Raw genomic sequence first — 56,768 nt, forward strand, 5'->3', positions numbered from 1 at the left:
AGGCCGAGGCCGCTGACGAGGATGGAGGTCAGCATCGCCGGGCTCAGTTGGTCACCGCGACGATCTCACCGTCCTTGAAGCGGGTGAACACGTAGTCGTTCGGCCCGAGCGCGTCGTGCTGGCCGGGCGTGAAGGGCGTGGCGTAGGTTTTGATCAGGCCCGGATAGGTGCCGATCTTGTAGAAGCCGTCGCGGACCTTCGGGCCCTCGGTGGAGCCGGCGGCCTGGATGGCGAGGGCCAGCAGGTGCGTCGCGTCGTAGGCGTTGGCGATGCCGACGGCGGGGGTGACATCGGCCATCGACTTGATCGCCGGGTACTTGGCCTTGAGCGCGTCGAGCACCGCGCTCGCCTTCGGCGACGCGTTGCCCGCGAAGGTGAAGGTCTGGATGAAATGGACCTTGCCGGCGCTCGGGCCGGCGAGCTCGTCGAAGCGGCCGCCCGCCGGGCCCCAGTGCGAGACGACCGGCACCGACCAGCCCATCCGGTCCAGCGACTTCACCACCTGGGCCGAGGGCCCGACATTGCCGACGAGGAACAGCGCGTCGGCCCCGGCCTCCTTCAGCCGGGACAGCTGGGGCACCATGTCGACGTCGTTGGCCTCGTACTTCTCGATGCCCGCCGCCGGGAGGTTGGCCGCCTGCAGGGCGTCCTTGAGGCCCTTCTGGTTCGACTCGCCCCAGGCGTTGTTGACGAGGATCATGCCGGGCTTCTTCGCCCCGTAGGTCTTCACCGCGTAGGCGACCAGCGCCTCGTCGACGAGGGCGTCGACCGCGGAGACCCGGAAGGCGTAGTTGTCGGCGGCGCCGTTGCGGGTGATGCCGGTGCCGGCCGCCCAGGGGCCGATGAACGGCACCTTCATCTGGTTGGCGATCGGCACGATCGCCATCGAGACCGGCGTGTCGAGGCCGCCGACCACCGCGACGACGCCGACCCGCTGGATCAACTCGCGGGTCGCCAGCACGCCCTTGGACGGGTTGGCCTCGTCGTCGCGGGCCACGAGCTCGAGGGGGCGTCCGAGGACGCCGCCCCTGGCGTTGATCTCGTCGATGGCGAGCCCGATCCCGCGGGAGATCGCCTCGCCGGATTTCGCGGACTGGCCGCTCAGGGCGGTCACGAGGCCGATCTTGACGGTGTCGGCCGCCTGCGCGGTCGAGACGGCGAGGCCGAGCAGCGCGCTCGTCGTCACCGCGAAGCGGCGCAGGGTCGGGGGCAGGAAGGAGGCCATGGCATGTCTCCGAGGGCGGGGCGCAGCCTGCTTTGCGCAACCTCCATGCCACCAGGAATTGGCCGCTTCGGCCGCTGCACAGACCGGTGCCTGTATCCTCGGAGGCAATCTGTGCTCAATCTGGCGTCAAAGTGCATACACTTCCTGCATGCACGGGCCGGCCTTTTGCGGCACGTTGGGCCGACAGGAGGCCTGCATGACCGACATGACCCACGATGCGGCGACCGCCCGCGATGCCGCCAACGTCACCGCCTATCTCGAGGCCTCGATGGTGCCCGATCCCGAGACGGCCGCACGCTACATGGCCCCGGGCACCCGGATCGTGTTCACCGGCGCCCGGGTGTTCAACCATCCGTCCGAGGTCACGGCCTTCAATGCCGGCCGCTACGCCTGGGTAAAGAAGCGGATGGAGCGGCTGGACGTGGTGCCGGGCGACGGCGTCACCACGGTCTACAGCCTCGGGACCCTGTACGGCGCGTGGCCGGACGGCACGCCCTTCGAGGGCAACCGCTACGTCGACCGCTTCACCGTGCGCGACGGGCTGATCGTCGGCATGGAGGTCTGGAACGACAGCGCCGAGCGCCTGCTGACCAAGCACGGCCTCACGGCCTGACGCGGCGGGCTCAGGCCCCGCCGCCCGCGACGTAGGGCGCCAGCAGGCGTGCCAGATCGCGCTCGCGCGGGGCCGGGGGCACGATCCGCGCCCGGTCGGCGACCGCGTCGAGGTGGTGGTCCATGAGCGCGGCGGCGCGCTCGGCATCGCCCGAGACCAGGGCGGCGACGATGTCCCGGTGCTCGCTCACGGCGCAGTCCGAGGAATGCGGGCGGCTGTAGAGGGACAGAATCAGGGCGCAGCGATAGCCGAGTTCCGCGACGTACCGGATCAGCACGGCGCTGCCGGTCATCTCGGCGAGCATCAGGTGGAACTCCGTGGCGAGCCGGATCGACAGCGCCTCGGGGCCGCCCCGTGCGGCCTCCTCGCGCGCGATCTGGTCCAGCAGGACCTGACGCTGCTCCGCGCTGAGCCGCCCGGCGAGGCGGCGGACCACGAGCCGCTCCAGGCCGAGGCGCACGTCGAAGGTGTCGCGCGCCTCCTCCCAGCTCGGCGTCGCCACGACGGCGATGCGGTTGCGGCGCAGATCGACCAAGCCTTCCCCGGCCAGCCGCAGCAGGGCCTGCCGGGCGATGGTGCGGCTCACCCCGAACCGCTCGCCGAGGGCGTCCTCCGGCAGCCGGTCGCCGGGGGCGAGCGCCCGTTCCACGATGGCCCGCCTCATGGCCTGGCAGATCGCCCCGACGCGATCGCCCTCGTCTCCCGCCTTCATGGACGGCGTCCGGACTCTGTCGCCCGTGTCCGTGCGGATTGATCCGTCATGATCCTCTCTCGACGCGATCCGGCGCCCCGCATCCGGTCCCGTGCCGGCTGGGCTCTTCGCAGACCTGGGACCCGAGGTGCAACGGTCGCGCCAGCGTCGTCGGCGACCGTCCGCCGTGCGCGAACTCCGCCGATCGCGCTTCCATCCGCGTCCGTGGGCGTCCCGTGCGGGACCGGCGCGATCGCTTCCGACAAAGTCGCCGCCACGGACGTCTCGCAGATCCAGTCCAGCAACCTGTTCGGTACCCAGATCAGCGGGGAGGATGGAGCCACTTTCTGGTTGAGAAATTTTGTAGCCACTGTTTCTATAAGTAGAATAGTGGTCACGATGTTCTTTTTTGAAGCTCAATCAAGATGAAGGATTGACATGCGAAAATTGATATACAACTCTCGTGAGGTGCGTTTAGAGGGAGAATGGCAGGTATGCTACCTGAGGTTGGTGCCGGTGCGGGAGAATTTTCTGACTCGTCCTTGAGAAATTCAATCAAGATCGTCTGCGCCTACGTGATCCGGAATCCGGTATCCCCTGTCCAACTCTGTGAGATTTTAGCCAGTACGTACGAAATGCTTAGCCAGATCAGCGCGGGACCGGCGCGCGCGGTCGCGACGCCCGAGGCCGCCACCGCGCGGGAGATCCGCGCGTCCATCCAGGCCGAGGGCCTGATCAGCTTCATCGACGGCAGGTCCTACAAGACGCTCAAGCGTCACCTGACGGCTTACGGGCTGACACCGGAAGAGTATCGCGCCAAGTACGGGCTGCCGCGCGACTATCCGATGGTGGCTCCGGGTTACGCCGCCAAGCGCTCGGAGATCGCGCGATCGCTGCAGCTGCGACACAGGGCGGGATAGGCCCTCTCAATCGCGTCCGGAGCGGTTCGCCACGATACACGCGGTCAGGCGGGGATCGGGCGACCCGGATCGATCACGGAGTCCGGCCAGGGATTCTGCCCGTCGCTCAGCCAGCGCAGCGTGTCGGCCCAGAATCCGCCGCTCCTGCGCGCGTGGAACAGGCCGAAATGGCCGGGCGCCTCCGCGCCGATCGCGGACGGGGTCAGCTGTACCTGGATGCGCGGGCTCGACACGTAGTAGCCGAGGGCCCGGCGGATCGCCGCCGGCGTGCCGAACGGGTCGTCCGGCGTACCGACCGCCAGGATCGGGGCGCGGACGGCGGCGAAGCGGGCGAGGAGGGCGGGGCGCTCGGCGGCCGGGTAGCTCGCCTCCATGCGCCGCCCGCGGAATGCCCACTCGTAGGCCACGCCGGCCGGCAGATCCTCGAGCCATCCGAGCCGACGGCCGGGAAAGTAGCCGACGACGGCGGTGACGCACGGCATCAGCAGGTGCCACTTCGCGATCATGCTGAGCCTCTCGCGGGCGCGATAATCGCGGCGATAGGCGAATTGCGCGCCGACGGTGAGGATGCGGTCCACCGCGCCCGCGGCCTCGGCGAAGCCGGGGAGGAAGCCGCCGATGCTGTGGCCGACGACCGTGAGCGGCCCCGCCTCGCGCTGCCGAATCCATCGGACGGCGGCGTCGAAGTCGAGCTCGCCCCAGTCCCGCCAGCGGATGCCGGATCCCCTCAGGCGCGCGGGCCGCGATTCGCCGATGCCGCGGTAATCGTAGGTGAGCACGACGAAGCCCCGCTCGGCCAGGAACCGCGCGTAGGCGTAGTAGTAGCGCGCGCGGACGCCGGTCGCCGGGTTGACGACGATCGTGCCCCGGCCCGGCGACCCGCTCGCGCCCGGGCGCCAGAGGTGACCGCGGAGCCGGTAGCCGTCGCGGCAGGCGATCGCCACGGGTCGCGCGTCGACACCGGCGGTCGCGGCGGGCGCGTGGCGGACGGGCGTCATCGGACCCCCTCGGCGGTGGCCGCCGGGACCGGACGATCGTCGATCGGGAGGTGGAGGAGCGCGGCGATCAGGCCCGCGAGGGCCGTGGCGAGCCAGACCCCATCGTAGGATCCGGAGACCTCCAGAACCACGCCCCCCAGCCACGCCCCGAGGAACGAGCCGATCTGGTGGCTGAGGAAGACGATCCCGAACAGCGTCCCGAGGTGACGGATCCCGAAGACCCGCGCCACCAGGCCGCTCGTCAGCGGGACCGTGCCCAGCCAGGTCAGGCCCATCACGGCCGCGAACGCGAGGACGACAGCCTCGGATTTCGGCGCGACGAGGAAGGTGCCGATCGCGGCGGCGCGGATGAGGTAGAGCCAGACCAGGACGTGCTGCGGCCGGTACCGGCCGCCGAGCCAGCCGCACCCCCAGCTCCCGGCCATGTTGAAAAGGCCGATCAGCGCCAGCGCGGTCGCGCCCAGGCCCGCCGGCATGTGGCAGAGGGCGAGGTACCCCGGAAGGTGGGTCGCGATGAAGGCGAGCTGGAAGCCGCAGGTGAAGAAGCCGAGCGTCAGCAGCCGGTAGCCCGGGTGCCGCCACGCCCGCAGGAGCGCCTCGGACAGGCTGCCGGCCGCCGAAGAGCCGTCCGGCACGCCGGCGCGGGGCGCGCGGTCGAGCGCGACACCGAGCGGCGCGAGCGCGACGATGATCGCCGCGAGCGCGAGGAGCCCCGCGCTCACGCCCGCGACCGCGGTCACGGACTGCGCGAACGGGACGAGCAGCACCTGGCCGAGCGAGCCGCCGGCGCTCGCGAGGCCCAGAGCCGCGCTGCGACGCTCCGGTGCGGAGGCGCGACCGACCGCGGTCAGGACGACGCCGAAGCTGGTACAGCTGATCCCGATCCCGACCAGCAGCCCCAGGCCGAGCAGCAGCGTCGGCGCCGCCGGCGCGAGCGCCGTCAGGACGAGGCCGCCCGCGTAGACCAGTGCGCCGAGGGCGACGACCGGCGCGGCCCCGTAGCGGTCCGCCGCCGCGCCCGCGAAGGGCTGCGCGAAGCCCCAGACGAGGTTGTGCAGGGCGATGGCGAGGGCGGTCGTCGCCACCGGGATGCCGGTCTCGAGGGAGAAGGGCCCGAGGAACAGCCCGAAGGTCTGCCGGATGCCCATCGCGCCGCTCAGAACCAGGCCGGCCGCGACCGCCACCGGCACCACCGGCAACCCGCCCCGTCGCCCTGCGCGCGCGCGCCCGATCGTTGCCATCGCGGCCTCCGTTGGCTGTCGCCTTCGGAGACGGTCGCAGCCGGTGGCCGGCGCGACAAACGAGAAGATTTCCACGGGCAGTGAACGCCGCTCACGGGCGGGGCGCGCCGTCCCGGTCCCGTCGGGCCCTCAGGCGGCGCCGGTCGGGAAGCGCCGCTTCTGCTCGGCCGCGAACCGGCGCGCCTCTGCCAGCAGCCAGGTCCGGAACAGGTCGGGCTCCGGCCGGTCGTCGTCGCCCTCGGCGCTCACGAGCCAGTGGGAGGTCGCCGCCGGGACGGCGGGGCCGACCCCGACGAGCGTACCCTCGCGCAGCTCCCGGTCCATGAGCGCCCCCCGGCCGAGGGCGATGCCGAGGCCCGCGGCCGCGGCCTGGAGCGCCATCGCGAACGTGTCGACGTGCAGGGTGTCGGCCGAGGCCAGCTCCACCGCCCCCGACGCGTCGCTCCAGGCCTGCCAGTCCTCGGTCGCGGAGGTGACGTGGATCGTCGTCGCGCGCCGGAGGTCGAGGGCGCCGTCCGGACCGGTGACGGCCCCGCGCTGGGCCGGGCTGCAGACGGGGAGCAGCCAATCCTCGAACAGGCGGACGCTGCGGTGGCGCGGAGTCGGAACCCGGCCGAGACGGAGGGCGAAGTCGAAGCCGTCGATCGGGAAGCCGACCTGCCGGTGGGAGGTGTCGATCCGGATCGCGATCTGCGGGTGGCGGCTGCGAAAGGCCGGGAGCCGGGGCAGCAGCCACCGCGTCGCCAGGGTCGGTGCGCAGCTGATGGCCAGGGTCCTGCCGGACCGCGGCGTGGGCAGGCGGCGCGTGCCGATCAGGATGAGGGACAGCGCCTCGGACACGTAGGTCAGGTACTCGGCCCCCTCGCGCGTCAGCGCCAGCCGGCCCGGCTCCCGGACGAACAGCTTGACGCCCAGCGCCTTCTCGAGGCCGACGATCCCGTGGCTCACGGCGCTCGGCGTCAGGTTCAGTTCGGACGCCGCGCGGGCGAAGCTGAGATGGCGGCCGGCCGCTTCGAAGAGCCTGAGCGTGGAGAGGGGAGGCGTGCGGGGCCGCATGGGATCGTCGGGGTGAGCCTGCCGGTCGCCGGGGCAGCGACGTCGTCGTCCGACGGGGAAGCTAGCCCGGATGGTGTCGCGTGCCCAAGGCGGTGCGTGCGCCCGGCCGGTCAGATCAGGCGCAGGATCACCTGTCCGGTGACGGTCTCGAACACGATCAGGCGACCCCGCCCGTCGAAGACGGCCGCGGCGTCGCCCTCGGGAGCGAAGCGCGCGCGCAGGCTCCCGCTGCCCTGCCACAGGACGGCCGGTCCGCGGATCCGGTTCGCGCCGGGCACGCTGGCCCAGAGCGTCCCCTCCTCGGTGGCGGTCGCGGCCCAGAGGCGGCCGTTCTCCGCCGCGACTAGGCGCGGCGGGTCCGCGGGCTCCGCGCGCGCGGCGGCCTCGATCAACGCGCGCTCCTGCTCCCGGGAGGCCGTCGTGAAAGCGTGGGGATGCGCCCGCAGGTGCGGATGCGCGCCGGTCCCCTCGAGGGACCAAGCGACGGCCTCGGTCAGGCCGAGCACGCCGACGCCGCGATCGGGCGGCGTCCAGAACCGGCACGTCACCGCAAGGGTGCGGGAGGACAGGCTCCACCACTCGATCAGGCCGTCGTGCCGGGCGTAGATCAGGGCGCTCGCGTCCGCGAAGGCGGCGAGCAGCAGCGGCCGGCCCGGTTCGGTCATGGGCAGGCGCCAATGGTGCGCCAGGGCGCCGTCGGAGCCGGGCGCGCCGCCCGCGCGACCGAGGAGCGAGGCGGTGTCCAGCCGGACGAGCGCCTCCCCGTCGAAGACGAGCCAGCCGGTCTCGTCCGCCTGACCATGCCAGTGCGTGATCGGCAGCGGACCGAGCGGCAGGAGCCGTCCGGTGCCGGCGTCGAAGAGCTGGACGTCGGGGCCGTCGAGCGTCTCGCGCAGAACGAGGGCCCGGTCGCCCGCGCCGAGACGCGCGAAGCCCGTCAGGCCATCCACCTGTCCCCGCCAGCGCTCGCGGCCGGCGCGGCCGAGGAGGCGCACGAGCCCGGAGCGGTAGCCCAGGAGCAGCCGCCCGCCCGACAGGAGCGCGGCATCGGCGATCTCGGAGAGCGCCGGGCCGTCAGGGACGACGAGCGGGCCCGCCAGGCGGGAGGCGGACGGTGCGGTGCGCGTCCTGAGCTGCCGGAGATGCTGGCGCAGGGCGACCTGTCCACCGGCTTCCGCGAAGCGCCCGGCGAGCCGGGCGCGCTCCGCATCGTGGCCGAGGATGCCGTCATCCGCGGCGAGGCGGCGCGCGAGGCCGCGGCAGAGGAGCGCGAAGGCGGGCGTCGGCGGCCGCTCCGGACCGCCCTCGAACTGCGCGTCGAGCAGGAGCGCGGCCACCGCGCTCCGGCGCGCCGCCGCCTCGGCCCCGGTCGCGCTCACCAGGTCCGCGAAGGCGGCGTGCAGCCGGTCGCCGTCCCGTCCCTCCCAGGGCAGGGCGCGCAGGGCCCGGGCGAGCGGCGCGGCCGGCACCGGCGTCTCGGCGTCGAGGGCTTGCCGGATCCAGTCCAGTCGCCGCTCGGCCAGAGCCGGCAGGCCGAAGGTGACCGCGGCGGCGCGATCCAGGGCGCCGATCCCGACGAGGCGCGCGGCCCAGGCCTCGGCCAGGACCGGTCGGAACGGATCGTCGGCCCCGAGTTCCTTCCAGAGCTCCGCGTGGGCCTCGTGGCGGGCGGCGAGTGCCAGGGCCCGCTCGGTCTGTCCCGCCCGGAACCAGAGCGGGACGGTCGTCGCGGGCGGGAGGCGGCGCGCCTCGGCCAGACGGGCGGCGGTCTCCAGGCGCCCGGATTCCGCGAGGAGGCGCACCGCCTTGTGCGGGTTCCCGACCAGGCTGTCGAGCACGAAGGCCGCGCGATCCGTGTCGCCGCGTCCGGCCATCGCCACGGCCTGCGCGCGGTAGAGCGCCGCGAGCCGGATCTCGTCCGCGGGCGCGAGGCTCAGTCCGCTCGCCCGCTGCGGCCCGAGATCGAGGTCGAGGCTCCTGCGCAGCCCGGGCCCGGTCAGGGGCAGGTCGGCGAAGGCGCTCCCGCGCCGCGCCGCGCCGCCGAGACCGATCGCCCGGTACAGGGCCTCGTCGACGCGCCCCGCCGCGAACAGCCGCTCGACCTCGGTGAGCCGCCGGGCATAGAGGCGGCGAAGATGGGCCGCGTAGGGCGAGCGCCACGCGAGCCACGCCGCCGCCCGGCGCCAGATGGGCGTGCGCCCGCTGCCGGTTCCGGCGGGCGGGCTGGCCGAGGGCGCGGCGCCCTCACGCGCGGCCCGCGCTCCGCGGCGCCGGAACGCGAACCACGCGAGGACGAGAAGGACCAGCACCGGCAGCGCGAGGCTGCCCCAGTGGGCCGCGGCGGCCCCTTGCTCCGCCGTCGTCCGGACGTTCTCGGCGAAGCCGAGCACCATGGCGCCGACCATGATGGAGGCCAGCAGGACGACGTAGGCGGTCCAGAGGAGCCCCAACGCGCCGCCGATCAGGCGCCGGCCGCGGGTGACGAGATCGCCGAGGACGTGCTTCGTCCGACGCCGCGGCCGCCGGGTCGCGGCGTCGCGGACCGGCGCGAGGGGGTCCGCGTCGGCGACGAGGGCGGGGGCGCTGACGAGGCGGCGTGCCGGCGGCGCCGGTCGCAGGACCGGCAGGCGTTCGGCCGGATGCACCGCGATCGCGTCGAGATCCCACCAACCGGCGATGTCGAGACTGGCGAAGGCCGCCAGCGGCTCGGCGGCGAGGCGTCCCCCCGTCATGTGGACGACATGGTCCCGCAGGGCCGCGGCGACGGGCGGCTCCGGCTCGGCGAGGGGTACGGCGGTCAGGATCCCGGCACTGCGCACGACCGGCAGGACCGGTCCGAGGGCCGCGCAGTCCCGCGTGACGGGCGCGGCGAACAGCACGAGCACGCGATCGCCGCGTGATCGCACCTCCGCGGCGTGCTCGAGCCAGGGAAGGAGCCGGGCGCGCCAGTCCGGCCCCGCGGAGCCGCGCGCCATCAGGATCCCGTCGAGGGGGGGCGTGCCGGCATGCATCCAGCCGCGCGGGCGCAGGGCCGCGAGCGGCTCCCGGGCATCGGGGACCGGCGGCGGCCTCAGGCGCCCAGGCACGGGACGGTTTCCGCGAACGCGCCGAGATCTCTCAGGTGGGACCATCCGCGGTCGAGCTGGCCGAAGGCGAGAGCGTCGACGAAGCCCGCGGCGTCGCACCGCGCGGCCGCGATGCACGGGACGGCATCGGCATCGACGGCGACGCGCACCGCCTCGAGGGTCGCGTCCGGAAGCGTCAGGGGATCGCACGCCGCCGCGCCGTCCGGGGTCCGGAACGTCAGGCGCGCCGATCCCGCCTCGTCGCGGTCGAGATGGAGGGCGAGGGGTCCCTCGACGGCCTGGGCGCGCACGCCGTCGTACGGGGGCACGATGCCGATGATCCGGCCCTGCGGCCCGAGGTGCGCGACCGCTCCGTCCGCGGCGTTCACCACGTGCCAGTACCCGCCCGCCTGCTCGATCCCCAGGGTGGGCTGCCCGCGCACCGCGCAGAGGGCGAGGCCGCCGCCCGGCCGCAGCGATCCGGCCCGGCCGGGGAACCGCGCCACGACCTTCCCGTCGGACGGCCGCCGCGCGATCACCCCGTCCGCGCGATCGCGCATCAGCAGACCGGCGGGCGTGACCGCGAGGGGAAGCTCGCCCGCGAGCGGCGCGTAGTCGATCAGCCGCGTCTCAGAGACTAGGAAGGCCGTGCCGTCGGCCGCCAGGAGCCAGGACCGGTTGCGGCGTTTCAGCATCCCGAGGGGCGGCAGAACCGCCTTCGGCAGGCGCCGGCACACCAGGGGATGGTCCCGCGGGATCCGCCGGTCGAGCGTCGCAGCGGCGCCCGAGCGGTCGAAGGTCCAGCTGCGGAGCGTCAGGCGCGCGTCGTCGGCGTAGATGTTGAGGCACGCGGCCCGGATCCGCGACCGGCCGACGGCGAGCCCCACGAGGCGCTCGTGGGGTGCGACCGGCAGGCGCAGCGCGCCGGAGGTGCCGGTGACGGGGACGATGAGGATGCCGTCGGGCCGCGCCACCAGGAGGTGCTCGCCGCAGGGCGCGAAGGCCAGCCCGCGGGGCGCCCAGTCCGGAGGCGCCGCGCTCCGGTCGGGCGCGGACCGCCGGGGCGGCGGGCGTCCGGGAGCCGGACGGGGCCGGAACGGGTCGCGCAACAGCGCCACCGCCTCGCGCTCCGGCGGGAGGTCGAGGCGCGCGGCGGCGACAGGGCCGGTGGCGTCCAGCACGGTGACGTCGGCGGCCACGGCGAGGCCGTCCGGCCCGAGACGCGGCCGCTCCTCGATGGTGATCCGCCGGCACGGTCGCGCCGCTTCGGGCAGGTCGGACCCGCCGATGAGCCAGAGGCTGGCGCCGGGCCGCCCGGCCGCGCGGGTCGCGACCGGCTCGGCCAGGACCCGTTCGAGTTCGACCGCGTCGAGGGATGTGGCGGCACTCTCGCGGAGAAGGATCGCGGCGTCGGACCGCTTCAACGCGCTGAGCCAGCGCCGCTCCGGCGTGGCGGTCGAGGCCCAGAGCAGGCGCGCGCCGCGCCGCCGGGCGAGGCCGGCCAGGCAGAGCAGCGCCGCGAAGGCCACGAGGCGGGGGGCGCCGAGGAGTTCCGGCCCGGCATCGACCACGACCAGCACGGCGCCCGCGTCCGCCGCCTGACGGTAGACCGGCTCCAGGGTCAGCAGGTCGCGCTCGGCCGCGCGCTGCAGGAAGGCGTCCGGATCGAGGTCGCGCCAGAGCCACTCCGAGGCGACGAGGCGCTCGATCCCGCCGCGGGTTCCGAGGCCCCCCAGCCCGTCGATCTCGCCCTGCGGTTGCCCGCCCGCGCCGTCGGCCCGCTCGACGAGGGGCCGCAGCGCCTCGACCAGCGCCGCGAGGATCCGCAGATCCGGTTCCGCCATGTCGGAGAAGAGCGCCGTCCACGGTGCGAGCGCCGGCGGAAGGGTCGTCCGCGGACCGGTCGACGCGGCGCTCACGCCGTCTCCCCCAGGCGGCCGGTATCGATATCCGGCACGGCGCGCGAACCGGCGAGGTCGAGCAGGCGCAGGGTTTCGCCCTCGGGGACGAGCAGGGCCGGACCGCCCAGACCGTGCCGGTCGAGCAGGCGGCGCGCGACCTCGGCGCGCCAGGGCGCCGGCACGGCGAGGCGGCACCCGAAGGGCAGGAGCAGCGGCCCGTCGGCCGCCAGCCACCCGAGCGGCGTCGCGCACCAGGGCAGCGCCGGCCGGCCCGAGCCCGTGTCGGGGGCGAACAGGACGGCCTCGCCGCCCGCCAGCGCCAAGCGCAGGGTGGCGTAGCGGCCGATCCGCGGGGCGATCCGCGCCAAGAGACCGGCCGCGTCGCTGCGGGTGAGGCGCAGACCCACCGGCGAGCCGCCGTCCGCCGGCATCAATCGCAGGGGAAGACGCGCCGGATCCTGGATCACGCCGGAGTCACGCCCGCGACCGGTGCCCGGCAGCGCGTCAGCAGCGCGTCCCGCGCCGCGGCGAGGGCCGGCGGGCGCTCCTCCGCCCCGAAGGCGGCGTCGATCTGCACGAGGAAGGATTCGGCGCGGACCAGCCAGGCCTCGAAGGCGGGGGCGGTGCGGTCGTCCGGGGCGGAGGCGGCCAGAGCCTCCCCCTCCTTGGCGAGGTCCGCGGCCCGTGCGGCCGGACCGTAGCCCGCCGCCTTGGCGGCGGCGGGCAGGACGGGGCTCGCCGCGGCGCCGAGCTCGACGCGCAGCAGGTCGCGGGCCTCGTCCTGCGCGATCCGGTCCTGGACGAGGTGGATCATTGGCCACAAGTCGGCCTCCTCCGCAGCCGTCCGGCCCGCGATGAGCGCCGCCGCCGCGACGAGCGACTGGCCCCGCACTACGCGCCGGTCGCTCAGCCGCACGCCGCGGGCGCGCAGCTTGCGCACCACCTGCGCGTAGGCGGGCCGGACCGGCGAGAGGTCGATCCGCGCGGCGGCCTCGGCGAGGGCGTCGATCTCCGCGAGCGTCAGCGGCGCCTCCCCGTCGCCGGGTTCGACGGACGCGACCGGATCGCCGGCGAGCAGGGCCTCCAGGTCGGTGTCGGCCAGGGGATCGACGAAGGCCGTGACGAGGAAGCGGTCGGCGAAGGCCGCGAGACCGGGATCCTCCGGCAGGGCGTTGCTGGCGCCGACGCAGCAGCGCAGCGGGACGGCGGTGTCGAAATGCCCCCGGCGGTAGCGGCGCTCGTTCAGCACGCCGAGAAGCGCGTTCAGGATCGCGGTCGAGCCGAGGAAGACCTCATCGAGGAAGGCGAACTCGGCCTCCGGCAGCATGCCGGAGATGTCCGGCCGCAGCTTGCCCGCGCGCAGGGCTTCGAGGTCCAGCGGGCCGAACAGTTCGGCCGGTTCCGTGAAGCGCCCGATCAGGTACTCGAAGCAGCGCGCCCCGGTCCCGGCGGCGCAGGCCCGCACCGCGGCCGACTTGCCGGTGCCGGGCGGTCCGATCAGAAGGAGATGCTCGCGCGCCACCAGCGCGAGGTGCACCAGCTCCACCACGTGGCGACGCCCGACGAGGCCGCGGGCCGCGCGGCTGATGGCGCGCTCCAGGCGTGCGATCGCGGTATCGATACCCCCCTCCCGTCAGGTTCGGCCCGCTCGCCGCGACAGGGCGATCGGTCGCGGTGCCGTCCCGCGCTGCGCCGTCGAGCCGGCGGCGGGCGCCTCACGGAGCCCGTCCCGTGACGTGAGGCGCGGCCGGACCGAAGACTTTCCTGTGCGGCCGCGCGTCCCGATCACCGGCATCTGCCGAGATGCCAAATCTGCCCGTGTACGCGTCCCACTATCGTCGCGCAGCCCCGGCGCCGGGACGATCAGGCGAAACATTCTGACCACGAGACATCCCGGAATACTCTGATTCCGCGAGGCTAGCCCGGCGGTCGACTTCCGGTCAACGTGCCGCGACCGCCGCCTGACCATCGCGGCGGCGCGCACGCACCGGCGACGCGGTCAGTCCCGCGACGTCGGACCGGAGACCGGCGCCTTCGGGACCGCGAGGCGTCCCTCCTCGGCCTTGTTGATGTACTGGCTGGCGATGAAGAGCCCCTTCAGCGGCCGGATGATCGGCACGCAGGCCAGGAGGAGCAGCGGCAGCGTCACCACGGCGTGGACCCAGAGCGGCGGATCGTAGGTGAGTTCCAGCCAGATCCCGAAAGCGGTGACGGGGAACGCCATCGTCATCATGATGAAGAAGGCGGGCCCGTCCGCCGGATCGGCGAAGCCGTAGTCCAGCCCGCACGCCTCGCAGCGCGGCCGCAGGGTGATGAAGCCGTCGAACAGGCGTCCTGTCCCGCAGCGCGGGCAGCGGCAGCGCAGGCCGACGGACATGAGCGATTGGTCGGTGGTCCTCTGCATCATCGACGGTCCTGAGCAACAGGCCGGCGCCGATCCCTGATCGACCGGCCTTGCGCCTGCCGATTGTATGGCATATCAAGCCATACAATCGCGGTTGAGACTGAGCCATCCGACAGGTTTCTGGCGGATCGCGGCCGGTTTGGAACACTGAGCGCTCTGGCCGCACGCTCAATGTATGCATACAGTGGTGGGATTACAGGGGTCAATGATGGAATCCTGGAGCCCGACAATCGCCGGCGACACGGGGCCCAAGTACCTCGCCATCGTCCGGGCGTTGGCCGAGGACATCCGGGCCGGCCGGCTCTCGCCGGGAGCGCGCCTTCCGCCGCAGCGCGCCCTGGCGAAGCACCTCAACGTCGATCTCACGACGGTCACGCGCGCCTTCAACGAGGCGCGCCGAACGGGCCTGATCGACGCGACCGCGGGCCGGGGCAGCTTCGTCCGGGCGTCCCGTTCGCCGGCCGCGGAGATGCGCAGGCCCGATCCGTCCGGCAGCGTCGATTTCAGCATGAACATGCCGCCCCAGCCGGAGGCGGCGCGGCTGGCGGAGCGCCTGGAGGCGGGTCTGTCGCGGTTGGCCGGTTCGTCGACCTTCCTGGCCCGGATGCAGTACCAGGACAGTGCCGGGAACCTCGCCGACCGGGCGGCGGCGGCCCACTGGCTCGGTCAACGGCTCGGGGCGCTCCCGATGCAGCGCGTCCTCGTGGCCGGTGGTGCCCAGGTCGTGCTCGCCGCCGTGCTCGCTGCCGTCCTGAAGCCGGGCGACGCCCTCTGCGTCCCGGCGCTCACCTATCCCGGGCTGCGCATGGCCGCGGAGCGCCGCGGCGTCCGCCTCCTGCCTGTGGTCGGCGACGCGGAGGGGCTCGACCCGGACGCCCTGCTCGAGCGGTGCCGATCCGATCGGCCGCGGGCCCTGTACCTCGTGCCGACCCTCGACAACCCGACCACCGCGACCCTGCCGGCAATCCGGCGTCGGCGGATCGCCGAGATCGCCCGCACGCACGGCGTCGCCATCATCGAGGACGACGCGTACGGCGCCTTGCCCCACGACGCGCCGGCTCCCATCGCGTCTCAGGCGAGCGACATCACGTGGCACATCGCGACGCTGTCCAAATGCGCGAGTCCCGGCCTGCGCATCGCCTACGTCGCGGTCCCGGGAACGAACGAGGCGGTGCGGCTGGCGGCCGAGCTGCGCGCGATCAACATGATGGCCTCGCCCCTCACGGCCGCGCTCGCCTCGCACTGGATCGCCGAGGGCGAACTCGACGGCATCGTCGCGGCGATCCGGCAGGAGAACGAGCTCAGGCAGGCGGTCGCGCGCGAGACGCTCCGGGACCTAGACGTCTGGGCGCATCCGTGCGGGCACCATCTGTGGCTCCGGCTGCCCGATCCCTGGCGTCGCGGCGAGTTCGGCGCCCACGCGCGCCAGCTCGGCGTGTCGGTCGTCCCGAGCGACGCCTTCGCGGTCGGGGCCGCCCCGGAAGCGATCCGCGTCTCCCTGGGCGCGGCGCCGGACGCCGAGACGCTCCGGTACGGCCTCAGCCTGCTCGCGACGCTGCTGGCGCACCCGCCCGGCGCGATCTCCACCGTTGTCTGAGCCGGCAGAGGCGGCGCGTGCCGGTCCGACCCCTCTGACCGCGAAGGGAACGCGATGCTCCGGTGTCTCAGGCGGACGCGCCCGCGCATCCCGCGTCGTCCCTCGCGCGTCTCGGCACTGGCGCTGGCACTGCTCGCGTCAGCCTGCTCGGACGACGGACGGGAGCGCCGCCGCGCCCTGGGCGAGACCCCGACGTTCGACGACGTCATGCGGGTGGCCGACGCGGAGCGCGGCGGGCGGCTGTTCGGTCAGTGCGCCGCCTGCCACACGATCAGCCCGGGGGCGGGCGATCGGAACGGACCCGAACTCTACGGCGTGCTCGGCAAGCCGGTCGCCAGCAACAGCCGGCGCTACGGCTATACCGGGGCGCTCCGGGCGCTGGGCGGCGTCTGGACACCGGAGCGGATGGACCTCTGGCTCGCCGCCCCGGCGAAGCTGGCGCCCGGCACGCGCATGACCTTCCGCGGCCTTCCCGATCCCCTCGATCGGGGGGATCTCATCGCCTATCTCCGGACCCGGTCACCGGGGGACGGTGACGCAGAGGCGCACCCGTCGCGGCCTTGAGCGGCTCCCCGGCGGCATCGCGCGTCCTTCGCGACGCGATCGGAGTCGGGATCGTCCTGCCGGTCCGACGAAGCGCGTGGGCAGGGCGACGCCGTGCGCGTACTGGATCAGAGTTGGTGCGAGACCCGCGATCATCGACCAAGCGACGAGCCGGTCGGATCCGGACGCGGTTTCGTCATCCTGCGCGTCGCCATCGGCCGTCCCCTCGCGGTCGCGGCCGGTGATCGGCCGCCTCGGAGCGGCGTTGTGGTCAAGCTCCTCTGCCGCCGGATTGCGCGACGTCTCGCGTGGCGGCACGGACTGACCCGGCGATCCCTCAGATCAGCCCGACGGATTCTTCCGGGAAGCGGATCGCGAAGACCGCCCCCAGCCCGGGACCGGCGCTCTCCGCCGTGGCGCGGCCGCCGTGAAGCTCGGCGATCCGACGGACGATCGAGAGCCCGAGACCGGTCGAATTCTCGCCGCCGGTGGGCTTGGCCGACAGGCGCTGGAACCGCCCGAACACGCGGGCCGAATCCTCCGGCGAGAGGCCGGGCCCGTGGTCGGCGACGGCGCAGATCAGTTCCGCGCCGCGCGGGCCCGGCTCGCGGCTGACCCGGACCGTGATCGCCCCGCCCGTCGGGCTGTACTTGATGGCGTTCGAGACGAGGTTGTCGAGGGCCTCGCGCAGGCGCTCGGCGTCGCCGCAGAGGAACAGCTCGTCCGGGCCTTCGCAGACCAGGGTCTGGTCCTTCGCGTCGGCGAGCGGCCGGTCGGCCTCGCAGACCTCCCGGGCGAGGCCCGCGAGGTCGACCGGTTCCCGGCGCAGGCTGATGTCGAGGGCGTCGTTCATCGCGTCGGCCATGAGGCTGTCGATCATGGTCGTCAGCCCCTTGGCGCTGGTGCGCACGTGCTGCACCTGCGCCCGCATCTGCTCCCGGTCGCCCTGCATGTCGATCAGGTCGGACAGCATCTCGGCGCGGCCGAGGATGACCGCCAGCGGGTTCTTCAGATCGTGCGCGATCGTGCCGAGGATCTCGGTCTTCAGGCTGTTGGCGCGCCGCAGGTCCGAGCGCTGCAGGTCCAGCCGGCGATTCGCCCGGATCAGCTCGGCGGTCCGCTCGACGACCCGCCGCTCGAGGTCGGCGTTGGTCAGCTGTAGCCGCTCGTAGAGGATGACGTTGTCGAAGGCGATCGACAGCCGGCTCGTGAACAGGGCGATGAGCGACCGGTCGGTCTCGGACAACTGGCGGTCGGCCTCGATCAGCGCGACGATCTCGCTGCCGCTCGCCGTGTGCAGATACAGGGTCGACCAGTGCTCGCCGAAGCTGTGCCGGCGCTCGGCAAAGGCGCGTTCGACGAGGGGTTGCACCCGCTCCTCCAGCGGCCAGCACGGCTCGCGGCCGGCGTAGTGGCCGTAACAGCCGGAGCCGGCCAGAACGCAGAAGCGCTCCTGCGGGGCGGCGGTCTCGCGCAGGACCAAGATGCCGGCGCAGGCGACGTTCAGGAGCGAGGCGACCTGGGTGAGGACACCCTCCGCCAAGCGCTGCATCGACTTGTGATCGAGGAGCATCGGCGCGGCGTCGATGATGATCTCGAGCCCGCGCCGGGTCTCGTCGAGGCGCTTGAGCTGCTGATGGGCGCGCAGGGCCGCGGTGAGGCTGGTGAACAGCTTGTCGGCGGTCAGCTCGGTCTTCGCCTTGTAGTCGTTGATGTCGTAGTCGACGATGATCCGCCGCTCCGGCGCCTGCCCGGGCTGGCCGGTCCTCAGGATGATGCGCACGGTCTCCTGCCGGAGCTCGCGCCGGATGTAGTCCACCAGCTCCAGCCCGGCATTGTCGGTCTCCATCACCACGTCGAGCAGCACCACCGCCACGTCGCGGCGCTCGGCGAGCAGCACCCGCGCCTCCGCGGCCGAACGGGCGGTGAGAATCTCCAGGCCGCGCCCGTCGAGGGTGTAGCTCGCCAGCGCGTAGCGCGTGCCGTCATGCACGGCCGGATCGTCGTCGATCACGGCGATCACCCAGGCTCCCGCGGTCGGCTGCGCCTCGTCGAGGTCGTCAGGGATCAGCGTGAGGGTGTCATCGTCCATGGCTATGACCTGAAATGCTGCTCGCAATCGGACGACTACGCTAGAAATCGTGTTGAAAACTTGTCACGCTACCGTGAGCCGATACGATTCCTGCATTCGTTCAAGAGCGAACCCGGAAAGTGCGCACCGCTGCGATGACCATACCAGACAGCCCCGCCCCCGGCGCCGCCCGCGGCGGTGCGGCGATCCCGTCGATCGCCGTGGTGGACGACGAGGCGGCGACCCGTGAGATGGTCGGGGATTACCTGAAGCTCCACGGGTTCTCGGTGGTCCTGTGCGACGGCGGGCGCTCCTTGCGGGAGCACCTCGCCGGCCACAGCCCGGACCTGATCGTGCTCGACCTGAACATGCCCGAGGAGGACGGGCTCTCCATCGTGCGCGACCTCAAGGCCCGGACCGCGATCCCGATCATCATGCTCACCGCCACGGCGAGCGCGATCGACCGCGTGGTCGGGCTGGAGCTCGGGGCCGACGATTACTTGCCCAAGCCCTGCGAGTTGCGCGAGCTGGTCGCCCGCGTGCGCTCGGTCCTGCGCCGCGTGCAGACGCCGACCGCCGCCGCGCCGGCCCCGGTTCCCGTGAGCGGGCGCCGCATCCGGTTCGGCACGAAATGGCTGGAGCTCGACGCCCTGCGCCTCAGCGACGATGCCGGTCTGGAGCAGGCGCTCACCCGCTCGGAATTCGACCTGCTGAAGGCGTTCGCCGACAATCCGCGGCGGGCGCTCTCGCGCGAGCGCCTGCTCGACCTCGCGGACGCCCGCGACCCGGACGCGTTCGACCGCGCCATCGACGTACGGATCAACCGCATCCGCAAGAAGGTCGAGCCGGACCCCGGCAATCCGCGCTACATCCGCACCGTGCGGGGCCTCGGATACATATTCCGCCCCGAGGGAGACTGATGCGACCCGGATCAATGTTGCGTCGTGATGGGGTGACGCAACAATTCACGCTCCAGATCGGGCTGAAAGCAATATCCGCGGTACGGAGCGTCCCTATCAGCGTGGCAGGACCGAGGGCCGCAAGTGCCCGGAGGACGGGCCATGCGACACGTGATCGGTACCTCGTCGGCCGCGGCTTTCGGCACGCTCTGCGTCCTGGCGCTCGTCGGCTGGACCCAAGCGGCCAGCACGGTGCCGATGCAGGCCAGCGGGGGCGCAAAAGCCTCCGCGGCGGCCCGTGACGGCGCCGCCTGTGGCGGGGCGGCCTGGCCGTACCCGCCCGGCGCCTGCGCGGGTGCCGGCCCGGTCGGCGACCCGGCGGGCCGTCGCGTCCGGCTCATCGCGGTCGACGCCGCGCCCGGCCGTCGATGAGGGGCGCGAACCGCCATGCCGCACTTCAGCGACGACCCCGGTGCCGACGAAGATCCCGACCTGCTCGGCGCGCTGCGCCGCATGCTGCACGGCGGAGAACGCGCTCCGCGGCGCCTGCCGACCTGCGCCGAGCGGTTCGGCGTGCCGGCGCCGCGCGATCGCGCGCGTGACGCGCAGGATGCCGTGCTGGCCGGCCCGGACCCGCGGCCGCCCCGATCCCGACATCGCTGAGACCACCCGTGGCGGATGGCTTCGACGCCGTCTCTGCGCGCGCAGCGAAGCGATCCGGCGGCGCCGTATCGGCCGGACGCGCGCAGCCCTGGGTCGCTTCGCTGCGCGCGCGATGACGGAGCGGGCGGCAGCGACCGAAGACTGCGCGCGGACACCGGGTGATCCGGTCGCCGGAACGCCGCCCGATTGCACCGCTCTCCGGCACGGCCTTAAGTTGCTGCCGGACCCCTATGTCGGGACGCGGATGCGGGTTGGACCCAAGATCGCCCTGGTCGGTGGCGTGCCGATCCTCGCCGCCGGCGCGATCGCCATGGCCGGCTGGCTCCTCCTGGCGCAGGAGGAGCGCGCCCGGCGCGGCGCGGTCCTGGCCGCCGACGTGTACCACGACATCGCCACCGCCCGCCTGGTCCGCGACCAGTACGCCGCCGCGGACGCGCAGGACCGGCCCGCCTACGCCGAGCGCTTCGCCAGCCTGACGGCACGGGCCGAGGCCGGCCTCGGCCGGCTCGCCGGCTTCGCCCGCATCGACGAGCAGCGCGCGCGGACCGCCTCGGTAGAGCGGGCGCTGGCCGGCTACCGGGGCGAGATGGACGCCTTCGTCCGCCGGACCCGGGAGAATGACGGCCTGATCCGCGAGATGACGCAGCGGGCCGACACCCTGATCGACCTCACCGACCGGGCGCGCCTGCGGCAGCAGGCCTCGAACGCCGACCTCGCGCGCTCGACGGCCGAGAAGGTCGAGGCGCTGCGGGTCGCCCGGGGCCTCGTCGCCCGCCTCAACGCCCTGCGAGCCCGGAGCGCGGAGAGCGCCGTGCTCGCCGCCCAGGCCGCGGCCCGGAGCGATGCGCCCGCGGCCGGCCCCGCCGGAGCGGCGGTCTCGGAGGGCGACGGCCCGCGCGCGCAGGGCCTCTTCCGCGCCGCCAGCCGCGACCTCGCGGCGGCGCTGCGGGCCGACGGCCGGGACGCCGACGCGGAGGCCCTCGACGCGCTCACCGCCGAGACGGCGGGGTCGAAGCCGGACCTCCGCGCGAGGCTCGACGCCTGGATCGAGCGCACCTTGAAGATCGAGACGTCCGGCCAGGAGAGCCTGCACGACGAGGTGGCGCAGCTGCTGGCCTATTCCGTGGAGGCCAACGAGATCGAGCGCGCCACCCAGAACGTCGCGATCAGCACCCTCAAGCTGGGGCCGCGCACCGCGGGCGCCCTCCTGCACCGGGACGCGGCCCTCGCCGAGCGGATGCGCGACGAGGGCGAGCGCCTCGCCCGGAGCGCCGCCTCGCTGCCGATCTCGCCGCTGATCCAGGCCGAGATGGTCCAGGCCCTCGACGGGTGGCGCGGGCGCCTCACCACCACCATCGGGGGCCTGCGGCAGCAGAACGCCATGATCGTCGCGATGGACGGGCTCGCCGCGACGATGATCGACAGCGCCAAGGCGCTCAACGACGCCTTCGTGGAGGACGCCGACCGGTCCGGCATCGTCATCCAGCGGATCCTGCTCGCCGGCGCGGCCGGGCTCCTGCTGTTCGGCGCGCTGGTCGTGATCCTCGTCGCCCGCTCGATCCTGGTGCCGTTGCGCGCCCTCCAGGGCGACATGGTCATGCTGACCGGTAACCCGGCGGGGGCGGCCGTGCGGGGCACGGCGCGCCGGGACGAGCTCGGCGACATCGCCCGCGCCACCGCGGTGTTCGTCTCCGAGATCACCCGCCGGGAAGGCGCGCTGCGCCGGGCCAAGGATCAGGCGGACGTCGCCCTGGTCGAGCTGCGCCGGACCCAGGACAACCTCGTCCGGGCCGAGAAGCTCGCCTCCCTCGGGCAGCTCGTGGCCGGGGTCGCCCACGAGATCAACACGCCGCTGGGCATCGCGCTCACCACCGGGACGCTCATGAGCGACGAGGCGCGGGCCTTCCGCACCGGCCTGTCTGCCGGCACGCTGTCGCGGTCCCGGCTGAACCACTTCGTCGACCGGGTCGAGGAGGGCGCCACCCTGCTCTGCACGAATCTCACCCGGGCCGCCGACCTCGTCCAGGGCTTCAAGCAGGTCGCGGTGGACCGCGTCAGCGACGAGAGCCGCAGCGTCGTGCTGGCGACCTGGCTCGACGACCTGCTGGCGAGCCTCAGGCCGATGCTGCGCAAGGGCGGCCATACGGTGGAGCGCGCCTGCCCCGCGGACCTCGTCATCGACACCAATCCCGGCGTGCTCGCGCAGATCGTGACCAACCTCATCGCGAACGCGGTCGTGCACGGGTTCCGGGCGGGCGAGCCGGGCCGGATCACCGTGGATGTGTCGGAGCGGGAGGGCGGCCTCGTGCGGATGGAGGTCCGCGACACCGGTCAGGGCATCCCGCCGGAGCACCTCGACCGGATCTTCGACCCGTTCTTCACGACGGCCCGCAGCGCCGGCAGCACGGGGCTCGGCATGCACATCGTCCACAATCTCGTGACCGCCAAGCTCGGCGGCCGCATCGCGGTCAGCAGCGAGCCCGGCCAGGGGACCGTCGTGCAGGTCGACTTTCCCGCCCAGGGTGCTGGAGCGGCCGCCCGGCCGCGGACCGGCGCGATCCGGACGCCGTGAGGCCGGCCGCGGCATACCGCGCCGGCCAGCGCGCCCTGGCGGCCGGCTTCATCTCGGCGGTGCTCCTGGGGCACGGCCCGGCATCGGCGCGCACCTTCGTGTTCTGCTCGGAAGGCAGCCCGGAAACCTTCGATCCCGCCCGCGCCACGACCACCACCACGATGAACGCCGCGTGGCAGGTCTACAATACGCTCGTGGAGTTCGTGCCCGGCACCACGACGATCCGCCCGGCCCTCGCCGAATCCTGGACGGTCTCGGAAGACGGCCGGACCTACGTCTTCGCTCTGCGGGACGGCGTCCGCTTCCACGCCAACGCGCGCTTCACCCCCACGCGCGCCCTGAACGCCGACGACGTGGTGTTCTCGTTCACCCGGCAGCGGCGCTCCGGGCCCGACGGCGCCGCGCAGGGCTTCACCTACTTCCACGATCTCGGCCTCGCCGACCTGATCGAGACCGTCGACGCCCCGGATCCGCGCCACGTCCGCTTCCGGTTGCGCGAGGCCGACACCACCTTCCTCGCCAACATCGCGCAGGCCTTCGGCGCCATCCTGTCCCTCGAGTACGCGGCCGCCCTCGCGGCCGGCAACGCGTCGGACGACCTCGCCCGGGCGCCCATCGGGACGGGCCCGTTCGTCTTCGAGGGGTACCGGCCGGATCAGGTCCTCCGCTACCGCGCCTTCCCGGATTACTGGCGCCGCGCCGCGGACGGGAACGAGCCGGGCGAGCGCCCCGACGGTCTTGTCTTCGCGATCACGCCGAACGCGGCGGTCCGGCTGAACAAGCTGCGGGCCGGCGAGTGCCACGCCATGGCGTTCCCGGCGACCGGCGACCTCGACGCGATCCGGGCGGAGCCGGGCCTGACGCTGCTCGCGCTGGCCGAGCTGAACGTCGCCTATCTCGCCCTCAACACGACCCGCGCGCCCTTCGGCGACGTCCGGGTGCGGCGCGCGGTCAACCTCGCCATCGACCGGCGGGCGATCGTGGCGGGCGTCTACGGCGACGCCGGGATCCTGGCGCAGGGGCCGCTGCCGCCCGGGATCTGGGCCCACGACGCGGACCTGCCGGACACCCCCTTCGATCGCGGCGAGGCGCTGCGCCTGCTGGCCGAGGCCGGGCTCGCCGACGGCTTCGACGTGGATCTGTGGTATCCGCCAGTCAGCCGACCCTACAACCCGAATGGCCGGCGCGTCGCCGACATGATCCAGGCCGACCTCGCGCAGGTGGGCATCCGCGCGCGCCCGGTCACGCGTCCCTGGAACGCGTACCGCGCCGCCCTGTACGGCGGAGAGCCCACGCTGATGCTCTACGGCTGGACGAGCGACAACGGCGACCCGGACAACTTCCTGAACGTCCTGCTCGGCTGCAAGGCCGCCCAGACCGGCGGCGCCAACCTCGCCCGCTGGTGCGACCCGGCCTACGACCGGCTGGTCGAGGCCGCCCGCCGAACCGGCGACCGGGAAGCGCGCCAGGCTCTGTACCGGCAGGCTCAGGCCATCGCCCGGCGCGCGATGCCCTGGGTGCCCCTGGCCCACACCAAGGTGCATCTGGCGCTCCGCGACGACGTGCTCGGCCTGACGATGGATCCCCTCGGCCGCCACCTGTTCGAGACGGTACGGTTCCGCGACCCGCGCTGACGGCAACGACAGCACCGTCCTCGCGAGCGGAGCGAAGCAATCCAGCAGCGCCACGTTCACTCACGGCGCGCATCCCTGGGTCGCTTCGCGGCGCTCGCGATGACGGTGTGGGCCGACCGCCCGCCACGCTCACTTCTTGGTCCGCTGCTGGAAGACCCGCAGCACCTGATTGCCCCGCGCCACGGCGTCGTCGAGGGCCCGCTGCGGCGCCTTCGCGCCGTCGAGCGCCGCCTCCAGTTCCTCGGCCCAGATGTCCCGGATCTGCAGCATGTTGCCCAGACGCAGACCGGCGGTGTTGCGTGTCGGCGGCCGCCGGGTGAGTTCCTGCACGGCGACGTGGAGCTGCGGGTGCCGCTCGAAGAAGCCCTCCGCCACCGCGTCGTCGTAGGCGGCGCGCGTGGTGGGGATGTAGCCAGTGTTCCGGTACATCGCGGCCTGCTGCCGCCCGTCCATCAGGAAGGCCAGGAACCGGGCGACGCCGCGGTACTCGTCCGCTGTCTTGCCCTGCATCACGTAGAGCGAGCCGCCGCCCAGGATCGCGTTCTGCGGCTCCGGCACGACGTCGGGATAGAAGGGCATGGGCACGACCGTCCAGTCGAACCGGGCGGCGGTGGCGACCTTGCCGTACAGGCTGGACGAGGTGAGGAAGATCGCGCAGTCGCCCGAGACGAACCGGCTCTCGCCGCGATTGACGCGGTCGTTGTACTCGAACACGCCCGCGCGCTTCAGGTCGACGAGGTTCTGCAGGTGGCGGACCTGGAGCGGGCCGTTGAAGACGAGTTCGGCATCGTAGCCGTCCAGGCCGTTGGAACGGGTCGCGAGCGGCCGGTCGTGCCAGACGGACAGCTGCTCGAGATGCACCCAGGTCGGCCAGGCGGAGGACAGGGCGCACCGCTTGCCGTCCGCCGCCTTGAGCCGCCGCGCGGCCTCGAAGACCTCGGGCCAAGTCGCCGGGGGCTGCTTGGCGTCGAGTCCCGCCAGACGGAACCGGTCGCGGTTGATCCACATCACCGTCGAGGAGACGTTGAAGGGGAGCGACAGCATCCCGCCCTCGGCATCCCGATAGTTGGTGGCGACGACCGGCAGGAAGTCCTCGGGCGTCACCGAGAGCCCGGCCTCCCGCATCACGGTGGCGACGGATCTGACGGCGCCGACGGCGGCCGCCATGGTGCCGTTGCCGACCTCGAAGACCTGCAGCAGGTGCGGCGCCGCGCCGGTGCGGTAGGCCGTGATGCCGCTGCTGATCGTCTCGGCGTAGGAGCCCTTGTAGACCGGCACGACCCGGTAGTCCGGCTGGGAGGCGTTGAAGGTGTCGGCGAGGCGGGTCACCAGCTCGCCGTTCGGCCCGTCCAGGGCGTGCCAGAACTGGATCTCGGTGAGGGCCGCGGCGGGCAGCGGGCGCAGCGCGGCGGGCAGCCCGACGAATAGCCCGACGAGCAGCGTCATGAGCAGGCCGGCGCTCGGCAGCCTCGAGCGGCCGACGCCGCGCCGGATGGGTTGCGTCGCGCCGCTCATGCCAGCCGCTCCGGTAGCCACAGCCGCAGCACCGTGCCGGCACCCGCGCTGCTCTGCAGTTCGACCCGCCCCTGGAGGCGGTTCACCACGAGGTTGTGGACGATGTGCAGGCCCAGGCCCGTGCCGCCGCGGGCGCGGGCCGTCGTGAAGAACGGGTCGAACACGCGGCCGAGGTCGGCCCCGTCGATGCCGCGCCCGTCATCGGCGATGGAGAGGCCGATGCCGTCCCCGGACCGGATCCCCGTGATGGTGATGCGGCCGCCCTCCCGATCCTGGAAGCCGTGCTCGATCGCGTTCTTGACGGCGTTCGAGACGACCTGCGCCAGGATCCCCGGCAGGGTGTCGACGACGAGATCGGGCGGGCAGTCGACCTCGAAGACGTGGCGGCCCGGCCGCGCCAGGGCGCGCAGGCTCTTCAGGAGCTCGTCGATCCAGTCCGCGAGGTTCAGCGGGCGGCGGTCCTCGATGGCCTGATCGGCCGCCACCTGCTTGAAGCTGTAGAGGAGATCGGCCGCGCGCATCAGGTTGCTGGTCAGGAGCTGCGCGCCCTCCCGCATCCGCCCGGCATACTGGGTCAGCCGCGACCGGGAGAGCTGGTTGTCCCCGACCATGCGCGCGAACGCCGCCGAGTCGGACTGGACCTGCGTCGCCGTGGTCAGGGCGATGCCGAGCGGGGTGCTGATCTCGTGCGAGACGCCCGCCACGAGCTGCCCGAGCGAGGCGAGCCGTTCGGCGCGGATCAGGTCCTCCTGGGCCTGCCGCAGGGTCGTGAGCGCGTCGTCGGCGCGCTGGGAGGCGTTGCGCCGGTCCGCTTCGCGGCGGCGGATCTGCTCCAGGAACGCGTTGGTCGCCCTGGCGATGTCGCCGAGTTCGTCGCGTCGGGTGAGCAGGTGACTGTCGCGGCCGATATCCTCGGGGGCGGGCGCGGCGGCGGCGGTGACGATGCTGTGCTGGAGCGCGTGCAGCGGCCGGGTGATCGAGCGCGCCACCGCGGCGGCGGCGCCGATCCCCAGGCACAGGGCGCCGACCGCCCCCACGACCAGCAACTGCCGGATCACGCTGCCGAACTGGTCGGCATCGTCGATGAAGGCCCGGCTCAAGGTCTGCGCGTTGGCGCTCATCGTGGCGGCGCGGCTGTCCATGTCGGCGATGGTCTCGTTCTGCTCGCCGATCTTCCCGATCGTCGCGGCGAGCTGCGTGCGCCACCCGTCGATCGCCTCCGCCATCTCGTCCCGGATGCTCACCGGGATGAGCAGCGTCCGAGACGTGCCCGACAGCTCCGCGCCCGCCTCCAGCACCCGCGACGCTTCCGCAGTATCCCGGCGCGCCAGGGCCGCATCCGTCCGCCGGGCCAGGCGCAGGGCCGTGAGGGCGATGTCCTGGGCGGAGAGCTCGGCCTCGTTCGAGAGGACCGAGTGACGGATCAGGAGCGCGACCTCCTCGTACAGCCGGTTCTGCCGGGTGACGTTCACTTGGACGAGCTGGTCGCACCACTCGACCAGGACGCGGCCGGCCTGGGTCGCGCGGGTCAGCTCGAAGCCCTCGGAGAGCACCCTGTTGAGGCCGTCCTCGGTCCGGCTCCGGTCGCGGTACGCCTTCAGGAGCTTTGTCGCCCGGTCCGCCGCCCCCGCCTCGCCGTCGACCCGCAGGACGCGGCGTAGCCGGTCGCCCACCGCATCGAGCTGCCGAAGGTCGGCGGCGAGCTCATCGAACTCGATCGGGAAGACCGGGCGACCGATGCGCGCCCGGTTCAGCTCCGCGGTGCTGATCGCCTCCCGGAGCTCCCGGAGAGCCGTGACGACGCCCTGGTTCCGCTCCAGCTCGGCATCCTTGACGGCCAGGACGGCGATCAGCTGAGCGTTGTCCTGCTGCTGGCGCCGGCGCGCAACGTCGGTCAGGGCCACCAGGGCGTCCGCCCGCCGGGCCATATCGGCGATCGTCGCGTTCGCGGTCCGCTCGGAGAGCAGGAGCGAGCGCATGCGCGTCACCTGCGAGTTCAGATCGCCCGTGACGGTCGCCACGAGAGCCGACTGGCCGCGCGTGCGCGCGAGACCCTCCAGGCGTTCGAGCTGCCCGGCCGCCGTGGCGGCCCGCTCGTCGAAGCGACGCTCGGCCTCGTCCCGCCGCGCGGTGCCGCCGCTGACGGCATCCGCCCGCGCCCGGTTCATCGACGTCAGCGTCTGTGCGGTCTCCGTCGCCACCACGGCGCCGGTCCGGGCCCGCTCGGCCTCGTAGAGCAGGATCCAGGCGCCCAGCGCGATGGCGGCCGCGACGAGAATCGGGATCGCGCCGACCACGAGGACGCGGCGCGCGATCCCGGACCTCCCCAACCCGCGGATCATCGCGCCGCGCACCGTGTCCCGCGCCCCGTCACCCGTCCCGCTCCCCGATCCATCGCTGATTCCGCGACGACACAGTCCGTTATTGTGCCATCGGCGCGATGACTTCCCGAGAGCGCTGAAGCAACACGGGACGCAATATTCCCGCAGCACCGCTTGCGTAGATACCGCCCCGCACAACGGTCCTCGAAGGCCGAATGAGGGGAAACACCATGCTCGACGTCATCGCCCGCCTCCTGCTCTCGGCCGGCATCATGGTCGGCACGACCTACCTGCCGGCGCTCTCGCAGGCCGTCACCGGGCAGCCGGCCGGCACCCGGAGCTACGCCGCGGACGCGCCCGCCTGCCCGGTCAAGCCCGCGATGGCCGGGATCCGCGCCCGGTCCTGCCTGGGCTGACCGGTATGGAGACGCTTCCTCTGATCCTGCTCGTCGGCGGGAATGTCCTGCTCGCGATCGTGATCCCGCTCCTCGTCTGAGCGCGCCGCGATCATGCTCCGCGAGGCCGCCGGAAGGCCGGTCGACCAGGGCCCGCCGCGAACCGCCGCCGCGGTCGGCAGTTGCCCGCCGGTGAGGCCTCGATTAGCCGGTCGATGCGGCCGGCTCGGGCCGCGCCCCGTGTCACGATGCGCCGCCGCCCATGCCCGCGTCTCCAAGCCTCGCCCGGGACCGATCCCGCATCGCGGCCCTCGCTCTGGCGACGCTGATCGGCGTCGGCGATCCCCGCCCGGGCTGGTCCCTCGACATGCCGGACAGCCCGCGTCCCGCCCGGCCGTCCCGGCCGGTGCCGCCGGAGCTGGCCGCGGCCCTCGCGGCCTACAGGACCTACGTCGTGGCCCAGGCCGACGCCTTCGTGCGCGAGACCGCGCGCTTCGTCGCGGCGATCCAGGCCGGGCAGCTCGCGGAGGCGCGCCGGCTCTACGCCCCGGCGCGCGCGCCCTACGAGCGTATCGAGCCGGTGGCGGCCCTGTTTCCCGAGCTGATCAAGCGTCTCGACGTGCGCAGCGACGAGTTCGAGCTGCGCGAGCGCGATCCCGCCTTCGTCGGCTTCCATCGGCTGGAGATGGCGCTGTTCACCCTCGGCACCACGGAGGGGCTCGGCGAGGTCGCGGAGCGGCTCACCGCCGAGACCGTGACCCTGCGCGACCGACTCGCGGCGCTCGCCATCCCGCCCGCCCGGGCGGTCGGGGCGGCCTCGGCCCTGATCGAGGGGATCGCCGCCACCAAGATCAGCGGCGAGGAGGAGCGCTACAGCCGCACCGACCTGTGGGACTTCCAGGCCAATATCGAGGGCTCGAAGGTGGTGTTCACGCTCCTGCGGCCGCTGCTGACGGACCGGGACTTCGTGGCCCGGGTCGAGCGCAGCTACAAGCGGGTCGAGGACCTGCTCGCGCGCTACCGCAGTCCGGACGGCGGCTTCCAGAGCTACGACAACCTTACCGCCCGGGACCGCAACGCCCTGAAGGGGCCCATCACCCTTCTGGCTGAAGATCTGTCGACGCTGCGTGGCCGGCTCGGTCTAGACTGATATCATTGCCGAGGTGCCGCGCTGTGGCCTCTCTTCGTGGCTAAAGGCGGCAGCGCGACCAGATTTTGCCGAGCGACGATGCGCTTCCTTTCACCGGTTCCCACCCGCCGCCGGTTTCTCGGCGGCCTCGGCGCCGCCGCGCTCCTCGGGCCCGCCCGGGCCGAGGACGCGACGCCGACCATCGCCACGGAAGGGACGCTCGTCGCCCAGCCCTTCTACGGCCCCCACCAGGCCGGGATCGTCACCCCGCAGCCGGCCGCCGCCCTGTACGTCGCCTTCGACGTGCTGGCCGAGCGGCGCGGCGAGCTGCCCCGCCTGTTCCGGACGCTCACCGAGCGCCTCGCTTTCCTGACGCGCGGCGGTGCCGTGCCCGATCTTCACCCGCAGCTCCCGCCGCGCAATTCCGGCATCCTCGGGCCGACCATCCTCCCGGACAATCTCACCGCCACCGTCTCGGTCGGCGCGAGCCTGTTCGACTACCGGTTCGGCCTGGGTCGCGCCCGCCCGCGCCATCTCGGGCCGATGGAGCGCTTCCCCAACGACGCCCTCGACCCGGCGCAGTGCCACGGCGACCTGCTGATCCAGTTCTGCTCGAACACCGCCGAGACCAACATCCACGCCCTGCGCGACGTCATCAAGGCGACGCCCGGCCTCCTCACGCCGCGCTGGAAGATGGAGGGCTTCCTCCCGCCCCACGTGGTGAAGACCATGGGGGCCGACACCGTGCGCAACATGCTCGGCTTCAAGGACGGCACCGCCAACCTCGACGTGCGGGACCTCCGGATGATGGACCGTTACGTCTGGGTCGGAGCGGGGCAGGACGAGCCGGCCTGGACGACGGGCGGAAGCTACCAGGTCGTGCGGATCATCCGCACCCTCGTCGAGCGCTGGGACCGCACGCCGCTCGGCGAGCAGGAGGCCATCATCGGGCGGCACAAGGGCAGCGGCGCGCCGCTCCGGCAGGGACACGAGCGCGACGTCCCCGACTACGCCGCCGACCCGGACGGCGAGGCGATCTCGCTGGCGGCCCATATCCGTCTCGCCAATCCGCGCCTGCCGGGCACCGAGGGCAGTTTGATCCTGCGCCGCAGCTACAACTATTCCCGCGGGCTTACCGCCGCCGGCCAGCTCGACATGGGCCTGCTGTTCGTCTGCTACCAGGCCGACCTCGCCGCCGGATTCGTCACCGTGCAGAACCGTCTGTCCGGCGAGGGGCTCGAAGAGTACATCCGCCCGATCGGCGGCGGCTATTTCTTCGCTCTGCCCGGCGTGCCGGGGCCCGGCTCCTTCCTCGGGGAAGGAATGCTGGCCACGACCTAGACGGCGTCGACGCGGATTCCGGCTCGGACCACCGCCCCCGGATGCTGCGCCCGGGGCGCCCGAGAGACCGGCCGCCCGCGGGACCGCTCCCGCGCTCAGTCGCCGTCCGTCTGCCCCGCGATCAGGGCCATGCGGACGAGTTCGGAAAGGCTGCCGGCCTGGAGCTTGGACATGACGTTCGCCCGGTAGATCTCCACCGTCCGCGGGCTGATGCCGAGATCGAGGCCGATCACCTTGTTGGCCTTGCCGGCGATCAGTCCCTCCAGCACCTGCCGCTCGCGCTCGGTCAGTTCGGCCAGGCGCGCCCGCACCGCGTCGCGCTCGGACGCGCGCTTGGCCGTCCGGTCCGAGCGCGCCAGGGCCGAGCGGATGCTGGCGAGGAGCACCTCGTCGTCGAACGGCTTCTCGATGAAGTCGACCGCGCCGGCCTTCATGGCCGCGACCGCGAGGGCGACGTCCGCGTGGCCCGTCATGACGATGACCGGCGGCAGGCTACCCCGCTGACGGAGGCGGTGCAGGAGCTCAACGCCGTCGATGCCGGGCATGCGCACGTCGGTGACGACGCAGCCGACGCGCTCGGATTCTGCCGCCAAGAAGGCGGTCGCGGAATCGTGGACGCGGACGGTCAGCCCGTCGGTCGCCAGCAGGAAGGCCAGCGCCTGACGCACCGCGAGATCGTCGTCCACGATGTGCACGGGCGCGTCACTCGACATGAGCCATCTCCTCGCGGTCGAAGGTGCGCAGGGTGAAGCGGAAGGTCGTCCCGCCGTCCGGACCGGGTCCGGCCTGGATCTTGCCGCCGTGGGCCTCGACGATCGTCCGGCAGATCGACAGGCCGACGCCCATGCCGTTCGCCTTCGTCGTCACGAAGGGCTGGAAGAGCTGCTCGGCGATCTCGGGCGCGATGCCGGTCCCGGTATCCGACACGCGCACCTCGACCAGGCCCTCGGCGGGCAGCGCCCGCGTGGCGACGGTCAGGTCGCGCCGGGCGACGTCCTGCATGGCCTCGATCGCGTTGCGGATGAGGTTGAGCAGGACCTGCTGCACCTGGATCCGGACCGCCATCACGAGGGGCGCGTCCGGGTCGAGATCGAAGCGGACGCGCACGCCCTTCTCCTTGGCGCCGACGAGGGCCAGGGCGCTCGCTTCCTCAATCAGCTTCGGCAATCCCTCGATGTGGCGCTCGCTCTCGCCGCGCGACACGAAATCCCGCAGGTGCCGGATCACCTGCCCGGCTCTCAGGGCCTGGTCGGCCGCTTGATTCACCGCGTCGGCGAGCAGGGGCACCTCGGGACCCTCCATGCGCCCGAGGAGGCGGCGGCAGCCCTTCAGGTAGCTCGCGATCGCCGTCAGGGGCTGGTTGATCTCGTGGGCCAGGGTCGAGGCCATCTCGCCGAGGGCGGTGAAGCGCGACATGTGCACCAGCTCGGACTGCAGCTCCTGCAGGCGCGTCTCGGTCTCGTTCCGCTCGGTGAGGTCCCGGATGAAGCCCGTGAAGTAGCGCTCGCCGCCCGAGCGCATCTCCCCGACCGACAGCTCCATGGGGAAGGTGGAGCCGTCCTTGCGCTGGCCGACCACGACGCGGCCGATGCCGATGATCCGGCGCTCGCCCGTCCGGAGGTAGCGGGCCATGTAGGCGTCGTGTTGGCTGCGGTACGGCTCCGGCATCAGCACGCTGACGTTCCGCCCGACCATCTCGTCCGAGCCGTAGCCGAACTGGCGCACGGCGGCCGCGCTGAACGACTTGATCTGCGCCTGCTCGTCGATGACGATCATCGCATCGGGGACCGTGTCGAGGATCGAGCGCAGGTGCGCCTCGCGCGCCCGCAACTCCTCGTCGGCCTGCTTCTGCGCGTGGATGCTGAAGACCACGCCCCGGTGCCGGCACGGCCGGCCGCCGGCATCGACCTGCACGCGCCCGCGCGAGCGCAACCATTGAACGCGTCCATCGGGATGCACGGCGCGGAAGTCGATCTCGTAGCTTCCGCCGTCCGTCAGCGCGTGCCCGATCGCCGCCGCCCGGGCGGCGCGGTCGTCCGGGTGAACGCGCGCTTGGATCTCGTCCAGGGTGGTGAGACGGTCCGGCGGCACGCCGAACAGGCGGATGCAGGACGGGAGGATCGTGACGCGCCCGGTCGGGATGTCGAGGGCCCAGCCGCAGATGCCGGCCTCGTCCAGCGTCAGCCGCAGGCCGTCGGCGTCGAACGGGCCGCCGTCGCCGGTGGCGGGCGCGTATGGGTGTTCAGGCGTCGTCATGTCAGTCGCGCGCGGGGGGACGGCACCGTCATCCGTCCGGGTCGTCGGCGCCCGTCTTACACCGCCGGTTGCATCAGCAAACAGCCGGGGGGCGCGCGTGCGCGCCGCAGCGGCTCACGGCGTCGCCGTCGCGCCCTGCTTCCGCGCGGTGACTTGCCGGAGCAGGCGTCCGAGCTGCTCGGCCGAGTAGGGTTTGTGCAGGACCGAGAATCCGTGCGCGCCGTCCTGCGCGAGGACGTGGCTGTAGCCTGAGGCCAGGAGCACCGGAAGCCGCGGCATCCGGCGCCTGAGTTCCTGCGCGAGGGCCAGCCCGCCCATTCCCGGCATCACCACGTCCGAGAACACGACGTCGAACTCCGTTCCCTCGGGTCCGAGCCGGTCCAAGGCTTCCTCGGCATTCGCCGCCCAGGTGGTCTCGTAACCGAGATCTTCCAGAATCTGCGTGGCGAAGGTGCCGACCTCGACGTTGTCCTCCACCACCAGAACGCGCTGGCCGGAACCGATGGGGGAGGCCGGCTCCGCGGGGGCGACGGCGGCGTACGGCGCGGACTCGGCCGCGACTTCGGGCAGGTAGAGCGTGAAGGTCGTCCCCGCGCCGAGCACGCTCTCGACCGCGACATCGCCGCCGGACTGCTTCGCGAAGCCGAATACCTGGCTCAGGCCCAGGCCCGTCCCCTTGCCGACCTCCTTGGTGGTGAAGAACGGCTCGAAGATCCGGTCCAGCACGTTCGGGGCGATGCCGGAGCCTGTATCGGTGAGCGCGATCGCCGCGAACGGCCGCGCACTCGCCGCGTGCCCGCGGATCGCCGGCAGAGGGCAGGTGCAGGTTAATCGCAGCGTGAGGGTGCCCTCGCCGTCCATCGCGTCGCGCGCGTTGACGGCGATGTTCACCAGCGCCGTCTCGAACTGGCTCAGGTCGGCGCGCACGGCGCAGGAGACTTCCGGGATCGCGGTGACGACCCGGATCCGCGCGCCCGTCACCGTGTCGAGCAGCTCGGCCACGGCCCGCAACCGGTCGCCGAGGTCGAAGACCTGCGGGTCCAGGGTCTGGCGGCGGGCGAAGGCGAGAAGCTGGCCGGTCAGCTTGGCGGCGCGATCGACCGTGTCGGACACCGCGTCGAGGTAGCGGGCCTTGCGCGCCTCGGGCAGCTCGGGCCGGCGCAGGAAGTCGACAGACGAGCGGATGATGGTGAGCAGGTTGTTGAAGTCGTGCGCCACGCCGCCGGTGAGCTGGCCCACGGCCTCCATCTTCTGCGACTGGCGCAGCGCCTCCTCGGTCTTGAGCAGCTCTCCGGTGCGCTCGGCGACACGGCTCTCCAGGGTCTCGTTCAGCTCGCGCAGGCCGTCTTCCGCCAGCTTGCGGTCGTGGATGTCGGTCGATGTCCCGAACCAGGCGGTGATGCTCCCCCCGGGATCGCGCAGCGGTTCGGCCCGGGCCATGTACCAGCGATACGCGCCGTCGTGCCGCCGATAGCGCACCTCGATCTCGTAGGTGACGCCCCGCTCGCGCGCGTCCGCCCAGACCGCCGCCGTCCGCGCGCGATCGTCCGGATGCACCGCCTCGATCCAGCCATCGGGCAGTGACGCCTGCGTGTCGAGGCCGGTATACGCGCACCAGCGGTCGTTCAGGTAATGCAGCCGGCCGTCCGGCGAGGCGAACCAGACGAAGGCCGGCACGACGTCGGTCAGCGTGCGCAGCCGCGCCTCGGCCTCGCGGCGCTCGTCGATGTCGATGACCGAGCCGAAATAGCCGAGGAACGCGCCGTCGGAGGCGAACCGCGGCGACGCGGCGTCGAGCGCCCAGCGGTACCGGCCGTCCCCGTCCCGGAGGCGGTATTCGAGGCGGAACGACGCCCGGTCGGCGTTCGCCGCCAGGAACACCTGCTCGGAGTGGGCGCGGTCGTCGGGATGGATCGCGTCCAGCCAACCGAGGCCGAGCGCCTCGGCCTCGGCCTGCCCGGTGAACTCGTACCAGCGCCGGTTGAGGTAGATGCACGCCCCGGTCTCGTCGGTGATCCAGGTCATCACCGGCGCGTCGTCCGCCATGGCGCGGAAGCGGGCCTCGCTCTCCCTGAGCCGCGCGTCGGCCTCGTGGCGGAACGTGACGTCGCTGGCCATCCCGAACCACTCGGTGACGGTCCCGTGCCGATCGATCAGCGGCACCGCGCGCGACAGCGTCCAGCCGACGCCGCCGTCGGCGCGCCGAACCCGGTGCTCGAGTTCGAACAGGCCCTTGCGGCTGACCGCGTCGTTGACGGCGGCCATGACCTCGGGCCTGTCGGCCGGATCGACGTAGCGGTCGAGCCAGCGCACGCTCGGCTCCGCCATGTCGGACAGGAAGCCGCGGCCGTGGAGCTGGCGCATCTCCTGCCAGTCCGGGCTCATGCGGTAGACCACGTCGGAGGTCGCGTGGACCAGGGCGCGGAGCCGCGCCTCGCTGAGCCGCAGGCTCGCCTCCGCGCCGACACGCTCGATATGCGCCCAGCAGCGCTCGGTCGCTTCGCGGATGAGCGCGAGCTCGGCGCGCGACCAGCGGTGAGGCCGCGCGTGGTGGACGGCCATCAGGGCGGCGAGCCGTCCGTCCTTCACCAGCGGCATGCAAATGGTGGCCGCGATCCCGATCGCCCGGAAGGCCTCGGCCTCGCGCGGGGCGAGCTCGGCGGCGTTGTCGTTGATGATGAGCGGCCGGCCGGCATTGAGTTCCTGGACGGCCAGGACGCCGAAATCGGCGAGGCTGTAATGCCCGAGGATCGAGGGCGCCGTCGGCACGTGCCAGTTGCCGCGGATGGTGAAGCCGTCGCCGTCCGGATCCATGTCGGCGTAGGCGCAATTCGACAGGTTCAGGTGTGCGCCGACGCAGCGCGTGGTGATCTCCAGGATCGTGCCGGCGTCGCGGGCGTTCGCGGTTGCCTGGCCCAGCTGGTCGAGGAAGCCGAGGCGGCTCTCGTTCTCGGCGATCCGACGCTCGCTGAGGACGCGCTCGGTGATGTCGCGCACCGTCGCGAGCGTGCCGATCGGCGTCCCGTCGTCGTCCAGGATGGGCGTGTAGTCGAGGTCCATCCAGACCGTCTCCGGACGCCCGTGTCGCCAGAGCTCCAGTTCCTGGGCGCGGAAGCTGAGCGGGCGACCGGCCAGGCCGCTGGCGATCACGTGCGCGTTGAAGGCGCGGGCTTCCGGCCAGAGTTCCAGGAGACGCCCGCCGAGGGCCTCCGGATGGCGCGGGCCGCAGACCTCCGCGTAGCCCCGGTTGTAGACCAGGATCCCGTCGCTTCCCCAGATCGCCACCGTCGGGACCGGCGAGAGCAGCAGCGTCTGGACGATGGTCCGGACGGGCGCGGGCCAGGAGGCGATGGCCCCGAGCGGCGTCGCCGCCCAGTCATGACCGCGGATCAGGTCGCCGAGATCCCCGCCTCCGACCGGAGACCAGTTCTGCGGGACGGCCGCGCGCGTCATCGATGCGAATACCGAAACCGTTCCATCGCGGCGCTTGTCGGCGCGCGGGCGCGCATCGTCAACATCCGCCGGGCCGGGCCGCGGGGTCCGGACGTTTCCTCCCGGAGGTGAATCCGCTAGGCGTGAAGGCCGGTTCAGAGCGCGCCTTCGCTTTTCGGCATCGTTCGCGCGTTCGCACCGAAACCGGTTTCGTTTTCGCCGCGCGGAGGTCTGAAGGCATGCTCTCGGAGCGTCAGAACGCGATCATGGACGTCGCCCGGACCGAGGGGCGCGTCTCGGTCGATGCCCTGTCCGGCCGGTTCGCGGTCAGCGTGCAGACCATCCGGAAGGACCTGAATGACCTCTGCGACGCGCGCCTCCTCTCGCGCATCCACGGCGGGGCGGTGCTCGGCGCGGGCGCCGAGAACCTCGACTACGAGGCACGCAACGCGATCGCGGCGCCCGAGAAGGCGGCGATCGCGCGCGCGGCCGCCGACCTGATCCCGGACCGCTCCTCGCTGTTCATCAATATCGGCACCACCACCGAGGCCGTCGCCCGGGCGCTGCTGAGCCATTCCGGCCTCATGGTCATCACCAACAACCTCAACGTCGCGCTCGCCCTGCGGCCCAGCCCGGAGATCGAGTGCATCGTGGCGGGTGGCCTGATCCGCCGCTCGGACGGCGGGATCGTCGGGGAGGCGGCGGTGGATTTCATCCGCCAGTTCAAGGTCGATTTCGCGGTGATCGGGGCCTCGGCGATCGACGAGGACGGGGCCCTCCTCGACTTCGACTATCGCGAGGTCCGGGTCGCGCAGGCGATCATCGCCAACGCGCGCCACGTCGTGCTGGTCGCCGATTCCACCAAGTTCGAGCGCAGCGCGCCGGTTCGGCTCGCCCAGCTCAGCCAGGTCGGCACCTTCGTGACCGATCGCTGCCCCAGTGACACGCTGCGCGACCTGTGCCGCGCGTCCGGAGTGCGGCTCGTCGAAACCGGTCGCTGAGCGTATTGGTTTCGATTGACTTTCCTTTGGTTTCGTATTCAATTCCTCTGCTTTCGCAGCCGCGCGTCCGACGCCGCGGCACGAGAGGGGGAGGATCATGCGGACGTTCGACGTTGCCGTCATCGGCGGGGGGATCAACGGCTGCGGCATCGCGCGGGACGCGGCCGGCCGGGGATACTCGGTGTCGCTGACCGAGCAGAATGACCTGGGCAGCGGCACCTCGTCATGGTCGACCAAGCTGATCCACGGCGGTCTGCGCTACCTGGAGCACTACGAGTTCCGCCTCGTGCGCGAGGCACTGGCCGAGCGCGAGGTGCTCTGGGGGATCGCGCCCCACATCGTGCGCCCGCTGCGCTTCGTCCTGCCGCTGCACGCGGGCCTGCGCCCCGCCTGGCTATTGAGGATCGGCCTGTTCCTCTACGACCATCTCGGCGGCCGCAAGCGCCTGCCCGGCACGCGCCCCGTGGACCTCTCCGGCCCCATCGGCGCCCCGCTCAAATCCGAGTTCCGGCGCGGCTTCGAGTACTCGGACGCGCGCGTCGACGACACGCGCCTGGTGGTGCTCAACGCGCGCGACGCCGAGGCGCGGGGCGCCGAGATCGCGGTGGGGACCCGCGTCGTCTCGGTCCGGCGCGAGGGCGATCTCTGGCGCATCGTCCGGCGCGAGCTTCGGACCGGCCGCGAGGAGGAGATCGCCGCGCGCTTCCTCGTCAACGCGGCCGGCCCCTGGGTCGACCGGGTGATCCAGGGCCCGCTCGGCCGGAGCGAGGCCAAGCACGTGCGCCTCGTGCAGGGCTCGCACATCGTGATGCGCAAGCTCTACGACCACGACCGGGCCTTCATCTTCCAGAACGCGGACGGGCGCATCATCTTCGCGATCCCCTACGCGAACGACACGACGCTCGTCGGCACGACGGACCGTGACTTCTCCGGCGATCCCGCCGACGCGGCGATCACCGAGGAGGAGATCGCCTATCTCCTGAGCGCCGCCAGCGAGTACTTCGCGACGCCGCTTCGCCGGGAGGACATCGTCTGGACCTTCTCGGGGGTGCGCCCCCTCTACGACGATCACGCCTCCGCGGCGCAGGAGGCGACGCGCGACTACGTGCTGAAGACGGACGGCGCGGCCGGCGAGGCGGCGGTGCTGAACATCTTCGGCGGCAAGATCACCACCTACCGCAAGCTGGCCGAGGATGCCCTGAAGGAGATCGGTCAGCGCCTCGGGGCGCGCGGCCGCTCGTGGACCGGAGGCGCCGCGCTGCCGGGAGGCGACTTCGCGGTGGACGGGGTGGCCGAACTCGAGGCGCGCCTCGCCCGCACCGCGCCCCGGCTCGGCGCCGCCACGGTCCAGCGCATGGTGGCCGCCTACGGGACGGACGCGCTGCGCATCGCCTCGAATCTGGGACCCGATCTGGGACACGGCCTCCACGAGGGCGAGCTGCGCTGGATGATGGACCGGGAATGGGCCCGCACCGCCGAGGACGTTCTCTGGCGCCGGTCGAAGCTCGGTCTCGCCTTCTCGCCCGACGAGGTCGCGGCGCTCCGAGCGCGGATCGCGTCCATGACCGGCCGCACCGACGGCGCGATGGCCGCCGCCGTCTGAGACCGGCAAGGACGCAGCGAGACCGAGAGACGGCGACCCGGCCGAGCCGGAGAGGCGCCGCATCACAGGAGGAAACGATGCCGCGACCGGACCATGCCGTCCACCATCGCCACAGGTCGAGACCGGACGCGCGGATCGCGCGTCGGCGCGCCGATACGGCGCGACGCTGAGCGCTGCACCTCAGCACCCCGTCCAATCCGAGATGCGCCCGGGATGAGCCCGGGTCCATCCGCGGTCTCAAGCACCAAGGCGCGCCATGATCGGCTTTCTCGCTCCCGCGGCCCACAGGCCACCCATTCAGACGGATCGCGTCGATCCGACCTACCGCAAGCTGCGCTGGCAGATCTTCGCGGGCATCTTTCTCGGCTATGCGGGCTATTACCTGCTGCGCAAGAACTTCTCGCTGGCGATGCCCTACCTCGTCGAGCAGGGCTACAGCCGCGGTGAGCTCGGCACCGCGCTCTCCGCCGTCGCCATCGCGTACGGCCTGTCCAAGTTCCTGATGGGCATGGTCTCGGACCGCTCCAACCCGCGCTACTTCCTGCCGATTGGCCTCGTGCTCTCGGCGCTGGTGATGTTCCTGTTCGGCTTCGTGCCCTGGGCGACCTCCAGCGTCGGCATCATGTTCGTGCTGCTGTTCCTCAACGGCTGGTTCCAGGGCATGGGTTGGCCGCCGAGCGGCCGCACGATGGTGCACTGGTGGTCCCAGAAGGAGCGCGGCGGCGTCGTCTCGGTCTGGAACGTGGCGCACAATGTCGGCGGTGGCCTGATCGGCCCGCTCTTCCTGCTCGGCTTGGCCTGGTTCAACGACTGGCACGCGGCGTTCTACGTGCCCGCCGCCGTGGCGCTCGGCGTCGCGGTCTTCGCCTTCATCACCATGCGCGACACGCCGCAATCCTGCGGGCTGCCCTCCGTGGAAGCCTGGAAGGACGATTATCCGGACGGCTACGACGCGAACCACGAGCGCGAGTTCTCCACGCGCGAGATCTTCGTCGAGCACGTGCTGAAGAACCGGATGCTCTGGTACATCGCCTTCGCCAACGTCTTCGTCTACCTGCTCCGCTACGGCGTGCTGGACTGGGCGCCGACCTACCTGAAGGAGGCCAAGCACTTCTCGGTCGACAAGACCTCCTGGGCCTACTTCCTCTACGAGTGGGCCGGCATTCCCGGTACCCTTCTCTGCGGCTGGCTGTCCGACAAGCTGTTCCGTGGCAACCGGGGCGCGACGGGCGTGGTGTTCATGTTCGGCGTCATGGCGGCGACGCTGGTCTACTGGCTCAATCCCGAGGGTAATCCGGGCGTCGACCTCGCGGCCCTGATCTGCATCGGCTTCCTGATCTACGGGCCGGTGATGCTGATCGGCCTCCAGGCCCTCGAGCTCGTGCCGAAGAAGGCGGCCGGGACGGCGGCGGGCTTCACGGGCCTGTTCGGGTATCTCGGCGGCTCCGTCGCGGCGAGCGCGCTGGTCGGCTACACGACCGACCATTACGGCTGGAACGGCTGCTTCATTCTCCTGCTGGCGGCCTGCGTCCTCGCCATCGTCTGCCTGTCGCTGACCCTGCGGCACAGCAGCACCGCGGTCGCGCAGCCTGCCTGAGCGGCGGTTCCCGGGGGCGGCAGGGATGCTCAGGCTTCCTGCCGGCCCGTGCCGGTGCGATCGGGACGGGCGCCCGGAGCGGCCGTCCCGGCGCCGAGCGTGACGATCGGATCCTTCCGCCGGTCGTCAGGCCGTCACATCGCCCCGAGCGCCCGCGGGAGCCACAGGGACAGGGCGGGCCAGTAGGTCACCAGGACCAGGAAGGCCAGCATCGTCAGCAGCCAGGGCAGCACCGCGACGGTCAGCTCGGAGATGCCCATATGGGCGATCCCGCTCGCCACGTAGAGGTTGAGCCCGACCGGCGGGTGGCACAGGCCGACCTCCATGTTGACCGCCATGATGATCCCGAAATGGATCGGGTCGATCCCGAGCTTGACCGCGATCGGGAACAGGATCGGCGCCATGATCAGCAGGATCGAGGACGGCTCCATCACGTTGCCGGCGATCAGCAGGATGATGTTGACGACGAGCAGGAAGACCAGCGGGCTGAAGTTCATGGCGATCAGCCACGCCGCCATCGTCTGCGGGATGTTCTCCGACGTCATCAGGAACGAGAACAGCACCGCGTTGGTGATGATGTAGAGCAGCATCGCGCTCATGTTGGCGGACGCGAGGAGCACGCGGGGCACGTCCGACAGCTTCAGGTCCCGGTAGACGAACACCGCGATGACGAAGGCGTAGACGGCCGCCGTCGCGGCCGCCTCGGTCGGGGTGAAGGTGCCGGCGTAGATGCCGCCGATCACCATCACCACGAGGAACAGGCCCCAGGCGCTCTCGCGGAAGGCGCGCAGGCGCTCGGCCCAGGACGCCTTCGGCATGCGCGGATAGCCGCGGCGCTTGGCGATGACGAAGGTGACGCTCGCCAGCATCGCCGACAGGACGATTCCGGGCATCACACCGGCGAGGAACAGGTTGCCGATCGAGGAATTCGTCGACACCCCGTAGAGCACGAGGATGATCGAGGGCGGCACGAGGATGCCGAGCGCCCCCGAGGTGGTGATCACCCCGGCGCCGAAGCGCCGTGGGTAGCCCTCCGCCACCATGGCGGGCAGGATGATCGAGCCGATCGCCACCACGGTCGCCACGCTGGACCCCGACACGGCGGCGAACAGCGCGCAGGCGACCACGCCGGCGAGGCCGAGGCCGCCCGGCCAGTGCCCGACGAGGGAGGTCGTGAAGGCGATCATCCGCCGCGCCACGCCGCCATGGGCCAGGAAGTTGCCGGCGAGGATGAAGAACGGGATCGCCATGATCGAGAAGTTCTCGATCCCGGTGAACAGCTTGAGCGCGACGCTCTCGATCGGCACCTGCGTGAGGGTGAATAGGAAGGTCAGCACCGTCAGGCCGAGCGCAATTGAGATCGGCATGCCGGTGAGCATGAGGGCGATGAGCAGCCCGAAGATGATCAGGCCGCTCATGCGGGGCCTCCCTCGCGGCCGAGCTGGATCGGGTCGACGCCCTCGACGGTCGGGACGCCGTCGACATGGGCGTGGTCGCGGGCGGGCAGGTGCCCGGTCTTCCAGTAGCTCCACGCGACCTGCAGGAAGCGGAAGCACATCAGGTAGGAGCCGAGCGGGATCGCGAGGTAGACGATCCAGACCGGGATCTCCATGTCGGGCGTCGTCTGGTCGGTGTGGCCGATGCGCCAGACGAAGTTCGTGCCGAGCGTGCCGACGATCCCGGTGAACAGCGCGCCCGCCGCGAGGCTGACCAGGACCATCACCCGGCGCGCGCCCGGCGGCAGGCGGTTGACCAGCACGTCGACGCCGACGTGGATGCCGGTGCGCACGCCGTAGGCCGCGCCGAACTTCGCGACCCAGATGAACATGTAGATGCACAGTTCCTGTGACCAGCCGAAGTCGATCCGGTCGGTGTAGTCCTGCAGCGCCGGGATGCCGGAGAGGAACCGGTGCACCACCGTGCCGAAGGTGATGACGGTCGCGGCCGCCATCAGGGTTCCGATCAGCACCTCTTCGAGCCGATCGAGCAGTTTCAGCAACATGGTCGGTCCGGGCGCGGCGGCGGGATCAGTTGTTCGGCGCCGCCTCGGCTTCCTTGTTCAGCGCCGCGACCAGATCCTTGCCGACGCGGGAGGCCATCTCGCGCTGGACCGGCGCCAGGGCCTTGCGCCACGCGGCGTTCTCGGCCTCGGTCGGCGTGTACACCTCGGTCTTGCCGGTGGCGCGGATGTCGGCGAGCGCCTTCTCGTTCTGCTTGTCGGCGATCTCGTGCTCGTAGGCGGTCGCGTCCTTGATGGCGCCCTCGAGCGTCGTGCGGATGTCGGCCGGCAGCCCGTCCCAGAAGCCCTTGTTCACGATGACCGCGTAGCCGATGTAGCCGTGATAGGTCAGCGTGGCGTGCTTCTGCACCTCGTTGAGCTTCTGGGTCGTCACGTTCGACGGCGGGTTCTCCTGGCCGTCGACCACGCCGGTCTGCAGCGCCTGGTAGAGTTCGGAGAAGGCGAGCACCTGCGGCAGCGCCCCGAGCTGCTTGAACTGCGCCTCCAGAACCTTCGAGGACTGGATCCGGAACTTCAGGCCCTTCACGTCCTCGGGGGCGTGCATCGGCTTGTTGGCGGTGAGGATCTTGAAGCCATTGTCCCAGTAGCCGAGCCCCTTGATCCCCTTGGTCTCGAGCTTCTTGAACAGGCCCTGGCCGATCGGCCCGTCCTGGACGCGCCGCAGCACCTGCTCGTTGGGGAAGATGTAGGGCAGGTCGAAGGCCTCGAACTCCTTCACGCCGAGGGGCCCGAACTTGCTCGTGGACGGCGCCAGCATCTGCACGGCGCCAAGCTGGAGCATCTCCACCTCCTCCTTGTCCTTGTAGAGCGTGCTGTTGGGGTAGATCTCGACCTTGACCGCACCCTTGGTGCGCTCCTCGGCGAGCTGCTTGAACCGCTCGGCGCCCTGGCCCTTGGGCGTGTCGGTGGTGGTGACGTGGCTGAACTTGATGACGATGGGGCTCTGCGCCGCGGCCGGCGTGACGAAGGCGAGCGCACACACGAGCGCACCGAGTATCCGAGCCGTCATCGCGTCCTCCCAGACCTGAGCCCGCGTCGTTGCGCGGATTGAATTTTGGATAGACTTGCAGGTGAGCGCGGTGGCGACAAGCGCGAAAGTGCGACGCCGGGGGGAAGATGTCGCCCGCACAAACGTTTCGGTCTTGATGCGGGCGGCAATGGGACCGGGGCCCGACGCGTCAGGTCCTGTCGCGCGCCCCGATGAAAGCCTGCACGGCCTCCCGATGCTCGGGCGTCGCGGTGACGACGGCGTAGTGGGAGGAGATCAGGTCTAGGTTGGTGCGCAGGTCGTTGCGCATGCCCTGGTAGACCGCGCGCTTGATCAGGCTCAGCGTCAGCGGCGGCGCCTTGGCGATCCTCCGCGCCAGCGCCGCCACGGCCGGGCTCAGGTCCGCGTCGGCGTGGACGCCGTTGACGAGACCGATCCGCAGGGCCTCGTCGGCGTCGACGAAATCGCCGGTGAAGAACAGCTCCAGCGCCTTCGCGGTCCCGACGAGGCGGGGCAGGAAATGGGCGCCGCCCGCGCCGGGGACGAGGCCGACCCGCACGTAGGTCTCGGCGAAGCGGGCGCTCTGCGCGGCGTAGCGCAGGTCGCACATCAGGGCGAGGTCGAGGCCGGCGCCGGTGGCCACGCCGTTCAGGGCGGCGATCACCGGCTTGTCGAGATCCTCCAGCGTCAGCGGGATGCGCTGGATCCGCCCGTAAAGCTCCTCCTTGCGTCGTGCCGGCGGCTGGTCGAGGCGCTCGCCCATCTCGACGATGTCGCCGCCGCTGCAGAAGGCCGAGCCCGCGCCGGTCACCACCACGACGCGGATCGCCGCGTCGGTGCGGCAGCGCTGCAGGGCCTCCGTCCAGGCCTCGATCATCGGGAAGGTGAAGGCGTTCTTCCGCTCGGGCCGGTTCAGCGTGATGGTCGCCACCCCGTCGGCGACGGAGAACAGCAGGTCCTCGCCGGCGTCCTGTGTCTCGGCTTCAGCACTCATCGGGCGGCCTCCAGGGGCGCGGTGTCGGGCTTGTCCGGCGCGTCCATCAGGGCGGCGATCTCGGCCGGTTCGAGCCCGGCCTCGGCCAGGACCTCGGCGGTGTGCTCGCCGAGCCGCGGGGCGTGGCGGCGGATCGCGAAGCGGCTGCCGCTGAACGAGACCGGCCGGCGCATGGTGCGGTAGCGCCCCTCGCTCGGATGCTCGGCGCTGCCGAAGAAGCCCACCGCCTTCAGGTGCGCGTCCTCCGGCAGGTCCTCCAGGCCGAGGACCGGCATGCAAGGGATGCTCACCGAATCGCAAAATGCCACCCACTCGGCGGTGGTCCGGCGCGGCGCCTCCTCCTCGACCAGCGCGTAGAGGATCTCGATGTTCTCGACCCGCACGGCGAGCGGCGCGAAGCGCGGGTCATCCACGAACTCGAGCCGGCCGGTGTGGATGAAGAAGTCGCGCCAGTTCCGGTCCGAGTAGGGCAGGATGCAGGCGTGGCCGTCCCGGGTCCGGTAGGGCTTGCGCCGCGGGCTCAGGACCCGGTTGAAGCCCGGCGGACCGAGCGGCGGCTCGAAGGCGTAGCCGACCATGTGCTCGACGAAGTTGAACTCCACCATGGTCTCGAACATCGGCACCTCGACCGCCTGCCCGCCGCCGCCGGCCCGGCGCTCGTAGAGGGCGGCGAGGATCGCGCAGGCGATGGCCTGTCCGGCGATCTTGTCGCACAGCACCGTGGGCAGGTAGCCGGGCTGGCCGTACGCGGCGGTCTGGAGCGCCGCGAGGCCCGAGCCCGCCTGGATCAGGTCGTCGTAGGCCGCCTTATGGGCGTAGGGGCCGTCGGCCCCGAACCCGTAGGCGCCGCAGAAGACGATGTCGGGCCTGAGTGCGCGCACCCGCTCGTAGCCGTAGCCCAGTCGCAGGATCGCGTCGGGCCGCATGGAGTGGACGAGGACGTCGGCCGTGGCGATCAGCCGGTCGAGGGCGGCCCGCGCCGCCGGCCGCTTCAGGTCGAGGCGGACGCTGCGCTTGTTGCGGTTGAGGTGCAGGAAGTTGCCGCCCATCCCGGCGCCGCGGGCAGGCCGGTAATGCCGGAAGGAATCGCCCTCCGGCGTCTCGATCTTGATCACGTCGGCGCCGAGATCGGCCAGCATATGGGTCGCCGAGGGCCCCATGATCACGCTGGTCAGGTCGACGACCCGCACGCCCGCGAGCGGGCCGGCCGTGTTCGTCTCGGCGAGGTGGGTCTCGGCGGAGTGATCCAGCACAACAGTTCTCCCATCTCAGCCGGCGCCGCCCCGGAGCCGGACCAGCATCGGCCAGAGGGCCGCGCCGCCGCTCGCGCAGACCGCGCGCCCGATCCGCTCCTGCCAGAGGGCGTCGGATCCGAACTCGTCGCGCCAGGACCACAGCCGCCGCGTCGCGCGGTGGAGCGGGTGCTCTTGGGTGAAGCCCATGGCCCCGTGAATCTGGTGGCCGATCGCCGCGACGTGGCCCGCCGCCTCGCCGCAGCGCGCCTTGGCGATGGCGGTGGCGAGGACGAAGCGCGGGTCGCCCCAGCAGGCGGCGGCAAGGTCGGCGGCTGCGGTTGCGGCGGCGACATGGCCCGCGGCCTCGGCCAGCATGTGCTGGATCGCCTGGAACTTGGCGAGCGGCCGGCCGAATTGCTGCCGCTCCTGGGCGTGAGCGAGGGCCGAGCCGAGGCAGGTCTCCAGGGCGCCCACCATCTGCTGCGCCCGGACCCAGGCGCCGACGGATTCGACGGACGGCGCCCCCGCTCCGGCAACCCAGCCCGGCGCGGCCCGGACGTCGGCGGCCGGGACGATGCAGCCGGTCAGATCGAGGGTGTCACGCGGCTCGCCGGCGAGGTTGTGGTGCGTGTCGCGGAGCGTCCCGGGCGCGGCGATCCGCACGAGGTGCGGGATGCCGGCCGCGTCGACGGCGTCGAGGAGCAGGGCCGCGACCGAACCGCCCCAGGGCACCTGCGCGACCCGGCCGTCCAGGACGAACCCCTCCGCGTGCGGCGCGATCCGCACGGGGCCACCGCCCGGGACCAGCGACAGGGCGTCTTCGGCCACCTGTCCCCCCGTGGCAGCCCAGAGCGCCGCGCCCGCGACGGTCTCCGGCAGGGGCAGGGGGAGGGCGGCCCGGCCGCAACGCCGGATCAGCCGGGCCGCGGTCGTGGCGGCGAGACCGATCCCGCCCTCCGCCTCGGGCACCAGCGCCAGCGGCAGGCCGCTCTCGGCGAGCGCCGTCCAGAGATCCGCCGGCCAGAGATCCGCCGCCCTTGCGGTCGCGCCCGCGGCCCCGTCGCAGGCCGCCAGCAGCGCCGGCGTGAGGTGCTGGGCGAGCAGCCGCTCGACCTGATCGAGGACGATCCCGTCGACCGGGTCGCCGGCCTCCGCCGCGTGGTCCATCCGACTCATCGCAGCCCCAGCCCCCGGGCGATGACGCCGCGCAGGACCTCGCGGGTCCCGCCGCGCAGGGTGAAGGAGGGCGCCCGCAGGGTCACGCCGCCCAAAGCCTCGCGGAAGGCGTCGCCCTGCGCGGTGAGACTCGGCTCGACCGGCACGAGCCGCCGGGCGATCTCCGGCACGGCGCGCTCGAAGCCGTTGCCGACATCCTTGACCAGCGCCGCCTCGACGCCCGGCACGACGCCCTGATCGAGGAGGCGGGCCACCGAGGCCGACATGCCCAGCAGCGCGGTGAGCTGGGCCACCATCCGTCCGGTCTCGACCGCCTGGAACCGGTCCGGCTCCGGCCCGATCCGGTCGACGAGTTCGACGAGCAGCCGGTAATCCGACAGGAACCGGTCGGGCCCGGAGCGCTCGAAGGCGAGTTCCTCCGTGACGAGGCCCCAGCCCGCGCCCTCGGCGCCGACCCGCATCGCGTCGGCGACGCGGTAATCGGTGAAGAACACCTCGTTGAACTCGTGATGGCCCGACAGGTCGAGGATCGGCCGGACCGTCACCCCGGGGGCCGCCATGTCGACGATGAACTGGGTCAGCCCGCCGTGCCGGTCCGGCCCGGGCTCGCCGGTCCGGACGAGGGCCAGCAGGTAATCGACCTGATGGGCGTTCGTCGTCCAGATCTTGGAGCCGTTGATCACCCAGCCGTCGCCGTCGCGCACCGCGCGGGTCCGGACGGCGGCGAGGTCCGAGCCGGAATTCGGCTCGCTCATGCCGATGCCGAAGGCGCATTCGCCCCGGCAGATTCGCGGCAGGATCGCCCGCTTGGCCGCCTCGGTGCCGTGCCGGTGGATCTGCGGCCCCGACTGGCGGTCGGCGATCCAGTGCGCGCCGCAGGGCGCGCCGGCCGCCAGCATCTCCTCGGTGACGACGAAGCGGACGAGGCCGGAGCGGCCGTGGCCGCCATAGGCCTCCGGCAGGGTCAGGCCGATGAGGCCCGCGGCCCCCGCGCGCCGGCTGAAGGCGGCGTCGAAGGTCGTCCACGAGGTCCGGTGCGGGACGAAATGCCCGGCCGCCCGTTCCGCGTCGAGGAAGGCGCGGACGGACGCGCGGGCGGCCTCGGCCTCGGGCGGGAGCGGCTCGGCGCTGAAGCGGAAACTGTGCATCGGGGCTCCCTGAGCGGCGGGACGGGCTGGCGGTGCCGAATCCGCGGCGCTCAGCTGCCGTCGCGGCCCTCGAGGCCGGGGAAGAAGATCTCCTGCCAGTCGCCCGGCACCTTCCGCAGGAAGCCCTGCGTCGCCATCGCCTTGGCGAGGGCGACCATTCCCTTCGGGGCCACGTCGTAGACGATGGAACCGTCGGTCAGGATCGCCTCAACTTGCGCGCGGTCGATCTGAACCTGCTCCGAGGCGAGATAGATCGACGCCGCGCGCTTGGGGTCGCTGCGGATCAGCGCCACCGCATCCTCCATCCCGGCGCGGATCGCCTGCGCGACCTTCGGGTTCGCGTCGACGAACCCCTGCTTCGCGTTCAGGGTCGCGGCGGTGATGTCGCCGCTGCCGATCAGGCCGGTCGAGGTCATGACCGTCCGGATCTTGGGATCGGCCTGCAGCACCTGCGTGAAGGGTGGCGTCGCGAAGTAGCCGGCGATCCCCTGTCCGGCGCGCATCGCCGCGGTGGCGTCCGGATGGGGCAGGCTCACCATCAGCGCGTCGGCCTTGGCCGATCCGCCGAGCTGCTGGGCCGCCGCAACTCGCAGCAGGATCGCCTGGGGCGAGTTGAAGGCCGGGACCGCGATCTTGTCGCCGAAGGTGAAGTCCTTCAACGCGGCGACGCCGGGCTTGCCGGTGAACAGCGTGTAGACGACCGAGCTCAGGGCGGTGAGGCTCTTGATCTGCTGGCTCCCGCGGGTCTTGTCCCAGGCGATTAGGGCACCGGCTGAGCCGAGGGTGCCGAGTTCGACGCTGTCGGAGAGCAGCGCGTCGTTCATCGCGGTCGAGCCGCTGAAACGCGTCAGCGTGACCGACAAGCCGTCGAGCCCCGCGGCCTTGGCGCGCTTGTCGAAGAGACCCTCGCTCTGCGCGATCATCACCGGCAGGTAGACGAGGCCGTACTGGAGGCCGATCCGGACGGAGGTGGTTTCGGCCCGGGCCGCGCCGCCGAGGGCCGGGAGCAGCAGCGTGGCGGCGAGGAGGCGCGCGGCGACGGCCGCGTGGCGGATCGACATCGGCATTCCTCCCGAGCAGGGCCGCGCTTGCCGCGCGGTCTCCCGGTGCCGGTCGGTCAGGCGGGACCGACACCGCGGGCGAGTAGGGCAGAGCGCGCCCCCGGCATCAACCGCCATCGCCCACCTGCTGTACAATATCACATGTGTGATGGATCTCCACGATCGTGCAGGTTCTATAATGCTGTTGAGCGGCACGCGGTCTGGCGCCGCGGCAGATGGGGGAACGTGCCGGCGATGCGCCGCGATCACCACGGATCCGCGCGTGGGCGACCAGGGCCGTTGCGAACCGTGCGGCTTCCGGGGCCGCCGTTTCGCGCGTCGCGGCATGGGTGAGCGCATCGGCGCTCGGGGGGGCGCGTCCACGGACCTGACGGTGGGGGCCGATCCCGCCGGTTCGGATGTGGCCCTGGTGAAGTCCGCCGGACGGGTGCTCCAGATCCTGGAGCTGTTCGACGAGATCCAGCGGGAAGCCAGGGTCTCCGAGATCGCCGAGCGGCTGAGCGTCCCGCAATCCTCGACTTCGGTGCTCCTGAAGAGCCTCGTCCGGCTCGGCTATCTCGACTACGACCCGGCGAGCCGCAGCTTCCTGCCGTCGCCCCGGGTGGCGCTCCTCGGCGCGTGGCTCGACAAGGGACCGGTGCGCGACGGCAGCCTCGTGCGCATGCTCGAGCACCTGTCGGAGCGCACGGGCGGGACGGTGATCCTCGCCGCGCGCAACGCGATCTTCTCGCAGTACGTCCACGTCCTGCAGGCGCGCACCGCCATGCGCTTCCACGTTCCGCCCGGGACGCGCCGCCTCGTCGTCTGGTCGGCGACTGGCACCGCGCTCCTCGCCGACAGCCCGGAGGCCGAGATCGGTCCGCTGGTCCGCCGCACGAACGCGGAGGCGCCGGCCGAGCAGCCGCCGATCGCGGTCGCGGCCGTCCTGACCAACCTGGCGCGGCTGCGGCGGGACGGGCACTTCCTCTCCCGCGGGCTCGTCACGCCGGGCGCCGGCTCGATCGCGGTCCCGCTGCCCCGGCGCATCGACAGCAAGGGCCGCCCGCTGGCGGTCGCCGTGTCCGGCCTGCTCGACGAGTTCGAGCGTCGGGAAGCGGAGATCGCCGCGACGATCCACGACGCGGTGGCGCGGTTCCTGCCGGAGGATCCGTCGCGGCCCTGAGGCCGGTCGCCGTCGACCCCGCCGTCACCTCCGAACCCCGCGCACGGCTGCAGATCGAGGATTGCGGGGCTGATCGGCCCGGTAGCGCGCTAGTGAGGCTCGAGGCCCTGCAGCCTCGAAGACGACCACTGGGAGACATCATCATCGTGCCCGGCGCCCCAACCGCGCGCGGCTCAGAGCCGCCCGATACGCTACCGCGTCCGACCATCGCCGGCAACGTCGCCCTCGGCGTCACGCAGATCGTCCTGTGGGGCGGCACGTTCTTCCTCACCGCCGTCGTCTCGGACCCGATCGTCGCCGAGACCGGCTGGCCGCAGGCGATGGTGGTGGGCGCGCTCTCGCTCGCGATCTTCGTGTCGGGCCTGCCCGCGCCGTTCGTCGGCCGCATGATCCGGCGTCACGGCGGGCGGCCGGTCCTCGTAGCCGGCGCCACGATCATCGCGGCGGGCCTCGTGCTGATGGCGGTCGCGCAGTCCCTCCCGGTCTTCCTGCTCGCCTGGATGGTCGCCGGCCTCGGCATGTCGGCCGCGCTCTACGACCCGCTCTTCGCGGCGATCGGCCAAGCCTACGGCGCCGCCGCGCGCGGGGCGATGACCCAGATCGCGATCTCGTCGGGCTTCGCGGTCTCGCTCTGCTGGCCCGCCACGCGGTTCCTGGTCGATCATGTCGGCTGGCGCGGGGCCTGCCTCACCTACGCGATCCTGTCTGTCGCCCTCGTGGTCCCACTCTTCGCCTGGGCGCTGCCGGCCCGGAGCCGGGGCGCGGTCGAGCCCGCCGCGGCGCCCCGGCCCTACGAGCCGACCGGCTCGACCGAAGCGGCGCGCCTGCCGGCGGAGCGCCTGCTCGCCGTGACCTTCACGATGGCGGCGATGATCATGACCGCCACTTCGGTGCAACTGCTCAACCTGCTGCAGACCCTGGGCGTCGGCGCGACCGCCGCGGTGGCCCTGACCGGCCTGATCGGTCCCGCCCAGGTCGGCGTGCGCGTCGTCGAACTGGCCCTCGGCCGCCGCGCCCACCCGGCCTGGTCCCTGCTCCTGTCGAGCGCCAGCGTCGGGCTGGGGCTCCTGCTGCTAGCGACGATCCCGTCCCTGGCGTGGCTCGCGATGGTGCTCTACGGCGCCGGCAACGGCATGCGCACCGTCGTGCGGGGCACGCTGCCGCTGGCGCTCTACGGACAGGGCCAGTACGCGGCGGCGATGGGCCGGCTCGCCCGCCTCCCGCTCCTCGGCCAGGCGATCACGCCCCTGGCCTGCGGCTACGTCGCCGAACGGCTCGGCCTGCTGCCCCTGCTGGAGGTGATGCTGGCCGTGGCGGCGATCAATCTCGGCCTGTCCCTGTGGGTGTTCGGCTTCGCGATGCGTCGCCCGAGGGCGCCGGCCTGATCGGCGGATGCGGACCAGATTTTGCCAGATTGACAGATTGTCGGACGATGTGCTCCATTCGGCCCGCGGATGAGAGGCATCCGCGAGGATGAGCCGGGTCAACCGGCCGCCCGAAGGAAACGCCCGCATGGACGCAGAGATCTACGAGATCTACGCGATCAAGTACGCGCATCATCACCGTATGGCCCGCGAGAACTTCATCGGCGGGGACATCCACGACGGCCCGATGCCGATCGATTACTTCGTCTGGGTCGTCGTCGGCGGTGGCAGGACGATCGTCGTCGATACCGGCTTCGACCGCGCGATGGCGACGAAGCGGGGCCGCAGCATCGTGCGGCCGGTCGAGGAGGGCCTGGCGCGGATCGGTGTCGACCCGCTGCGGGTTGAGGACGTCGTCCTGACCCACCTGCATTACGACCACGCCGGCAACCACGACCTGTTCCCGACGGCCCGCTTCCACGTCCAGGAACGCGAGATGGCGTTCTGCACCGGCCGGTGCATGTGCCATCCGGAGGTCCGCCACCCCTTCGCCGCCGAGGACGTGAAGGCGATGGTGGACCGCCTGTTCGAGGACCGCGTCCGCTTCCGCGAGACGACCGACACGCTGTATCCGGGGATCACCCTCCACCGGGTCGGCGGCCATTCGGACGGCCTGCAGATCGTCCGAGTCCGGACCGCGCGCGGCTGGGTCGTACTGGCCTCCGACGCCGCGCACTTCTACGCCAATATCGGTCGCCGGCTCGCCTATCCCATCGTCTACAATGTCGGCGACATGTTCGAGGGCTACCGGACGGTCCGGCATCTGGCCGAGTCCGAGGATCACATCGTCCCGGGCCACGATCCGCAGGTTCTCGCGATCTACCCGCCGGCGTCCGCGGATGTCGCCGGCTGGATCGCGCGCGTCGACCTGCCTCCGACCGCTTCACCGACCTACTGACCGGAGGATTCCATGATCGTCGAGATGCGCGTTTACTACTGCGCCCCGACCCGATTGCCGGCCCTGCTGGAGCGGTTCCGCTCCACCACGCTCGGCTTCTTCCAGAAATACGGCATCGAGCAGGTCGGCTTCTGGACTACGCTCGTCGGTCCCGACAACCACGCGCTCACCTACCTGCTCAAGTGGGAGGACATGGCCCAGCGCGAGGCGCGCTGGAACGCCTTCCAGGCCGATCCGGACTGGATCGCCGCCCGCGCCGAGACCGAGAAGGACCGGCCGATCGTCGCCCGGATCGAGAACACCTTCCTCGCCCCCACGGACTTCTCCGCCCTGCGCTGACGGGGACACGCGGCGCCGGGCCAGTCCGGCCGTCGCCCAGAGGGATATTCACGGCATGGAACAGAGAACCATCGGCGTCATCGGCCTCGGCATGATGGGCGATCCCATGAGCCGGTGCCTGGCCCGAGCGGGGCACGCGCTCCGCCTGCTGGACGCGGATGCCGGCCGGACCGACGCGCTCGCCCGGGATCTCGGCGCGGCGACGCTCACGCGGGAGAACGCGTCCGAACTCGACCTGCTGATCACGATGCTGCCGAACTCGGCCATCGTCGAGGCGGTGCTGCTCGACGAGGGCTGGGCCGACGCGCTCCCGGCCGGCGCCACCGTGATCGACATGAGCTCGTCGGAGCCGGTGCGCTCCCGCGCCCTCGGCGAGACGCTCGCCGGGAAGGGGCTCGGCTATCTCGACGCGCCGGTCTCGGGCGGCGTGCGGCGGGCCGTGGACGGCACGCTCGCGATCCTCGTCGGCGGCGAGGCGGATCTCCTCGCCCGCTGGCGGCCGGTGCTGGAGGCGATGGGCTCATCCGTCCTGCATATCGGCCAAGCGGGATCGGGCCACGCCGCCAAGGCGCTGAACAACTTCGTCTCCGCCGCGGGCCTGCTCGCCACCGTCGAGGCGCTCCACGTGGCGCAGCGCTTCGGCATCGCGCCGGAGGCCATGACCGACGTGCTCAACGCCTCGTCCGGGCGCAGCAACACCTCCGAGAACAAGGTCAAGCAGTTCATGCTCAGCGGCAGCTTCGCCTCGGGCTTCTCGCTGAAGCTGATGGACAAGGATCTCGGCATCGCTGGGGCTTTGGCTGACTCGGTCGACTACCCGCTCGGCTTCGGCCGGCACTGCATCGAGACCTGGCACGCCATCGCCGGCGAGGTCGGGCCCGCGGCCGACCACACCGAGATGTACCGCCTGCTGGCCGAGGGAGCCTGAGACCATGGCGCTTACGGACCTGAGCCGCTTCTACATCGACGGCGCCTGGGTCGAGCCGGTTTCGGCTCAGCCGTTCCCGCTGATCGATCCCGCCACAGAGACGGCGTTCGGCACCCTCGCGCTCGGCGATGCCGCGGATGTCGACCGGGCCGTGCGCGCGGCCCGCGCCGCCTTCCCGGCCTTCTCGGAGACGGCGCCCGCCGAACGCGTCGCGCTCCTCCGCCGGATCCTCGCGCTCTTCGAGGAGCGGTTCGAGATCTTCGCGGAGACGATCCGGCAGGAGATGGGCTCGCCCATCGGCTTCGCGCGCAAGGGGCAGGCGGCGCGGGGCCCGGCGCACCTCAGCGCGCTGATCGCGGTGATGGAGCGCTTCGCGTTCGAGGAGGATCGCGGCACCACCCGGATCCGGCGCGAGCCGATCGGCGTCTGCGGCCTGATCACCCCCTGGAACTGGCCGATCAACCAGATCGTCGTGAAGATCGCCCCGGCGCTCGCGGCCGGCTGCACGATGGTGCTCAAGCCCAGCGAGTACTCGGCCGTCAGCGCGATGCTGTTCGCGCAGGTCCTGCACGACGCGGGCGTGCCGCCGGGCGTGTTCAACCTCGTGAACGGGGACGGCCCCGGCGTCGGCGCCGCGATCGCCGCGCATCCGGGGATCGACATGGTCTCGTTCACTGGGTCGACCCGCGCCGGGATCGAGATTGCCCGGGCGGCGGCCCCGACCATCAAGCGCGTCGCGCAGGAACTCGGCGGCAAGTCCGCCAACATCCTGCTGGAGGACGTCGACTTCGATCAGGCGGTCCGGCGCGGTGTCGCGGCCTGCTGCACGAATTCGGGCCAGTCCTGCTCGATCCCGACGCGGATGCTCGTGCCCCGGGCCCGGATGGACGAGGCGGCCGCCATCGCGGCCGAGGCGGCGGCGGGCTTCCGGCTCGGCCCGACCGCCGACCCCGAGACGGATCTCGGCCCGGTGGTCAACCGCACCCAGTACGAGCGCGTCGTCGGGCTGATCCGCACCGGCATCGCGGAGGGCGCGCGGCTCGTCGCCGGCGGCCCGGAGCGGCCGGACCACCTCGACCGCGGCTTCTACGTCCGCCCGACAGTCTTCGCCGACGTGACTCCCGACATGACCATCGCGCGGGAGGAGATCTTCGGCCCGGTCCTGTCGATCCTCGCCTACGACAGCGAGGACGAGGCGATCGCGATCGCCAACGGCTCGCGCTACGGGCTCGCCGCCTACGTGCAGGGGCGGGACCGCGACCGGGCGCGCGCCGTGGCGCGGCGGCTCATCGGCGGGCAGGTCCACATCAACTACCCGCCCCCGGACGTCCACGCGCCGTTCGGCGGCTACCGCCAGTCCGGCAACGGCCGGGAATGGGGCGAGGCCGGTCTCCAGGAATACCTCGAGACCAAGGCGATGATCGGCTTCGGCCTCGACTGAACCGTCCCGCGCGATGCGGCCGGCGCTCGCGCGCGTCGGCCCCGACCAGGAGAACCAGATGTCCGACGAGAGCGAGCTGTTCGGCCAGGGTTTCGAGAACCGCAAGACCGTCCTCGGCGCCGCCCATGTCGAGAAGTCCTGGGCCAATGCCGACGCGTTCAACCGTCCGGTCCAGCGGCTCGTGACCGAGTATTGCTGGGGCGCGGTCTGGGGCGACGAGACGCTGCCGTTCAAGACTCGCAGCATGCTCAACATCGCGATGCTGACCGCGATGAACCAGCACCACGAGCTCGGCGTCCACGTCAAAGGCGCGCTCAACAACGGCGTGACCCGGGACGAGATCCAGGCGGTGCTGATGCAGGCGCTCGTCTATTGCGGCGCCCCGGCCGCCCTGGCGGCCTTCCGGACCGCCTCCGCGGCGATCGCCGATTGGGACAGAGAGCACGCCAGCGGGCGCTGAGCCCGCACCCGCGCCCAGGTCCGACGCAGTCAGAAAACTCGCGCGGCAGACGAACAGGGAGGGAGACGCCATGTCGGTCACGTCGGCAGCCTTGGCAACGGACACGGCGGGCGCGCGCTCGGCCGCGTCCCAGTCGATCGAGGAGAAGCGGAAGAGCGCCATTCGCGGCGCGTTCTTCTCCGAATACATCGACATGTTCGACATCTACCTGCCGGTGGTCGCGCTGGCGCCGGTGATGTTCATGTTCCAGCCGAAGAACCTGTCTCCCCAGATGGAGACGGTGCTGGCCTCGCTGGTCTTCATCACAACCCTGCTCGGCCGCCCGATCGGCGCGCTCATCTTCGGCCTGATCGCCGACAAGGTCGGCCGCCGGGCCGCCTCGATCTACTCGGTGGCGGGCTTCGGCGTGATCACGCTGCTGATCGGCCTGCTGCCCGGCTACGAGACGCTCGGCCTCGCCTCGTACATCCTGCTGGTGCTGCTGCGCTTCCTCGACGGGATCTTCCTCGGGGGCGGCTACACCGGGGCGATGCCGCTCGCCATCGAGTATTCCAAGAAGGACAAGCGCGGCTTCGTCGGCGGCCTGATCATCGCGGGCTTCCCGGCCGCCTATGTCAGCATCAACCTCATCACGATGCTGATGTTCTACCTGTTCCCGCTCGACGGGCCCGGGTCGCCCTACACGGTCTGGGGCTGGCGCATCCCCTTCATCGTCGGCGCGGCGCTGGCCGGCCTGCTCGCCCTCTACTACGTCCACAAGGTCTCGGAATCGGAGGTCTGGAAGAAGGAGGCCGCCGCCGGGGGCGAACAG

48 protein-coding genes (2 of these 48 only partly in view) are annotated in these 56,768 nt (G+C 72.1%); 23 read left to right on the forward strand and 25 right to left on the reverse strand.

Features of this window, described 5'->3' with window-relative positions; all coding sequences use genetic code 11:
* Both C4T42_RS14150 and C4T42_RS14155 read right to left on the reverse strand, forming a co-directional pair.
* Window positions 1–35, reverse strand: the start of a protein-coding gene (locus tag C4T42_RS14150) for a branched-chain amino acid ABC transporter permease (RefSeq protein ID WP_020093116.1). Its footprint begins 835 nt before the window's first position; only the first 35 of its 870 coding nucleotides appear in the window; its start codon is at window positions 33–35; the stop codon falls past the left edge of the window.
* Window positions 36–43: 8 nt separating this feature from the next.
* Window positions 44–1,225 carry an ABC transporter substrate-binding protein gene (locus C4T42_RS14155; RefSeq protein WP_020093117.1) on the reverse strand — a complete coding sequence of 394 codons (1,182 nt, stop codon included), beginning with the start codon at window positions 1,223–1,225 and terminating at the stop codon, window positions 44–46.
* A gap of 196 nt (window positions 1,226–1,421) precedes the next feature.
* Between C4T42_RS14155 and C4T42_RS14160 the strand changes: the two genes are divergently transcribed.
* On the forward strand, window positions 1,422–1,838 hold the full coding sequence (locus C4T42_RS14160; RefSeq protein WP_020093118.1) for a nuclear transport factor 2 family protein: 417 nt from the start codon (window positions 1,422–1,424) through the stop codon (window positions 1,836–1,838).
* Between the two features lie 10 nt (window positions 1,839–1,848).
* Here the strand turns inward: C4T42_RS14160 and C4T42_RS14165 are convergent, their stop codons facing one another.
* Window positions 1,849–2,550, reverse strand: coding sequence for a GntR family transcriptional regulator (locus C4T42_RS14165; RefSeq protein WP_103985255.1), 702 nt, complete (start codon window positions 2,548–2,550; stop codon window positions 1,849–1,851).
* A 473-nt stretch (window positions 2,551–3,023) separates the two neighbouring features.
* Here C4T42_RS14165 and C4T42_RS14170 point away from each other — a divergent pair, with 473 nt between their 5' ends.
* Window positions 3,024–3,449, forward strand: a complete 426-nt coding sequence (locus C4T42_RS14170) for a MucR family transcriptional regulator (RefSeq protein ID WP_103985256.1) — start codon at window positions 3,024–3,026, stop codon at window positions 3,447–3,449.
* A 44-nt stretch (window positions 3,450–3,493) separates the two neighbouring features.
* Here the strand turns inward: C4T42_RS14170 and C4T42_RS14175 are convergent, their stop codons facing one another.
* From C4T42_RS14175 to C4T42_RS14215, 8 genes are all read right to left on the reverse strand, one after another.
* Window positions 3,494–4,447 carry an alpha/beta fold hydrolase gene (locus C4T42_RS14175; protein WP_020093121.1) on the reverse strand — a complete coding sequence of 318 codons (954 nt, stop codon included), beginning with the start codon at window positions 4,445–4,447 and terminating at the stop codon, window positions 3,494–3,496.
* The gene (locus C4T42_RS14180) at window positions 4,444–5,688 is read right to left on the reverse strand and encodes an MFS transporter (protein ID WP_043712583.1); all 1,245 of its coding nucleotides are present in this window, start codon (window positions 5,686–5,688) and stop codon (window positions 4,444–4,446) included. The genes C4T42_RS14175 and C4T42_RS14180 overlap by 4 nt, the downstream gene beginning before the upstream one ends.
* Window positions 5,689–5,817: 129 nt before the next feature.
* The gene (locus C4T42_RS14185) at window positions 5,818–6,744 is read right to left on the reverse strand and encodes a LysR substrate-binding domain-containing protein (protein ID WP_020093123.1); all 927 of its coding nucleotides are present in this window, start codon (window positions 6,742–6,744) and stop codon (window positions 5,818–5,820) included.
* Between the two features lie 110 nt (window positions 6,745–6,854).
* Window positions 6,855–9,830 (reverse strand): hypothetical protein, encoded by a 2,976-nt coding sequence (locus tag C4T42_RS14190; RefSeq protein WP_103985257.1) that lies wholly within the window; start codon window positions 9,828–9,830, stop codon window positions 6,855–6,857.
* On the reverse strand, window positions 9,815–11,728 hold the full coding sequence (locus C4T42_RS14195; RefSeq protein WP_103985258.1) for a hypothetical protein: 1,914 nt from the start codon (window positions 11,726–11,728) through the stop codon (window positions 9,815–9,817). Before C4T42_RS14195 ends, C4T42_RS14190 begins: the two co-directional genes overlap by 16 nt.
* Window positions 11,725–12,177, reverse strand: coding sequence for a hypothetical protein (locus C4T42_RS14200; RefSeq protein ID WP_128083360.1), 453 nt, complete (start codon window positions 12,175–12,177; stop codon window positions 11,725–11,727). Before C4T42_RS14200 ends, C4T42_RS14195 begins: the two co-directional genes overlap by 4 nt.
* The gene (locus tag C4T42_RS14205; protein WP_348529869.1) at window positions 12,174–13,331 is read right to left on the reverse strand and encodes an AAA family ATPase; all 1,158 of its coding nucleotides are present in this window, start codon (window positions 13,329–13,331) and stop codon (window positions 12,174–12,176) included. The genes C4T42_RS14200 and C4T42_RS14205 overlap by 4 nt, the downstream gene beginning before the upstream one ends.
* Window positions 13,332–13,709: 378 nt before the next feature.
* Window positions 13,710–14,114, reverse strand: a complete 405-nt coding sequence (locus C4T42_RS14215; RefSeq protein ID WP_085986796.1) for a DUF983 domain-containing protein — start codon at window positions 14,112–14,114, stop codon at window positions 13,710–13,712.
* A 205-nt stretch (window positions 14,115–14,319) separates the two neighbouring features.
* Here C4T42_RS14215 and C4T42_RS14220 point away from each other — a divergent pair, with 205 nt between their 5' ends.
* Together C4T42_RS14220 and C4T42_RS14225 are read left to right on the forward strand one after the other, a co-directional pair.
* Entirely contained in the window at window positions 14,320–15,711 is a 1,392-nt protein-coding gene (locus tag C4T42_RS14220) for a PLP-dependent aminotransferase family protein (protein ID WP_020093130.1), read from the forward strand.
* A gap of 54 nt (window positions 15,712–15,765) precedes the next feature.
* Entirely contained in the window at window positions 15,766–16,275 is a 510-nt protein-coding gene (locus C4T42_RS14225) for a c-type cytochrome (RefSeq protein ID WP_020093131.1), read from the forward strand.
* A gap of 316 nt (window positions 16,276–16,591) precedes the next feature.
* Here the strand turns inward: C4T42_RS14225 and C4T42_RS14230 are convergent, their stop codons facing one another.
* Window positions 16,592–18,346, reverse strand: coding sequence for a DUF3369 domain-containing protein (locus C4T42_RS14230; RefSeq protein ID WP_020093132.1), 1,755 nt, complete (start codon window positions 18,344–18,346; stop codon window positions 16,592–16,594).
* A gap of 134 nt (window positions 18,347–18,480) precedes the next feature.
* Between C4T42_RS14230 and C4T42_RS14235 the strand changes: the two genes are divergently transcribed.
* The 5 genes from C4T42_RS14235 to C4T42_RS14255 all read left to right on the forward strand — a co-directional run bounded on the left by C4T42_RS14235 (window position 18,481) and on the right by C4T42_RS14255 (window position 24,093).
* Window positions 18,481–19,245 carry a response regulator gene (locus tag C4T42_RS14235; protein WP_020093133.1) on the forward strand — a complete coding sequence of 255 codons (765 nt, stop codon included), beginning with the start codon at window positions 18,481–18,483 and terminating at the stop codon, window positions 19,243–19,245.
* 141 nt (window positions 19,246–19,386) lie between these two features.
* The gene (locus C4T42_RS14240; RefSeq protein ID WP_020093134.1) at window positions 19,387–19,656 is read left to right on the forward strand and encodes a hypothetical protein; all 270 of its coding nucleotides are present in this window, start codon (window positions 19,387–19,389) and stop codon (window positions 19,654–19,656) included.
* Window positions 19,657–19,671: 15 nt separating this feature from the next.
* Window positions 19,672–19,887, forward strand: a complete 216-nt coding sequence (locus C4T42_RS14245) for a hypothetical protein (protein ID WP_020093135.1) — start codon at window positions 19,672–19,674, stop codon at window positions 19,885–19,887.
* 244 nt (window positions 19,888–20,131) lie between these two features.
* Window positions 20,132–22,459 (forward strand): HAMP domain-containing sensor histidine kinase, encoded by a 2,328-nt coding sequence (locus C4T42_RS14250; RefSeq protein ID WP_020093136.1) that lies wholly within the window; start codon window positions 20,132–20,134, stop codon window positions 22,457–22,459.
* Window positions 22,456–24,093: an ABC transporter substrate-binding protein gene (locus C4T42_RS14255; protein WP_020093137.1), complete on the forward strand. Its 1,638-nt coding sequence runs from the start codon at window positions 22,456–22,458 to the stop codon at window positions 24,091–24,093. The genes C4T42_RS14250 and C4T42_RS14255 overlap by 4 nt, the downstream gene beginning before the upstream one ends.
* 129 nt (window positions 24,094–24,222) lie before the next feature.
* Here C4T42_RS14255 and ugpB read toward each other — a convergent pair whose 3' ends face one another.
* Both ugpB and C4T42_RS14265 read right to left on the reverse strand, forming a co-directional pair.
* Entirely contained in the window at window positions 24,223–25,608 is a 1,386-nt protein-coding gene (gene ugpB / locus C4T42_RS14260) for a sn-glycerol-3-phosphate ABC transporter substrate-binding protein UgpB (RefSeq protein WP_020093138.1), read from the reverse strand.
* Window positions 25,605–27,950 carry a HAMP domain-containing sensor histidine kinase gene (locus C4T42_RS14265; RefSeq protein WP_026604924.1) on the reverse strand — a complete coding sequence of 782 codons (2,346 nt, stop codon included), beginning with the start codon at window positions 27,948–27,950 and terminating at the stop codon, window positions 25,605–25,607. Before C4T42_RS14265 ends, ugpB begins: the two co-directional genes overlap by 4 nt.
* Window positions 27,951–28,159: 209 nt before the next feature.
* Here C4T42_RS14265 and C4T42_RS14270 point away from each other — a divergent pair, with 209 nt between their 5' ends.
* The 3 genes from C4T42_RS14270 (at window position 28,160) to efeB (ending at window position 30,794) form a co-directional block, all read left to right on the forward strand.
* Window positions 28,160–28,345, forward strand: coding sequence for a hypothetical protein (locus C4T42_RS14270; protein WP_020093140.1), 186 nt, complete (start codon window positions 28,160–28,162; stop codon window positions 28,343–28,345).
* 241 nt (window positions 28,346–28,586) lie between these two features.
* Window positions 28,587–29,474, forward strand: coding sequence for an iron uptake system protein EfeO (gene efeO / locus C4T42_RS14275; protein WP_020093141.1), 888 nt, complete (start codon window positions 28,587–28,589; stop codon window positions 29,472–29,474).
* 78 nt (window positions 29,475–29,552) lie between these two features.
* Entirely contained in the window at window positions 29,553–30,794 is a 1,242-nt protein-coding gene (gene efeB / locus C4T42_RS14280) for an iron uptake transporter deferrochelatase/peroxidase subunit (protein ID WP_020093142.1), read from the forward strand.
* A 95-nt stretch (window positions 30,795–30,889) separates the two neighbouring features.
* Here efeB and fixJ read toward each other — a convergent pair whose 3' ends face one another.
* The 3 genes from fixJ to C4T42_RS14295 all read right to left on the reverse strand — a co-directional run bounded on the left by fixJ (window position 30,890) and on the right by C4T42_RS14295 (window position 36,503).
* Complete coding sequence (gene fixJ / locus C4T42_RS14285) at window positions 30,890–31,507, reverse strand: response regulator FixJ (protein WP_020093143.1); 618 nt, start codon at window positions 31,505–31,507, stop codon at window positions 30,890–30,892.
* Window positions 31,497–33,050 (reverse strand): PAS domain S-box protein, encoded by a 1,554-nt coding sequence (locus C4T42_RS14290; protein ID WP_020093144.1) that lies wholly within the window; start codon window positions 33,048–33,050, stop codon window positions 31,497–31,499. The genes fixJ and C4T42_RS14290 overlap by 11 nt, the downstream gene beginning before the upstream one ends.
* A gap of 114 nt (window positions 33,051–33,164) precedes the next feature.
* On the reverse strand, window positions 33,165–36,503 hold the full coding sequence (locus C4T42_RS14295) for a PAS domain S-box protein (protein ID WP_103985260.1): 3,339 nt from the start codon (window positions 36,501–36,503) through the stop codon (window positions 33,165–33,167).
* 218 nt (window positions 36,504–36,721) lie between these two features.
* Here C4T42_RS14295 and C4T42_RS14300 point away from each other — a divergent pair, with 218 nt between their 5' ends.
* The 3 genes from C4T42_RS14300 (at window position 36,722) to glpT (ending at window position 40,683) form a co-directional block, all read left to right on the forward strand.
* Window positions 36,722–37,483: a DeoR/GlpR family DNA-binding transcription regulator gene (locus C4T42_RS14300; protein WP_020093146.1), complete on the forward strand. Its 762-nt coding sequence runs from the start codon at window positions 36,722–36,724 to the stop codon at window positions 37,481–37,483.
* Between the two features lie 97 nt (window positions 37,484–37,580).
* Window positions 37,581–39,086 (forward strand): glycerol-3-phosphate dehydrogenase, encoded by a 1,506-nt coding sequence (glpD, locus tag C4T42_RS14305; protein WP_103985261.1) that lies wholly within the window; start codon window positions 37,581–37,583, stop codon window positions 39,084–39,086.
* Window positions 39,087–39,342: 256 nt separating this feature from the next.
* A complete protein-coding gene (gene glpT / locus C4T42_RS14310) occupies window positions 39,343–40,683 on the forward strand; it encodes a glycerol-3-phosphate transporter (protein WP_020093148.1) in 1,341 nt (446 codons plus the stop codon).
* A 134-nt stretch (window positions 40,684–40,817) separates the two neighbouring features.
* Here the strand turns inward: glpT and C4T42_RS14315 are convergent, their stop codons facing one another.
* The 8 genes from C4T42_RS14315 to C4T42_RS14350 form a co-directional block, all read right to left on the reverse strand.
* Window positions 40,818–42,101: a TRAP transporter large permease subunit gene (locus C4T42_RS14315; protein ID WP_020093149.1), complete on the reverse strand. Its 1,284-nt coding sequence runs from the start codon at window positions 42,099–42,101 to the stop codon at window positions 40,818–40,820.
* Window positions 42,098–42,685: a TRAP transporter small permease gene (locus C4T42_RS14320; protein WP_103985262.1), complete on the reverse strand. Its 588-nt coding sequence runs from the start codon at window positions 42,683–42,685 to the stop codon at window positions 42,098–42,100. Before C4T42_RS14320 ends, C4T42_RS14315 begins: the two co-directional genes overlap by 4 nt.
* 25 nt (window positions 42,686–42,710) lie before the next feature.
* Window positions 42,711–43,712 (reverse strand): TRAP transporter substrate-binding protein, encoded by a 1,002-nt coding sequence (locus tag C4T42_RS14325; protein WP_026604925.1) that lies wholly within the window; start codon window positions 43,710–43,712, stop codon window positions 42,711–42,713.
* A gap of 169 nt (window positions 43,713–43,881) precedes the next feature.
* On the reverse strand, window positions 43,882–44,685 hold the full coding sequence (locus tag C4T42_RS14330) for an enoyl-CoA hydratase-related protein (protein WP_020093152.1): 804 nt from the start codon (window positions 44,683–44,685) through the stop codon (window positions 43,882–43,884).
* Window positions 44,682–45,938 carry a CoA transferase gene (locus tag C4T42_RS14335; RefSeq protein WP_020093153.1) on the reverse strand — a complete coding sequence of 419 codons (1,257 nt, stop codon included), beginning with the start codon at window positions 45,936–45,938 and terminating at the stop codon, window positions 44,682–44,684. Before C4T42_RS14335 ends, C4T42_RS14330 begins: the two co-directional genes overlap by 4 nt.
* Before the next feature lie 15 nt (window positions 45,939–45,953).
* The gene (locus tag C4T42_RS14340) at window positions 45,954–47,087 is read right to left on the reverse strand and encodes an acyl-CoA dehydrogenase family protein (RefSeq protein ID WP_103985263.1); all 1,134 of its coding nucleotides are present in this window, start codon (window positions 47,085–47,087) and stop codon (window positions 45,954–45,956) included.
* A 5-nt stretch (window positions 47,088–47,092) separates the two neighbouring features.
* Window positions 47,093–48,244 (reverse strand): acyl-CoA dehydrogenase family protein, encoded by a 1,152-nt coding sequence (locus tag C4T42_RS14345; RefSeq protein WP_020093155.1) that lies wholly within the window; start codon window positions 48,242–48,244, stop codon window positions 47,093–47,095.
* Window positions 48,245–48,294: 50 nt separating this feature from the next.
* The gene (locus C4T42_RS14350; protein ID WP_103985272.1) at window positions 48,295–49,305 is read right to left on the reverse strand and encodes an ABC transporter substrate-binding protein; all 1,011 of its coding nucleotides are present in this window, start codon (window positions 49,303–49,305) and stop codon (window positions 48,295–48,297) included.
* A 409-nt stretch (window positions 49,306–49,714) separates the two neighbouring features.
* Between C4T42_RS14350 and C4T42_RS14355 the strand changes: the two genes are divergently transcribed.
* The 8 genes from C4T42_RS14355 to C4T42_RS14390 all read left to right on the forward strand — a co-directional run.
* Window positions 49,715–50,467 carry a helix-turn-helix domain-containing protein gene (locus tag C4T42_RS14355; RefSeq protein WP_234081165.1) on the forward strand — a complete coding sequence of 251 codons (753 nt, stop codon included), beginning with the start codon at window positions 49,715–49,717 and terminating at the stop codon, window positions 50,465–50,467.
* Window positions 50,468–50,613: 146 nt separating this feature from the next.
* Entirely contained in the window at window positions 50,614–51,852 is a 1,239-nt protein-coding gene (locus C4T42_RS14360) for an MFS transporter (protein ID WP_020093158.1), read from the forward strand.
* 127 nt (window positions 51,853–51,979) lie between these two features.
* A complete protein-coding gene (locus tag C4T42_RS14365) occupies window positions 51,980–52,789 on the forward strand; it encodes an N-acyl homoserine lactonase family protein (protein WP_020093159.1) in 810 nt (269 codons plus the stop codon).
* A 12-nt stretch (window positions 52,790–52,801) separates the two neighbouring features.
* Window positions 52,802–53,128, forward strand: a complete 327-nt coding sequence (locus C4T42_RS14370) for an NIPSNAP family protein (RefSeq protein ID WP_020093160.1) — start codon at window positions 52,802–52,804, stop codon at window positions 53,126–53,128.
* A gap of 55 nt (window positions 53,129–53,183) precedes the next feature.
* The gene (locus C4T42_RS14375; protein ID WP_020093161.1) at window positions 53,184–54,056 is read left to right on the forward strand and encodes an NAD(P)-dependent oxidoreductase; all 873 of its coding nucleotides are present in this window, start codon (window positions 53,184–53,186) and stop codon (window positions 54,054–54,056) included.
* A 4-nt stretch (window positions 54,057–54,060) separates the two neighbouring features.
* Window positions 54,061–55,497 carry an aldehyde dehydrogenase family protein gene (locus C4T42_RS14380; RefSeq protein WP_103985264.1) on the forward strand — a complete coding sequence of 479 codons (1,437 nt, stop codon included), beginning with the start codon at window positions 54,061–54,063 and terminating at the stop codon, window positions 55,495–55,497.
* A gap of 58 nt (window positions 55,498–55,555) precedes the next feature.
* Window positions 55,556–55,957: a carboxymuconolactone decarboxylase family protein gene (locus tag C4T42_RS14385; protein WP_091928057.1), complete on the forward strand. Its 402-nt coding sequence runs from the start codon at window positions 55,556–55,558 to the stop codon at window positions 55,955–55,957.
* A 70-nt stretch (window positions 55,958–56,027) separates the two neighbouring features.
* Window positions 56,028–56,768, forward strand: partial view of an MFS transporter gene (locus C4T42_RS14390; RefSeq protein ID WP_103985265.1) — the 5' portion only. It continues 636 nt past the right edge of the window; only the first 741 of its 1,377 coding nucleotides appear in the window; its start codon is at window positions 56,028–56,030; its stop codon lies beyond the right edge, outside the window.

This window comes from Methylobacterium sp. 190mf (assembly GCF_900107945.1).
Lineage (GTDB): Bacteria > Pseudomonadota > Alphaproteobacteria > Rhizobiales > Beijerinckiaceae > Methylobacterium.

Excerpts from the sequence above, each read along its gene's own strand:
- glpD (WP_103985261.1), top strand. The coding sequence starts at position 37,581 with ATGCGGACGTTCGACGTTGCCGTCATCGGCGGGGGGATCAACGGCTGC.
- C4T42_RS14215 (WP_085986796.1), bottom strand. The coding sequence starts at position 14,114 with ATGCAGAGGACCACCGACCAATCGCTCATGTCCGTCGGCCTGCGCTGC.
- C4T42_RS14220 (WP_020093130.1), top strand. The coding sequence starts at position 14,320 with ATGATGGAATCCTGGAGCCCGACAATCGCCGGCGACACGGGGCCCAAG.
- C4T42_RS14385 (WP_091928057.1), top strand. The coding sequence starts at position 55,556 with ATGTCCGACGAGAGCGAGCTGTTCGGCCAGGGTTTCGAGAACCGCAAG.
- C4T42_RS14235 (WP_020093133.1), top strand. The coding sequence starts at position 18,481 with ATGACCATACCAGACAGCCCCGCCCCCGGCGCCGCCCGCGGCGGTGCG.
- C4T42_RS14160 (WP_020093118.1), top strand. The coding sequence starts at position 1,422 with ATGACCGACATGACCCACGATGCGGCGACCGCCCGCGATGCCGCCAAC.
- fixJ (WP_020093143.1), bottom strand. The coding sequence starts at position 31,507 with ATGTCGAGTGACGCGCCCGTGCACATCGTGGACGACGATCTCGCGGTG.
- C4T42_RS14240 (WP_020093134.1), top strand. The coding sequence starts at position 19,387 with ATGCGACACGTGATCGGTACCTCGTCGGCCGCGGCTTTCGGCACGCTC.
- C4T42_RS14185 (WP_020093123.1), bottom strand. The coding sequence starts at position 6,744 with ATGCGGCCCCGCACGCCTCCCCTCTCCACGCTCAGGCTCTTCGAAGCG.
- C4T42_RS14180 (WP_043712583.1), bottom strand. The coding sequence starts at position 5,688 with ATGGCAACGATCGGGCGCGCGCGCGCAGGGCGACGGGGCGGGTTGCCG.
- C4T42_RS14315 (WP_020093149.1), bottom strand. The coding sequence starts at position 42,101 with ATGAGCGGCCTGATCATCTTCGGGCTGCTCATCGCCCTCATGCTCACC.
- C4T42_RS14155 (WP_020093117.1), bottom strand. The coding sequence starts at position 1,225 with ATGGCCTCCTTCCTGCCCCCGACCCTGCGCCGCTTCGCGGTGACGACG.
- C4T42_RS14350 (WP_103985272.1), bottom strand. The coding sequence starts at position 49,305 with ATGTCGATCCGCCACGCGGCCGTCGCCGCGCGCCTCCTCGCCGCCACG.
- C4T42_RS14250 (WP_020093136.1), top strand. The coding sequence starts at position 20,132 with ATGCGGGTTGGACCCAAGATCGCCCTGGTCGGTGGCGTGCCGATCCTC.
- C4T42_RS14295 (WP_103985260.1), bottom strand. The coding sequence starts at position 36,503 with ATGACGCGCGCGGCCGTCCCGCAGAACTGGTCTCCGGTCGGAGGCGGG.
- C4T42_RS14245 (WP_020093135.1), top strand. The coding sequence starts at position 19,672 with ATGCCGCACTTCAGCGACGACCCCGGTGCCGACGAAGATCCCGACCTG.
- efeO (WP_020093141.1), top strand. The coding sequence starts at position 28,587 with ATGCCCGCGTCTCCAAGCCTCGCCCGGGACCGATCCCGCATCGCGGCC.
- C4T42_RS14345 (WP_020093155.1), bottom strand. The coding sequence starts at position 48,244 with ATGCACAGTTTCCGCTTCAGCGCCGAGCCGCTCCCGCCCGAGGCCGAG.
- C4T42_RS14370 (WP_020093160.1), top strand. The coding sequence starts at position 52,802 with ATGATCGTCGAGATGCGCGTTTACTACTGCGCCCCGACCCGATTGCCG.
- C4T42_RS14175 (WP_020093121.1), bottom strand. The coding sequence starts at position 4,447 with ATGACGCCCGTCCGCCACGCGCCCGCCGCGACCGCCGGTGTCGACGCG.
- C4T42_RS14270 (WP_020093140.1), top strand. The coding sequence starts at position 28,160 with ATGCTCGACGTCATCGCCCGCCTCCTGCTCTCGGCCGGCATCATGGTC.
- C4T42_RS14375 (WP_020093161.1), top strand. The coding sequence starts at position 53,184 with ATGGAACAGAGAACCATCGGCGTCATCGGCCTCGGCATGATGGGCGAT.
- C4T42_RS14380 (WP_103985264.1), top strand. The coding sequence starts at position 54,061 with ATGGCGCTTACGGACCTGAGCCGCTTCTACATCGACGGCGCCTGGGTC.
- C4T42_RS14365 (WP_020093159.1), top strand. The coding sequence starts at position 51,980 with ATGGACGCAGAGATCTACGAGATCTACGCGATCAAGTACGCGCATCAT.
- C4T42_RS14265 (WP_026604924.1), bottom strand. The coding sequence starts at position 27,950 with ATGATCCGCGGGTTGGGGAGGTCCGGGATCGCGCGCCGCGTCCTCGTG.
- C4T42_RS14320 (WP_103985262.1), bottom strand. The coding sequence starts at position 42,685 with ATGTTGCTGAAACTGCTCGATCGGCTCGAAGAGGTGCTGATCGGAACC.
- C4T42_RS14290 (WP_020093144.1), bottom strand. The coding sequence starts at position 33,050 with ATGACGACGCCTGAACACCCATACGCGCCCGCCACCGGCGACGGCGGC.
- glpT (WP_020093148.1), top strand. The coding sequence starts at position 39,343 with ATGATCGGCTTTCTCGCTCCCGCGGCCCACAGGCCACCCATTCAGACG.
- C4T42_RS14300 (WP_020093146.1), top strand. The coding sequence starts at position 36,722 with ATGCTCTCGGAGCGTCAGAACGCGATCATGGACGTCGCCCGGACCGAG.
- C4T42_RS14330 (WP_020093152.1), bottom strand. The coding sequence starts at position 44,685 with ATGAGTGCTGAAGCCGAGACACAGGACGCCGGCGAGGACCTGCTGTTC.
- efeB (WP_020093142.1), top strand. The coding sequence starts at position 29,553 with ATGCGCTTCCTTTCACCGGTTCCCACCCGCCGCCGGTTTCTCGGCGGC.
- C4T42_RS14170 (WP_103985256.1), top strand. The coding sequence starts at position 3,024 with ATGCTACCTGAGGTTGGTGCCGGTGCGGGAGAATTTTCTGACTCGTCC.
- C4T42_RS14230 (WP_020093132.1), bottom strand. The coding sequence starts at position 18,346 with ATGGACGATGACACCCTCACGCTGATCCCTGACGACCTCGACGAGGCG.
- C4T42_RS14225 (WP_020093131.1), top strand. The coding sequence starts at position 15,766 with ATGCTCCGGTGTCTCAGGCGGACGCGCCCGCGCATCCCGCGTCGTCCC.
- C4T42_RS14325 (WP_026604925.1), bottom strand. The coding sequence starts at position 43,712 with ATGACGGCTCGGATACTCGGTGCGCTCGTGTGTGCGCTCGCCTTCGTC.
- ugpB (WP_020093138.1), bottom strand. The coding sequence starts at position 25,608 with ATGAGCGGCGCGACGCAACCCATCCGGCGCGGCGTCGGCCGCTCGAGG.
- C4T42_RS14165 (WP_103985255.1), bottom strand. The coding sequence starts at position 2,550 with ATGAAGGCGGGAGACGAGGGCGATCGCGTCGGGGCGATCTGCCAGGCC.
- C4T42_RS14340 (WP_103985263.1), bottom strand. The coding sequence starts at position 47,087 with ATGGACCACGCGGCGGAGGCCGGCGACCCGGTCGACGGGATCGTCCTC.